This window comes from Actinomyces israelii DSM 43320 (assembly GCF_000711965.1).
GTDB classification, from domain to species: Bacteria; Actinomycetota; Actinomycetes; order Actinomycetales; family Actinomycetaceae; genus Actinomyces; species Actinomyces israelii.
Map to the genome: position 1 here is coordinate 1 of NZ_JONS01000021.1, position 57,671 is coordinate 57,671.

The following is a 57,671-nucleotide window of genomic DNA, read 5'->3' on the forward strand; positions in this document are numbered from 1 at the left end:
CCCATCCTGTATCTCCGCCATTCCGACAGCCACTCACGTACCGTCCCCTCGGCCCGCTCGACCATCTCCGCGATAATATCCAGGCCGACGCCGCGGGCAGCGTACACAATCGCCTCCGCCTTCATTCTCACCAGCCTGTAGGTGTCTGAACGCTTCTTCCACCTGATGAGGATGTCCCGTTCCTCGTCCGTCATGCCGATCCGCATGAGACTATCCTATACCAGGTGCTCCGCAGACGCCAACCAGGAATCCCGCAGCAGTTGCCCCAGAATGCCATTTTGTTTAATTCCGGCCATCGTCACCAACGAGTTCGTCGCCATGGGGCAGATCAGCGGTGAGGTGACGGGCTACGCGCGCCACTACCAGGCCGTCCTGACCGTGTTCCTGACGTCCTTCGCCAACTTCGGCACGCTGGGCATGATCATCGGCTGCTTCAAGGGGCTCGTCGACAAGGAGCGCAACGACCTGGTCGCCAAGAACGTCGGCCGCATGCTTCTGTCCGGAATCCTCGTGTCCCTCATGTCCGCCGGCATTGTCGGCATCTTCGTCTGGTGAACGACGAGAGATAAGGAGAAACGCTCATGACCAAGAAACTCATCCTCGACCTGGACACCGGCATCGACGACGCCCTCGCAATCGCCTACGCGCTCGGCAGCCCCGAGGCCGAGCTCATCGGCATCACCGCCACCTACGGCAACGTCCTCATGAAGGACTCGGTGCGCAACTCCCTGGCGGTCCTCGACGCCCTCGGCGCGGGCTCCGTGCCGGTCTACCCGGGCCTGCCCCACTCCTCGGCCACCGAGGACTTCGCCGTCATGGAGATCTCCGCCTTCATCCACGGCCGCAACGGGGTCGGCGAGGTCGACGTCGCCCCCTCCAGGCGCAGCGCCGCCGCCACAGGCGCCGTCGACTTCATGATCGAGGCCTCGCGCCGCTACGGCGAGGAGCTCGTCTACGTCCCCACCGGACCGCTGACCAACCTCGCCGCCGCCCTGGAGCGCGACCCGGGCCTGGCCGACCGCCTTCGGGTCGTCCTCATGGGCGGCGCCCTGACCGTGTCCGGGAACGTCAGCCCCTGGGCCGAGGCCAACATCAACCAGGACCCCGACGCCGCCGACGTCGTGTTCCGCTCCGGCATCGACGCCACCATGATCGGCCTGGACGTGACCCTGCAGACCCTGCTCACCTACGAGCACACGCGCCGCTGGCGCGACCTGGGGACGCCGGCCGGCACGTTCCTGGCCGACATGACCGACTACTACATCAAGGCCTACGAGACCACAGCCCCGGGCCTGGGCGGCTGCGGCCTGCACGACCCGCTCGCCGTCGGCGTCGCCATCGACCCCGGCCTCGTCACCACCCTGCCCATCAACCTCCAGGTTGACGTCGAGGGCCCGACCCGCGGGCGGACCATCGGGGACGTGGCCCGCCTCAACGACCCCCGCAAGACCAGCCGCGTCGCCGTCGGCGTCGACGTCGACCGCTTCCTGGAGGAGTTCATGACCCGGATCACCTCACTGGTCCAGGGCCGCTGACGCGTACCGATGCGCATCAGGGCCGCGCGCCCCGCCGGGACCACTCCGGCGGGGCGCGCGGCCCTCTGTTCTTCCGTATATCTATGGGCCGCGCCCGATCGCGGCCGGGCCGGGGGCGGGGCCCTCCGCCGTGCTGACGCCGCGCCGGCGGGCGGGGCGCCGGTCACCAGCGGGCCGGCGCCCCGCCCTTGTCGCCGCTCGTGGCGGAGGCCGTCGTTCGAGGCTCCTGACGGCGCTGCTGCGCGCACTTCTCGTCGGCGATTATGCGCTCGGCCTCCTCGTGAGCGGCCTCGGAGGCGAGGGCGAAGAGCTTCTCGAGAAACATGGAGCCTCCTTCTGGATCGAGTCCCCGGAGCATTCCCGCCCCGGGGCCGCAACAGGGGAAACGCACGAGCGACGGTGCCCCGTCGTCGTGCGTCACCGGCGAGTCTAGTGCCATGACGCGCCTGACGGCGCCGTCGAGCCCCGGCCGGAACCGATCTCGAGCCGGAACTGGACCGATCTCGGCACGGAATACGACCGATCTCGGCGAAGGGGGAGGGAAGACGCCGGACGGGCCGTCAGAGGGCTGCGGGGTGGGCGCCCAGGTCGATGAGCGGCAGGACCAGCTCGCTGGGGTGCTCGGCGTCGTGCAGGACGGTGAGGCGGACGGGCGCTCCGCCGGCCGGGTCGGCGACGGCGTAGCGCGGCCAGCACGAGCCCGCCAGGTCCAGGCGCAGCCGGTGGCCGGCCGGGACGTGCACCCCGGTGGCCCACATGTCGATCTCGACCTCGACGGGTTCGCCCGGGACGAGCGGGTCGCGGCGGTCCGGTCCGCCGCGTGCCGACAGGCGCAGCGCCCCGTCGGTCAGCAGGACCGACGTGCCGTCCGGGAGGACCTCGGCCAGGGCGGCGTGCAGGTGGGCGTCCTCGGCGTCGGCGGCGACCTGGGCGCGCAGGCGCACCGGCCCGAGCACCGTGACCGGCTCGGCCAGCACCGGGGTGGTGAATACGACGACGTCGTCGCGCGCCTCGATGCCGCGCTGGTCGTGCGGGCCCGCGTTCTCGGCAGGGCCCATGAGCATCTGGCCGCCCTCGGCGGGCACCGGGTCGGCCGGGTTGTGGGTCCAGGACGTGCTCCCCGCGGCGGGCCGCCCGTCGTCGGGCGCGAGCAGGGCGCCGTCGTCGGCGAGCCGCCAGACGCCGGCGACGGCGTCCGGCGCCGGCCAGGCGGGCAGGTCGATCCAGCGGTCGGCGCCCATGATGTAGACGCGCACGGGATCGCGGGGCAGACGGGCGGCGGCCGCGGCGTCCCCGATACTCGCCTTCCAGAAGTCCAGGGTCAGCTCGCCCAGGCCCAGCTCGCGCGTCCCTCCGCCGGGGAAGGAGCGCCCGGCGAGGCGGCCGTCGAAGGCCAGGTGCGTCCACGGGCCGATGACGAGCCGCTGGCGCTTGCCGGCCGGGCCCGCGGCCATGGCCCGGTAGCTGCGCAGGGTGCCGCCGAGGAACAGGTCGTACCAGCCCGCCAGGTGGAGGGCCGGCACGTCGAGGCCGGCGAGCCCCTCCCGGGGGTAGGCGACGGACCTCCAGTAGGCGTCGCGCAGCGGGTGGGCGAGCCAGTCGGCGACGTGCGTGCCGGCGCCGTGGGCCCGGGCGAGCCGTCGGGCGGCCTCGGCGATGCCGACGCGCTCCAGGAAGGGGGTGAAGTCCTCCAACGGCTCGGGCAGGGAGTCCTGGGGCGCGTCCGGCTCCCCGTCGTGCGCCAGGCCCGTGCGCACCTGCTGACGGGCCCACTCGTAGGCGGGGCCCTCCAGGAGGATGCCGCCGCGCATGGCGAGGTCGTCGTCGTAGGTGGAGGGGGCGACCCACGGCGCCATGGCCGCCAGGTGCTCGGTGGAGGCCAGGGCCGCGGTCAGCTGGGTGGTGGACACGTAGGACTGGCCGAAGGTGAGGACTCGCCCGTCGCACCAGGGCAGGGCTGCCAGGGCCTCGCGGGTGGCGACGCCGTCGGAGGCCTCGTCGGCGTAGAAGCGGAAGCCGCCCTCGGAGATGTCCGTGCCGCGGCAGGCCTGGGCGACGACCGCGAAACCCTCCTCGATGGCCCGGTCCAGGCCCACCGAGGCCTGCATGCCGACGGCGGCGGCCATGAGCCCGGGCTCGTGCGGGTCCGCGCCGGCGGCCGCGGCGATCATGGGCCGCCACGCCCCCAGGTAGGGGCAGCGGGCGAGCAGGACCGGGTGGGCGGCGCCGTCGTCGGGGCGCACGACGTCGGCCCGCAGGACTGTGCCGTCCGGAGCGGGGACCTCGAGGACCTCGTGGACGGCGCGCGAGGCCGCGCCACCGGGAGCGGGCAGCATGAGGGCCGCGCGGAAGGAGTCGGGGACGTCCGGGATCTCGGGGGCGGACTGGTCGGTGCTGGTCATGCGGGGCTCCTGTCCTCCGGTCGGTAGCGGGGGTGCGGCGGTGCAGGCCGCCGCACCCCTCGATTATCGGGCTGCCGGCCGGGGCGCCGCCCGGCTCGCCCGTCGTCCGGGAGCCCGCTCAGCCCGCCAGGTGGTGGCGGCCGTGGCCGAGCACGACCGGTCCGGCGGGAGGTTCGCCGGACCGACCCGGCAGCGTCACCCGCGCCGTGGCCCCCACCGGCACGACCACGTCCAGCTCCAGGCGCCCGTCGTCGTCGAGCCTCCAGGACGAGGCCGCCCAGCCGTAGGGCGTGCGGTGGACGGACTCGGCCGCCCTCAGCCCGCCGCCGGGGACGGGGGCGACGTCAATGACGCGGTAGCCGGGCTCGGCCGGGGCCAGGCCGCCCACCGTCCGCTGCAGCCAGGCGGCCACGGCGCCCAGGGCGTAGTGGTTGAAGCTCGTCATGCCGCCGGGGTTGATCGACCCGTCCGGGAGCATGGAGTCCCAGCGCTCCCACGTCGTGGTCGCCCCCATGGTCACCGCGTAGAGCCAGGACGGGCAGGAGGTCTCCATGAGCAGCCGGTAGGCGGCCTCGGCGTGACCGGTCGCCGACAGGGCCGCGGTGAGCACCGGGGTGCCCGCGAAACCCGTGGCGACGTTCCCGCCCGAGGCCTCCACCAGGTCCGCCAGGTGCCGCCCGGCGGCGGCGCGGCGCTGCTCGTCCCCACACAGGTCGAAGGCGATGGCCAGGGCGTAGGCGCACTGCGAGTGCGAGGTCATGCGCCCAGCGCCGTCGGTGAAGCGGGTCCGGAAGGCCTCGCCGACGGCGTCCGCCAGCTCGCCGTAGCGCGCGGCGTCGTCCGCTCTGCCGAGCTCGGCCGCCCACTGCGAGACGATGCGGGCGGAGCGGGCGAAGAAGGCCGTGGCCACCAGGTGGGGGTCGGTCATGGCCCGCATGGGGTTGTCCGGCGGGGCCGAGGGGTCGAGCCAGTCGCCCAGCTGGAGGCCGGTCTCCCACACGTGGTCGTCGCCGGCCAGGGAGTCCACCAGGTCCACCCAGGCGCGCGCCGAGTCGTACTGGGCGGCCAGCAGGCCCAGGTCGCCGGTGGCGCGGTACAGCTCCCAGGGCACCACCGTGGCGGCGTCGCCCCACACGGCCGCTGGCCGCGGCGGGGTCCACAGGCCCCCCGGGATGACGGGCACGTACCACGGGACGGTGCCGTGGGCCTCCTGCTCGATGGCCAGGTCCGTCAGCCAGGAGGTGAGCAGGCCCGCGCAGCTGTAGTGGAAGGCGGCGGCGGGCGCGAAGGCCTGGATGTCGCCCGTCCAGCCCAGGCGCTCGTCGCGTTGCGGGCAGTCGGTGGGGATGGCCACGAAGTTGTCGCGCATGGACCAGCGCGAGTTCTCGTGCAGGCGGGTCACGCGCTCATCGGAGCAGGCGAAGGCGCCCAGGCGCTCCATGTCGGTGTGGACGACGACGGCGCGCACCGCCCCGTCCGCGATCGCGGCGGCGGCCGCCCGGGCGCCGCCGGGCCAGCCGGCGACGTCGGCGTAGCGGAAGCCGTGGATGGTGAAGGCCGGCTCTCACTCCTCCACGCCGTCGCCGGCGAGCGTGTAGGTGTCGGTCGCGGCGGCCCCGCGCAGGGGGCGGGTGCCCAGAGCCCCGTCCTCCAGGACCTCGGCGTGGCGCAGGGTGACGGTGGCGCCCGCGGGTCCGGCCACGCGGATGCGCAGGCGCCCGGAGATGTTCTGCCCGAAGTCGATGAGCACTCGTTCGGGGGCGGTCTCGACCTCGACCTCGCCCAGGCGCAGGAGGTGGCGCTCCTGGACGGCGACGGCGACCGGCCGGAGGGTCTCGGCGGTGCGCACGGGCGCGTCGACGGGCATGACCAGGCGCCCGGCGTCGGAGTCGCCGACGGCGACCGGGGACCAGCCGGAGTCGTCGAAGCCGGGGGAGGACCAGCCGGGGGAGGCGAGGCGGGCGTCGACGGTCTCGCCCTCGTACAGGCCGGTGAAGAGGATCTCGCCCGCGCCCGCCCGCCAGGAGGCGTCGGTGGCGACCACCGACCGCGAGCCGTCGGCGTGGGTGAGCTCGAGCTGGACAATGGCGGCGACGTCCTCGCCGTATAGGTTGCGGTAGCCGCCGTCGAAGCCGATGTGACCGCGGTACCAGCCGTCGGCGAGCTGGGCGCCCAGGGCGTGGCGGCCGGCGCCGGCCCCGCGGGCGGGGTCGGGGGCGCCGGTTGAGCCTGCCGAGTCGGACGGGGCGCCGGCCCCGCGAGGGGCCAGGAGCGTCTCGGTCACGTCGTAGGCGCGGGCCACGAGCCGCTCGCCGTAGACGGTCCAGCCGGGGACGAGCTCGTCGGCGCCGATGCGCACGCCGTCGAGCTCGGCGCGGATGAGGCCGTGGGCGCTGACGTAGGCGCGGGCGGCGACGACCGGCGAGGTCACCTCGAACTCGCGGCGCACGCGCGGCGGACGGCGGTCGGAGCCAGGGTTCTCCGGCCAGGCGGGGCCCACGGGCAAGGCCCGCCAGTCCTCGGGGGCGAGGAGCCCGGTCTCGTAGACGACCGGGGCGGACCAGCCGGTGGCGACGGGGGCGCCGCCCCCGGGGGCGCCGGCGGCACCGGCGGCGGGGGCGTCGCCGGGGGCCTCGCCGGATGGAACGTCAGCGGCACCGAGGGCGGTCGTTCCGTCGGGCGCGCCGGCTTCGGCTGCGCCGCAGGGGCCGGGGGCGGTGTCGGGCGACGTCGTGGCGCCGGGCGCGGCGGGCGCCACGACGATCCGGCCCGTCACGCGCACGCGCAGGACGACGCGCTCGCGGGAGCCCAGCGGGGCGGCGGGCCAGGCGACCAGGACGCCGTCGGCGGCCGCCAGGGGGAGGCGCTCGGGGGCGGCGAGCGGGGTGCCGGCCAGGTCGGTGCGGGTGATCTCGAGCTCGGCGGCGGCGGGCCGCCAGCCGGCCGGGGCGGAGGCGATCTCCCAGGAGATGCGCGGCGCGGGGCGGGCGCCGCCCAGGACGTCACCGGGCAGGTACTGCTCCAGACGCAGATGGTCGGGGGCGGCGAGGGGGCCGACGGGGTCGGGCAGGGCTGCGGCGGTGATCTCGGGCTCGGGGACGGTCGGGCGGATGGTCGTGAGAATCGGGCGCTGGGTGCTGGAGTCGGTGTCCACGGAGTCTCCGGTTGCTCGTCATTGAAACGTCTCAATAATAGGTTCTCGCGACCGCCCGGTCAATAGCTTGCTTCAGTCAATAGGTAGCTCCGCGGTCTGCGTCCCGCGCCCGCCCTTTCGTCGAGATCGGTTCAGTTCCGCACCGGGATCGGTTCAGGACGCCCACCGGGTGCCTGCTCGGGCGCCGTCGCCCTGCGGGGAGTAAGGGTCCCGCGCGCTTTCGGCGCTGGGCCCTGCCCGGACGTGGACTGCTTGGTGTTTTTCAGCCTCCCGCTCCCCGCCGACTGCCCCGCGCTCACCTCTGCCTCAGCGGACCCCGAGTGGTCCTTCCCCCTGTTTCCTGACTCAGCCCCCACCGCCTGCGGCACCGGGCCGCAGGATCTCGTCACCTCCGCGACAGTCCGGTCCTTCGCAGGCCACCTCAAGGGCCACCTGCCCCCTTGAACCCACTGCCGAGTCCCTGCGCAGCCACGAGCCGATCCCGCCTCTCCCGCGCGCGACCCTCTTCTCCGGGCAGCCTCAGTGCTTACTACGCTCCTTTGTCCCTTACTGTACGAGGAAAAGGAGCGTAGTAAGGGACAAAGAAGCGTAGTAAGCGCCAGCGGTCCACAGGAAGGGGCGGATCACGACCCGGGCTTTCAGCGTCGTCAGCCGGCGGTCTGGCGTCTCCTGACCCTGAGGATCGCGCCTTCGAGCGTCTGGCGCACCGGCGCGGTCAGGCGATGCGCCCGTACTCCTAGGCCATCGAAGACGGCACGAAGAACCGTCTCCTCGTCTGCGTCCGGCGGTGTTCGCAAGAGGACGCTGCGAATGTAGTTCTCGAGCTCGTGCGGGTGGATCTCCTTAAGAGACAGGTAGTCGAATGCGTCACGTCGGTAGCCGGTCAGCAGAGACTGATCCGTGTTCTCGGGCCAGACGAATCCATAGTCGTCCACGGAGCAGCCCGATCCTCGCAGAAGGGCGCGAACCTTCTTCTCGCGCGACGCCGTCATCCTCCTCAGCCCGAAGGCGGCGCACACGAGGGACAGGAATCGGCGCTGCTCGATCGGGAACTCGGCTTCGCATATCTCGCGCGCAGCGGCGTGAAGGAGCTCCACGGACTCCCTGTCCGTGCTCGCCGCGTCGAGAACCTCGCGCGGGCCCCGCGGAGTCGGCGAAGCGGGGACGAAGTCGGTGACCGCGGTGAGGTCCCGACCGGTTCGGACGCCTGGGTCGGGAGAACAGGCCGGGCCGGTTCGCCGGGGCCCGCCGGTGTCAGGGCTCGTGGTGCCTGGGCTTGCAGCTTCCTCTGGCGGCGGGGCCGACTGCAACGGCGCAGCCATGGCGGGCCGGAGTGCGGCGATATGCTCGCCGCCACGGCTCTCCTCGACCGCTCCGTCGTCTCCGCCCGCCGCCGGAGACGGGCTTTCCGTCTTCGGGCGCTTGGCGGCGTCGTCTGGCGCGATCTCCTCCGACCGGCGCCGGCCCGTGACCTTCTCCGCCGCTCTGTCGACCGCCTGGCACAGATGCGCGATGACACCGTCGCGGTCCTGCAGCCACTGCGGAAGCCACAGCCGTTCGACGCACGGCCAATCGAGCATCTGGCTGAGCACCCTGACCGGCAGAACGTCGCGGTCGTACACCGTACGGCGCTCGCTCCAGCCGAGGCCGTCGAGAAGGACGGCGACCAGCGGCACATGCGGCTCCTCCGCCCGGGCCAGGACGAGATCAATCCGGAAGTCGGACAGGCCCACGTCGGTGGTGACCGTCATCCCAGCCTCGCGCAGCGCCTGAGCCACGTCTTCGCGATGACGGTCGGGTACACCTGCGCCGAAGGTCTTCCCCACCAGGGTCCGAGTGCCCTGCTCGGCGAGGACGAGGTACCTCTTGAGGTCCTGGAGGCCCCTGGACTCGCTTCGCTCCGCCTGGAGCTGTGCGGGCGCGAAGGAGCAGAAGACGATGACCTGCCTCCTGGCCCGTGTGATCGCCACATTGAGGCGGCGCTCGCCGCCCTGACGATTGAGCGGTCCGAAATTCAGTGGAATATCGCCGCGCTCATTGGCCGAGAACGCGACAGAGAAGAGGATCGTGTCCCGCTCGTCTCCCTGAACATTCTCGAGGTTCTTGACAAAGATGCCCTCGTCGGCGTCCAAGGATGCCGTGATCTTCTGGTCGTCGAGGTCGCGCAGGCGGGTCTCGATGAGATCGCGCTGCTGCGTATTGAACGTGATCACACCCAGCGAGGGGGTCGATCCGCCCGCCTGCGCGAAACGCCGCCGGATCTCGTCGACGATCGCCTCCGCCTCGGCGGAGTTGGTCCGGAAGAAGCGCCTGGACTGCCCTCTCGGAACCGAGCGGATGAATTGCCCATTGACGCGGCGCAGGCTGATTCCGAAGCCTGTCTGTCCGGGATCCCTCTCGGCGGCGACCGGGCTCGGGAAGGAGGAGAGCCTGCCCTGGTAGTAGGACTTGTTGGAGAAGGCGATCAGACCCTCGACCCGACTGCGGTAGTGCCAGGAGAGCCATAGCCGCGGGACGTGAGCGGCCACGCACTCGCTGAGTATGGATTCCTCGTCCAGCGGCTCGTCGTCGGGATCCTCATCGCGGGAGAGCTCGGCAAACGAGGTGGGCGGCATCTGCCGCGAGTCTCCGCAGACGACGACGGAACGCCCGCGGCCCATCGCTCCGACAGCGGCTGCGACCGTGATCTGGGAGGCCTCGTCGAAGACGACGAGATCGAAGTCCTGCCTGTCGGCCGGGAAGAATCTCGCGACGGAATCGGGCGACATGAGGACGCAGGGCGTGAGCGCGGTGATGAGGTCGCCGAACTCCCCGACCAGGTCGCGGATCCTGCGCTTTCCCCGCTTGCGCTCGAGCGCGCGACGCAGCGCGGCCATTCGGGCTCTTTCCTCGGTCGCGATGCGCGCCCGCGCCGCCAGCGCATCGGAGACGAGGACTGGGGGGAGCAGTGGGCGCATCTCGTCGAGTGTTCTGGCGTAGCTGCGGACGTATCCGTATTGGTTGTCGGCGGAGAAGGAGCGCAGGGCGCCCCTGGCGCCCTGCAGCTCGAGAGACGCGTGCACAAGACCCAGGTCGAGCGCACTGGGGAGCTCGGTCGCGACCTGCCCGCGCAGCATCTGGTTCAGGCATCCGTCCAGGCCGACGCGTCGGAACTCCGCTCCGGCGGTGAGAAAAACGTTGTGCCCGCGCAGATGGCGCTCACGCGCGGAGGCCGAGCCGAGACCACGCAGCGAGTCGAGCACTGGCGATGCTGTGAGAATGCGCGAGTCCCGCGCAAGTGCCCGGAAGGCGGCGGTGTAGTTGCGCAGCCACGTTGCCGTTGCGCGCCTGTCGGGGACTGCGAGCAGCGAGGCGACCGTCTCCTGGGCGGGCCCCGCCTGCCTCTCCGGCGGCGTCCCGAGCTCGGACATCCCCAGAAGTCGATCGAGGACGCCGATGGCGCCCTGGCACGCGGACCGGTCGAAGGGCGTCCACTGCCCGATCCATGCGGCCTCTTCGGGAAGAAGCTCGGTGCGGCATCGGCTCAGCGCGTCTTTGCGGGCTGCCAGACGGATGAGCTCGTCGACGACGGCGAGCAGCTCCGCTCCGTTCTGCGGCATCGGGACGGCGGTCCGATGAGCGGCGAGTGCGCCGAGCGCCCTCTCGGACTTTCTCGTCTTGCCGAAGAACGAATTCTTTGCATCAATGAGCGAGCTGCGCACCGACTGAAGATCCTCATTCAGGACGCTGGGCAGGTAGTACCGGAGCGCCGGGTGCGCGGCGGACAGCTCCGCCGTCAGCTCTCCCATGAGCCACCGTGCCGCCCTCTGCCAGTCCGGCTGGGCGACCATGTTGAGCCGGGCGGTATTGAGCGACGGGTCCTCCAGGGCGGCGGCTGCCTTGTCCCAGTAGCTGTCCGGAAGAGTCCGGACCGCGGCGAGCAGCTTCCCGTCATCCTGCTCCATCACTCCCATGAGCGCCTCGACGCGGCCGAGAATGTCCCCGAGCGCGGCATCGGGAACCGGATTGTTGAGCGGAGAGGGTTCGGGACCCAGGACATCGCCGTAGTCCTGGAGACACTCCATGAGGCGCGGTACGGAATTGTGCAGGGAGGCGACGTCGTCGCGCGTCAGCCTGCCGAGCACCGCGGGCTCGATGGCCAGGGCCGTGCGTCCCAGACCGTAGGCGAGCTCGGATGCGTGGGCGTCGTAGAACGAGAGGCCGGCCGAGTTGCGGCGGTGAAGGGCCTCCCAGTAGCCGGAGAGCCGACGCCGGTAGCTGTCGGCGACACCGGATTTTGCCGTGAGACTGATCCGGTCGGGATGGGTTTCCATGTCCATCGCCCGCAGGATCTTTCGGCGCACGGCGTCGGGGGCCTGACGGCGGCTGTGGAGGTCGAGGACGAGATCGCCGATGTCAGCCTTCTGGAGCCGCCTGGAGACGACGTCGAGGGCGGCCCGCTTCTCCGCGACGAACAGGACGCGGCGCCCCTGCGCGACCGCGCTGACGATGACGTTGGTGATCGTCTGCGACTTGCCCGTGCCGGGAGGCCCTTCGACGACGAGGGTCCTTCCGGCCAGGGCCCTGGCGACAACCTCTGTTTGAGACGCGTCGGCGGGAACCGGGAGCCTGGGGATCAGCTCCTCAAGACCCGGGACGGGTGTATTCGCCGCGGGGTCGTGGAACTCCGTGTTCGGAGAATCAATGAGGTGGCCGACCAGGGGGTTCCGGGCGATGGACTCCCAGGACTCCTCGAGGTCCTTCCACAGCCGGAAGGTGCCGAACTGGAAGATTCCGAGATAGGTCGTGGCCTCGATATGGAAAGGCAGCTTGTCCTCCGCCAGAACCCGCCGGACGACGCCGAACAGCCCCTTGAGGTCAATTCCGGCCCCGTCCTCCTCCGGCTCGCTGAGCTCGGTCAGGTCCAGGTTGAGGTCGGCGCGCAGCCTCTCGATGAGAGAGTAGTTCGGCACCGTGGACCCGGACGGGTCGATTCTCAGGCGGAAGGGGCTGCGGGCCGAGCGCCTTTCAAGATCCACGGGGATGAACACGAGAGGGGAGCGCACCCGCCGCCCCTTGCTCTCCCAGACGAGTGAGCCGAGGGCGAGATAGAGATTGTTGGCGCCGGTCTCCTCGGCCAGGGTCCGCGCCGTGGAGCGCAGGCGTCGCAGTATCGTGTCGTAGACGTCCTCGGAGAGATCGACCTCGACCTCCCTGTGATCACTGAGCCTTGGAGCGAGCCGGGGCGGGTCGAGCTCATCGCGGAACAGCCCTCCGGCGTTGCGCACGAGCGCCGCCCTTTCGCCCGCCTGCCGCAGAGTGATGACCCGGTCGGCGTTGACGAGGTCCTCGAAGTCGCCGATGACCGCCTCGGGCACGGCCAGCTCGACGATCTTGTGGTTCCTGATGGCGGAGTCGGAGCAGTTGATGAGGCGGTTGCGAAGGCTGAGGTCCAGCAGCCGGGCTTTCCACTCCTCGACCCGGTCGGGGGCCTTCCTGCGTGCCGGTCTGCGCCGGGCCCGAGCCGGCGCCTCGTCGGGAATGACGAGAACATCGGGCCGCGGCGCCGCGACGTACTCGATCTCGGTGACGCCGCCGTCCTCGGAACGGCTGCGCAGGGGCATGGGGATAATGCCGCGGTTGCGGGCCTCGCGGACCGGAATGATGACATCGACGGCCGCCGCATCCGCCCCGATCCTCTGTCGGGCCGCCGAGTGCATCTGCGCGAGGGAGGATCGACGCCGTTCTGTCAGCATTGTGGTCTCGATAAGACCGATCTCGCCACGGTCGATCTGGTTGAGCAGCTCCCAGCCGGGCATCGCCAGATCCTCGGATATGTGCTTTTCCGCCCTCCAGTAGCCGATGAGCGCATGCCCGGGCAGGACCACAATGAGCGGCTCGATGCTGAGATACTCCAGCACGCTCGCCATGAGGATCGTCGTGTCCAGGCAGGTGCCCAGGCGTCCTTCGAGGACGTCCTCGGCGGTGCGCACTCGCTGTCCGTGCTCTCCCCAGCTGGTGGGAGGCACCGCGTAGGCGATGTCGTCGTCGTGGATGGCGTCGCACAGCGCCTCGACGATCTGCGGGATCCGTTCGGGGGAGCCCTGGTATCCCTCCAGCGAGCTGGATCCTGTGCGCCCTCCCAGAATCGTGGCGGCGCTGCGGCTGAGCGCGGCCAGGACCGGCTGCTGCGGCTGGACGAAGGCCGCAAGGGTGGCGGCGTCGTCGCTGTACCGGCCGCTGAGGATCCACTGCCTCGGCGAGAGGACGGTGGGCCCCTCGACCAGCACCTCCCGGCTCTCGTCTCCGCACCTCAGCGTCAGGCGCAGGCTGGAGGTCGTCTGGGTCTCGATCTGAAGAAGAGCGGAGCGGTCGGGCTCGAGTGCCGCGGACGCCTTTGCGCCGTCCGGGGTGAGGCGGGCGATGCCGAGCACGACGGGCCGGGTGAGCGCCTCGCCGTCGCTCTCGACGACGGCGGTCACCCCCACATCCGTCAGGCACCGGGAGCCCGATGACGGGCTGAGGGCGGGAACGAGACGGGTTCGCTGCGTGTGGGCCTCTTCGCCGGCCTCCCCCTCACCGTCGACAGGATCGCCCGACGGGCGCGGGGCTGCGATGGACAGGCGCAGGCGGAGCGGAAGAGCCAGCCCCGCCACGGCATGGGCGTAGGAGATGATGGGCGGTACGTCGAGCTCGAGCTCCACCGCGTCCAGAGCGGATGCCGCCGCCGGGGCCGGTGCGGACGGCACTGCGGCTCCGGCGGCGGGACCCGCTGCCGTCTCCGCGGCTGCGCCCTTGGTGCTCTCAACGGCGCCGTCGTCGGGTTGCACAGGGCTCTCGGCGGGCTCCGGGGAGCGGGGGGCTGGTCCTGCAACGGCGGTGAGGCGCGCGGTGACCTCGGCGGCGGCCTGTGCGGTGCCGATCAGCCGGAGGACCTCGGCGGCGGCCTGTGCGGCGCCGATCAGCCGGAGGACCTCGGCGACCTCGCTGAGGACGAGGGGCACCTCCGATGGTTCGAAGCGCGAACCGCGGACGAGTCTGTCGCGCACGACTCGGATGTCGGTCAGCCTGCTGCACAGGCCGGGGTCGGCCTCGAGAATGGGCCGGCCGTCGCGTCCGTGTCCGGTGAGCGCGTAGATCTGAGACAAGAGGTCGTCCAGGTCGAGCTGCCCGGGGGCTTCCCCGTCCCCTGCTGAAAGGGGCTGCTCATGCTCGGGGCGCTCATTGCGCAGGCGTGCGCGCACGTACCGTCCGAGATGCACCGGCAGCGTCTCAAGGACGACCTGGGAGATGAGCTGTTGACTGCCGGGCATGAGGGCCTCTTTCAACTCCGAGGGGAAGGGAGGGCATGGCAAGTCTGCCACGTCATGGTCGGGGACGGTCGCGAGAGCGCCTCCCGCGATGTCTTGCCACTGGCCGTCAGCCGTTGGGGGCGGGGCGCCGGGGTGGAGCCGTACCGCGGTCTTGGGCGGTGCCGGCGGAATGCGGCCGCCTGCCCCCGGAGGCGGTGCGCTCCATTATGCGTGCCTAGGGGCCGCCAGGCTGCGGACCCGGCGCCACCACCCCCGGGCCGTCGGGCTCGGGCCCGCGCCCCGACCTGGTCCGGGCCGTCGGGCCCCCGCCGCCAGTGGGCCCGGGAACGAGGCGGGTGGGTGATATCACGTACATCCGCACCTGGGAGGGACTCGATCTGCCTGGCGACTGTTGCCGGGCTGCTGCGCCCAGGAAGGTCGTGGGCTGTGCTACTGGGGTGACCGCACGCGGCACCGACCTCCGTCGTGCGAGGCGATCGATATGGCGGTCCGCAGGTGCCCGTACGCGACAGGGGGAGACGGTATTCCACTCGATTCCACTCGGACCGGGGGTGCCAGTACACCTCTGAGCAGCTCGCCCAGCATCTGGGGAGATATGAGATCATCGCTTCCACGGGCAGGACCGGGGTGCGCTGGGCGGGTGCCCGGGCGGAAGCCGGCAGGCGCCACGCTGAAGAATGAGAGGGTCTATCAGATGGTCCACCGTCGCAAGAAGCAAGGCCGTCCGGGATACTGCCTTCCAGGTCGAGCTGGAATACACGATCAGAAATGACTCCACTCCACCCTGGGGCGCAGGACGCAGGGCGAGGCCGACCAGGAGCACCGGGCAACAAGACAAGCAGCCTGAGGCACAGATTTCAAGGCTGTCCGAGACGCGCCCGGCAGTCCAATCCCGACGGCACAACGTGGTCGTGGCAGGCGCTGTAGTACCAGGCGATGCACGACGCCGAGTACGCTCGCGACTGGGAAGAGTCTGTTATACTCCGCCGAACGTCAGCATAAGGAGATGATCGTAGATGGCGAGCGAGTTGCACTCGATCCGGTGCTCAAGACTTACGAAGCGGTATCGAATCAAGCAGCGGGAAGAGGGGACTTTGTCGGCGGTGGCGTCCCTATTCAAAAGCCATTATAAAACGGTGACCGCAATTCGAGACGTGGATTTTACCGTCGCAGCGGGTGAGAGCGTAGGCCTCCTCGGTGGAAATGGTGCCGGAAAGACTACCCTCCTCCGAATGCTGGCCGGAGTTATCGCTCCAACCCGTGGCAGCATTAATGCTGCCGGCTATGTTCCTAGCGATCATAGATACGCGTACCTGCAGGATATTTCACTGATGATGGGACAGAAGAGTCAACTGCAGTGGGATATTCCGGTGGTCGAGTCCTTCCGTCTCCATCAAGCGATCTACAATGTGACTGATAGTGACTACCGGTCACGCTTGGCCAGTCTCATCGATGCCCTCGGCATCGAGCCCTATCTGTCCAAGCCGACGCGGAGCCTGTCATTGGGCGAGCGTATGCGCTGCGAGGTGGCGAAGGCACTGCTTCACGCTCCTCGGATGCTATTCCTCGACGAGCCTACAATCGGCCTCGACCCGGATGTGCAACGTCAGTTGAGAACATACCTGCGTCGCTACTGTCAGGAGCGGGGGCATCGCTCCTTCTTACCAGCCACAATATACGTGACATTGAGGAGCTGTGTCCGCGTGTGATTGCGCTAGGCGAGGGTGCTATAATATATGATGGTTCCTTCCGCGGATTGATCGAGCGACACAGACCCGGTGGTAAACTTAATGTAAGCGTTGCCGCTGCGGACGCTTCCACTCTCGAAGCCTGTTGTTCAGCAAGGGGACTTGCTCTCGAGAACGCGGGTGAGGGCGAGTATATGATCGTGATTCCCGAGACCGAGTTCGGCCCTGTTCTGCATTGGCTGTCGGAGCAAGTCACATTGCTCAAGATGAGCCGAGGTGAGCCTCGCACCGAAGACGTGGTCGCCGACCTGTACCAGCAGAGCGGCATGTGAGTGATCCGATGGCTAATGCAAAGAGACTGATTCGGTTTTACCGCGCTCAATTCCGACTTTCGGTCTCTTCTGAACTCGAGTACAAGGGCGCTGTGTGGCTGTGGGCTCTCGTTGGCATGTTGCAACCTCTGGTTACCGGATTCGTCTGGATCGCGACTTCGGAGTCTGCCCAAGAGCGCTCCTTCTATGCTCTGTATTTTACTGCCGGTGCGGTTTTCGCCAACCTGACCTCGGTATGGGTGATGTGGGACTACCGGCAACGCATCACTTCGGGTACATTCTCCTCGTATCTTCTGACGCCTGTTCACCCCTTCCATCGGGATCTCTGTGCGATGCTTGCCAGCAAGGTTGTGGGTCTTCCAATTGTCCTTACCGGCGCTGTTCTTACTGGTGCCGCAATGGGTGCCAGTCTCCCTCCGAGCATTTCGGGTGCGCTGCTCGGTCTGGTTGTCCTCGCCCTTGCTGTTGCTCTTCGTTTTGTAGTGGAGTGGGTCTTGGCGTTGGCGGCGTTCTGGATGGTCCGGACGGATGGACTGAACTCGCTCTACTTTGCAGTCGCCACCCTTCTAAGTGGAGCCTTCGCGCCGCCGGACCGGTTGCCCGCATGGATGCGTGCGGCGAGCGAATTTACCCCTTTTCCTTACTTCTTAGGGTACCCTCTGGAGATATTTACTGCGCGGACTACATCAAGGGATGGACTGCGTGTTATCATGGTCCAACTCGTTATGATCTTGATCTTCGGGGTGCTAGGCCGTCTGATCTATAAGCGTGCAGTCCGCCACTACGAAGGAGTGAGCTCGTGATGAAGTCAGTGGCTGCTACTGCTGTGCGGTGGACGCGTATCAATCGCGCTTTGGCTCGAGCTGCGCTGCACACGTTGGTGCAATACAGATCAGATCTGTTGGCTGCGTTGTTCGCATCGATCCTCTCGGTGGCGACAGCACTCGTTGGAATTCTGATCATAGCGTTGAATACTGAGTCACTCAACGGCTGGGACTCGGCGGGGCTCGTTGTGCTTCTGGGCGTGCACCACATTATCGGGGGTGTGGTGGGGTGTAGTCTGATGCCTTCTCTGCAAGACGTTGTCGGTATGATCCGTGACGGCTCGTTCGACTATATCGTGGTCCAGCCTATTGATGCTCAGTTCCATTCCGGGGCTCGCGTGTTCCGGGTCGATGCGGTCGCGGGCGTGATTACCGGTGTGGTTCTTGTCCTTGCTGTTTCGCCGCAACTTGATATCACTCTGGTGAGCGTGATGATGTTCCTGGCGACGCTCGTCGCCGCGTCACTGTGCGTGGCAGGTTGGCAGTACGCGGTGGCTGGCCTCGCATTCACGCTTATCCGTGTCGACGCGCTGTTCACTGCCTTCGACCAGCTCTACGAGCAAGCCGGCCGCTGGCCGGTGAATGTGTTCCCATCTTACCTGCGGGACATATTGACCCTCGCATTCCCCATCCTGCTCTGCGTCTCGGTGCCTGCTGCGAGCCTGTCGGCCAGAGGCACCATGGTGCAGGGGGTGCGGTCGTCACGCTGCTGGTCGCTGCTGTCGGATTCTTGGCGCTCTCGCGATTGATCTGGAAGTGCGGACTTAAAAGATACGTCGGAGGGGCGAGCTAATGATGAGTGATATGCGCATGCTTTTGAGCGGTATGGCTGAAGCTAAACAAGGTCGGTGGACTGCCGGGTGTGTCTCGGGCAGCTTTGAAGGCGGTGTCTCGGGCTGGTTGTCTTGTTGCTCGGTGGTCCTGGTCGGCCTCGCCGGGTGTCCTGTGCCTCGGGGCGGGGTGGAGCTGTTTCTGATCGTGTGTTCCGGGCTTGTTCCGGGCTCGGCCTGAGGGGGGGCGGTGTCCCGGATGGTCTTGCTTCTGCGCGCTCGCCCGGAGAACACCTCCGCGGCCTTCACGGCCTACATCACCAACCGCACCTTCGACTACGACTTCGAGCACACCCCAGTCACACCACCAAACACCGATCTTGTTTAACTCCAGCCATAGTAAGATCGACAGTCATATCGACAGAATCGACAGAGTGTGGCGATGTGGCTGTTGATGCGGGCGACGACGTCAGCGCGCCCCGGCCGGGTGGGGCCGGGGCCTCGGCAAGCGCGCAGCCGCGGTCCTGACGCGGAAGTGAACCGATCTCGAGCCGGAATACGACCGATCTCGGCGAAGGGGGCTGCGGGGCCAGCCGGACGGACGGGCCAGCCGGACGGGCCGGCCGTCCGGTCGGGCGACCGGCGCGGCGGCCCCGGCCCTGCCCGGCCCGCTCAGCTCCTGAGGTAGGCGGGGACCTCGGCGGCGTGCGGGGCGACCTCGACGACGATCTCGGCGAGCCGGCCGCGCAGTCCCTCCAGCCCCGGGATGAAGCCGTAGGTCGTCGCCGCCCCTGGGAGGATCCGGGCCGTCGAGTCGAGGTCGTGGGCCAGGCTCCTCATCAGGGCGCCGGCCGGGTCGTCCCCGTAGACCGGGTGGCCGCAGGCGCGGACCGCCTCAACGACGCGCTCCCAGGCGGGAGCGTCGTCGATGAGGTCGCGCACGGTCAGGACCTCGCGGCGATCGGCCCCGAGCATCTCCGCGGGCGCGCTCACCGTCCGCTCGTGCAGGCCGTGGCCCACGACCTCCGGCTCGGCCCCGGGCAGCACGAGCTCCGCCGTCGCCCCCACGGGCACCGCTACGCGCACGGTCAGGCGGTCCCCGTCGAGCGACCACGACGCCGACGCCGTCCCCAGCGGCAGGCGCCGCACGACGCTCGCCGAGGCGAAGCCGTGGCCCACCTGCGGGGCCACCCGCAGCGTCCGGCCCCCGGCGCCCATGAGACCGAGCCCGCCGACGTCGGTGAGCAGCCACTGCGTGACCGCCCCGAGGGCGTAGTGGTTGAAGGACGTCATTTCGCCGGGGTTGATGGAGCCGTCCGGGAGCATGGAGTCCCAGCGCTCCCAGATCGTCGTCGCCCCCATGGTCACCGGGTACAGCCAGCTCGGGCAGCCCCGCTCCAGCACCAGGCGCGCGGCCGTGGCCGCCTGCCCGCCCCTGACCAGGGCCTCCGGCACGAGCGGGGTGCCCACGAAGCCGGTGGAGATGCGGAAGGCGCGCAGGCGCACCAGGTCCGCCAGCCGCCGGCCCGCGCCGGCCACACGCCGGGGCGTGTCCAGCAGGTCCCAGGCCAGCGCCTGGGCGTAGACGGTCGCGCAGTCCGACAGGATGAGGCCGTCGGCCGTGACGTAGGCGTCCAGGTAGGCGGCGCGCACGCTCGCGGCCAGGGCCTCGTAGCGGGCGGCGCGCTCGTCCTCGCCCAGGACCGCCCAGGCGCGGGCGGTGATGTCGGCGCTGCGGGCGAAGTAGGCGGTGGCGACGACGTCGGGGTCCGCCTTGGCGGCGCCCGGGTTCTCCGGCGGGGCGTCGGGGTCGAGCCAGTCGCCGAACTGGAAGCCGCCGCGCCACAGGTGCGAGGGCCCGGCCGCGGCGTCCACGCCGTCGACGAAGCGCGCCATGGCCTCCACCGCGCCGGCGAGGACGGAGGCGTCGCCGGTGGCCTCGAAGACGGCCCACGGCACGAGCGTGATCGCATCCCCCCACGCGCAGGTGAGCTTCGTCCCGCCCAGCACGTCGGGGAAGACGACCGGCAGGGCGCCGTCGGGGGACTGCGCGGCGGCCAGGTCCCTCGTCCAGGAGGCGAGGAAGGCGGCGGCGTCGTACAGGGACAGGGCGGTGGGGGCGAAGGCGCCGATGTCGCCGGTCCAGCCCAGCCGCTCGTCGCGCTGCGGGCAGTCGGTGGGCACGGTGATGAAGTTGTCGATGGTGGACCAGCGCGTGTTCTCCACCAGCTTGTCGATGAGCGGCTGGTCCGACTCGAACCAGGCCGCCCGCTCCATGCCCGCCGAGACGACGCGCGCGGTCGCCGCGCCCAGCAGCGCGGCGTCATCGCCGTCGAAGCCGTCCACCTCGACGTAGCGGAACCCGTGCTGGGTGAGCGTGGGGGCGAACACCTCCGGGGACTCGGGCCCGCTGTCCCCGGACAGAGTGACGCGGTCGGTGCATTCGGCCGCGCGCAAGGGGCGGGTGCCGAGCTCGCCTGCTTCCAGGACCTCGGCGTGGCGCAGCGTGATCGTGCGCCCGGCCTCGCCGCGGGCGGTCAGGCGCACGTGGCCGGTGAGGTTCTGGCCGAAGTCGACCACCCGTCTGCCCGACGGCGTCGTGATGACCTCGACGGGCGCGACCTCGCCGACGACGGTGGGCAGCGGCAGGGCGGTGGGCTCCAGTGCGGCGGTGCCGAGGGCGTCCTGCCGGGCCAGGACCTCCACCGGCGCCTCGGCCTCGTGCGCGCCGAGGGCGGGCAGGCGCAGGTCGGTGGACTGGCCGTTGTAGAGGTCGTTGGCGGTGATATTGGAGGGGCGCCAGGCCCACTGCGCGTCCGTGCCGACGGTGGTGCGCGCACCGTCCGGCCCGCTCAGCTCGACCTGGGCCAGAAGCCACAGGGCCCGCCCGTAGACGCACTCGCGCATCTCCCAGGTCAGGTGCCCGCGGTACCAGCCGTTGCCCAGGACGACGGCGATCTCGTGCTCGCCGGGAGTCAGGGCGGCGGTGACGTCGTGGGTCTGGACGAGGAAGCGGTCGCGGTACTCGGTCCAGCCCGGCGCGAGCTCATCGGTGCCGACCCTGACGCCGTCGATGAAGGCCTCGTAGACGCCGGCCGCGGTCAGGTGCAGGCGGGCGGCGGCCGTGCCGGCCGGGACGCTCAGGCGGCGCACGAGGACGGGGGCGGCGTCGGTGCGCGTGTTCCCAGGGGCGGCAATGGGCCGGGCGGCCCAGTCGGCGCGCTCCAGCAGCCCGGTCTCGACGACGGCGGGGGCGGACCAGGGCGAGAAGGCGCCGTCGGCCCCGGCCACGCGCACCCGCCAGGTGGCGCGCTCGCGGGAGGCGAGGGGGGAGGCGGGCCAGGGGACGAAGGTCGAGGCCGGGCCGTCGAGGGCGATGGTCCCGGTGGTGGCGCTGGTCGCTGGGGTGCCGGCCGGGGCGCGCGTGATCTCGACCTCGGCGCGCTCCTGCGTCCAGCCCGCCGGGGCGCTGGGGATCTCCCAGGACAGGGCGGGCGCGGCGCCGGTGCCGCCGAGCACGTCGGCGCCGGCGCGGTGGTGGTCGGCGCGCAGGCGCTCCGGGGCGGACAGCGGGCCGACGGGGTCCGTCGGGGGCGGGGGCGCGGCGTCGAGAAGAGTGGCGGGGCCGGTGCCGGTGGACGTGTGGTCGGTCATGTGGGTGGGCATATAGTGTCTCCGGGTCGTCGTTGAATCGTTTCATAGGCGGTATGGGGTCAGCATAGATGATTGGCTCCAGAGCCGCTGGTCCTGTCGGACCCTTGCGGTCTGCCTCAGGCGCCGCGGTCGCATGTCTAAGGCATGACGGCGCGAGCGGAGGGCCGCGCCGCCCGGGTGCGTCTGAACGTGAACGTTTCGGCCGAGAGCCCGCGTGCCCGGCCCGCTCGCGGCCTCCGCCCTCCCCCGAACCGGTCTCGAGCCGGAGACCTGCCGATCTCGGCGAGAGGGGCGGGCAGCACCGGCCCTCGCCGTAATCAGTCATCCAGCGGCTCCTCCCCGCTGCGCCGTCAGGTCGCACGCAGGTCCTCGGCGAAGGAGCGGACGACGGCGGCCATGTCGACGCTGCGATCGAGGAGCCACTCGCTCTGAACCCCCTCGATGAGGGCGACGAGCTGCGTCGCCGTCAGCTCGAGGTCGAGATCCTCCCGGATCCGCCCCGCGGCCTGCTCCGCCGCGAGGTCGGCGCGCAGCTGGGCGCGGAAGCGCCGGGCCAGGCCGACGGCGTACTCGTGCGCGGGGTGGTCGGGGTTGACGGCCTCGGCGCGCATGAGCGAGTCGAGCTGGATCAGGCCCGGGATCGCGGCGTTGTGCTCCATGATCCTGGGCAGGGCCTCGAGCAGCCCGTGCTCGGCGAACAGGTCGGCGCGCCACCGGGCCTCGGTCTCCTCGCGGCGGGTGAGCACCGCCTGGAGGATGGTGTCCTTGGTGCCGAAGTGGTGGCGCAGCAGCGTGTGGCTGACCCCGACGGCCTCGGCGATCTGGCGCAGGGAGAGGCTGTTGAAGCCCTGCTCGGCGAAGACCTTCATGGCGGCGTCGATGATCTCGGCGCGGCGGCGCTCGCCGTTGGCGTAGCGGGTGCGGCCGTCCGGCGGGGCGATGGCGGCGCTCGACCCTGCGGCGGGAGCGGACAGCCTTCCACGGGTCGGGGTCGGCGAGGCTGTCGGTTCCGCGGCTGCGCCTCTCCGGGCCCGATCCGTTGCGGTGCTGCGTCTTCCGCTCGGCATGGCGTTCTCGCCCCTTCTCGCGTGGCCGTCGGCTGAGCTCCTGGGGGCAGCCTATCTGCCGAGACGCGGGACGCGCGACCTGAATAGTGATATAGATCTCTTACAGGTTGGGCAACTTATGACTAGGGTGAAACGTGTCAACAGGTCCGGCCCTTCCCGCCGGCCTCCACCGTCGGCCCAGGCGCCGACCTCATCTCAAGGACGATCGATGAGCACTCCCACCGATGCCCCGCCCTCCGAGGGCGCCGAGGCCGCCCCGACCCTCGCCGTCGAGGAAGTCCCGACCGAGGCCGACGAGGCCGTCGTCGAGCCTGACAACGATGCTGAGCACGGCGCAGCCGGCACAGCCGGCACAGCCGACACTGACGACGTTGAGGCCATCACCCGCACCTACGGCAGGCCCTCGCGCACCATCCCACTGGTCCTCCTGGCCGCCGTGGGCGGCTACATCATGATGCTCACCCTGGGCACGGCCCTCCAGCTGCGGCTGTCGGCCATGGACGAGGCGACCGCCACCACCGTCTACTCGCGCATCACGACCGTGTCGGGCATCCTGATGCTCTTCGCGATCCCGCTGATCGGGGCCCTGTCCGACCGCACGACCAGCCGTTTCGGGCGCCGCCGCCCCTGGATCCTCGGCGGCTACCTCGTCAGCCTCGCCTGCATGGCCGCCATCGGGACCATGACCAGCCACCTCGTCATCGGCGCCGCCTACGTCGTGGGCATTACCGCCGCCCAGGCCGGCTTCAACGCCTACTCCGTCATCCCCGTCGAGGGCGTGCCCAACAAGATGCGCGCCCGGGTCATGGGCTTCATGGGCATGATGGGCGCGCTCGCCATGAGCGCCGGCGCGGCCATTGCGGGCAGGCTCGTCGGCACGCCGGCCCTTATGATGACCGTCCCCGTGCTGCTGGCCCTGGCCACCACCTTCCCCCTCATTCTGCTCTACAAGGACCCCCAGCGGGACAAGGACGACGTCCCGGCCCTGGACCTGCGCGGCCTGTTCGCCGGCTTCTTCGTCAACCCCCGCAAGCACCCGAACTTCGGGTGGGTGTGGCTCTCCCGCTTCCTGGCCGGCGTCGCCATGACCGCCTTCCTGGCCTTCTTCGTCCTCTACCTCATCACGAACCTCCACTTCTCCCCGGCCGAGGCCGGAGCCAAGGCCGGCCTGCTGTCCCTGTACTCCGCGCCCGTGTCGATCGTCCTGTTCACCGGGTCGGGGTGGCTGTCGGACAAGATGGGGCGGCGCAAGCCCTTCGTCATCGGCTCGGCCCTCGTCATGGCGCTCGCTCTGGTCATCGGCGGCCAGGCGGGCAGCTTCAACCAGTTCATCGTCGCCTGGATGGTCTTCGCCGTCGGCCAGGCCATGTACCTCACCGTCGACCTGGCCCTGTGCGCCCAGGTCCTGCCCAATGAGGCGGACACCGGCAAGGACATGGCGGTCTTCGGCCTGGCCCTCAACCTGCCCAATATCCTCGTGCCCGCCGTCGCCCCCACCATCCTGGGGCCGGGGAACAACTACACGCTCCTGTGGGGCGTCGCCGCCGCCCTGTGCGCGCTGGGCGCCGTCGTCATCCCCCTGGTCAAGGGCGTGAAATAGCCCGACGACGACGGTCCACCCGGCCCGGCACCTTCCGGCCGGCCGGGCGGGGCCCGGCCGGCCGCCGTCGCGCCCCGCCCAGACCTCTGGAGCCCGAGAACCCGCTGAGAACCACATGACCGAGACGATCCGAGGAGTCATCCCATGACGACGAACGCCCCAGCCCCCGCCACCCCCTTCCCCGAGGACTTCCTGTGGGGGACCGCCACCGCATCCCACCAGGTCGAGGGCGGCAATACCAACAACGACGTCTGGCTCTACGAGCACGTCCCCGGCACCATGTACGCCGAGTCCTCCGGCGACGCCTGCGACCACTTCAACCGCTACCGCGACGACATCGCCCTGCTCGCCTCGCTCGGACTGAACGCCTACCGCTTCTCCCTGGAGTGGAGCCGCATCGAGCCGGCGCCCGGCGAGTTCTCCGCCGTCGCCATCGAGCACTACCGCGACATGCTGCGCGCCTGCCACGAGCACGGCCTGACCCCGATCGTCACCTACCACCACTTCACCTCCCCGACCTGGCTCATCGCCCGCGGCGGCTGGGAGGACGCCGGCACCCCCGGGCTCTTCGCCCGCTACTGCCGCCGCGTCACCGCCGAGCTCGGCGACCTGTTCGAGATCGCCTGCACCATGAACGAGCCCAACCTCGCCATCCTCCTGGGCGAGATGGGCCTGTGCGAGGCGACCCCCGCCCAGCGCCTGGGCAACCCCACCTGGGAGGGGGCCGCCCGGGCGCTCGGGACGACGGCGGACAGGGTCGCCGGCTTCCAGCTGAGCGCTACCGAGGAGGCCTTCGAGATCAAGGTCGCCGCCCACAGGGCGGCCGTCGAGGCCATCAAGGGCGTCAAGCCCTCGATGAGGGTCGGCTGGACGCTCGCCAACTCCGACTTCCACGCCGCCCCCGGGGGCGAGGAGCGCGCGGCGCGCATGATTGAGGACAACAACCTGCGCTACCTGCGCGTGAGCGAGGGCGACGACTTCGTCGGCCTGCAGACCTACAACCGCACCGTGCTCGGCCCCGACGGCCCGGTGCCGCCGGCCGCCGGCGCCGTCGTCAACCCGGCCGGCGAGGAGATCTGGCCCTGGGCGATCGGCGCCGTCGTGCGTCAGGCCTGGGAGACCGTCAAGGTGCCGATCATCGTCACCGAGAACGGGCTCAACACGGAGGATGACACCCAGCGCGTAGACTTCCTGCGCACCGCCATCGCGGAGGTCGGCGCGGCAATCGCCGACGGCGTGCCGGTGGGCGGCTACATGTGCTGGTCGGCCATGGACAACTTCGAGTGGGTCTTCGGCTACGGCCCCAAGTTCGGGATTATCGCCGTGGACCGGGACACTCAGGAGCGCACGGTCAAGGAGTCCGGCCGCGTCTACGGCGAGATCGCCCGGACCAACGGCGCGTCCCTGGCCTGACCCTTTTTTCGCCGAGATCGGTTCACTTCCGCACCGAGATCGGTTCAGTTCCGCGTCGAGATCGGTTCAGTTCCGCGTCGAGATCGGTCGTATTCCGCGTCGAGATCGGTCCGACGGACCGATCTCGACGTCTTGGAGCCGTGGCCTCTGGCCTGAGACCTGCAGACAGCAGGAAGGGCGAGGACCTCGTTGTCCCCGCCCTGTTCGGCGTGCGGGCTGGTTCCCGCGTGGCTCCGGCTGACAGCGCCCGGAGATCTGTCGGTGCCCGGCTCGGTGGCTCAGCGCTGCTCGCCCTGGGCCTGCTCGGCGGCGAGGGTGCGCTGGAGCTCGCGCTCGCGGGCCACGGCGGCGCGGATGGTGAGGTCGATGTCGAAGAACATGGGGTCTTCCTCTCCTGGGTGTTCCTGATCGGTTCCCGCTCCTTGCGGAACGAGAAGACGCACGTCCGACGGGGCTCCGTCGTCGTGCGTCTTAAGAAGACTAGCCACCGAGGAAGCGGGTTTCCATCCGCCCGGCGCTGTGAGGTTCGAGACGGGCTACGGCCTCGCCCGATGGCCGTGGCCCTCGCGGTCGCAGGCCGGGCGCCGCTCCCGTCCCGCCCAGGGCGTCGCGGGTCCGGGTGGAGCCGGGCGCGGCCACACCGTCGTCCGCGTCCCGTTACGGCCGGAGCCGACTGGGCGGGAGCGCGAGCCGGACGGCGGCGGGCGCCCGCCCTTTGAGCCGGTCGTCTGGATGACTGGCACCAAGGCTCGAGCGGCGGTGCTGCGGTACAAGGCGACAGCCGCGCTGCGGGCACCCCGGACCGATCTCGAGCCGGAAGTGAACCGATCTCGGTGCGGAAGTGAACCGATCTCGGCACGGAACTCGACCGATCTCGACGCGGAAGTGAACCGATCTCGGCGAAAGGGCGGGCTCACAGCGAGACGACGGTACGGCCGGCGGCCAGATCGCGGGCCGCGCCGTCGGGGCCGACGAGCTCGCCGCCCACCCCGGCGGGCAGCTCGACCTCGTAGCGCACCGCCGCACCCGGTCCGCCCTGCCGGGCCCAGGACACGGCCACGCGCCCGAACGGCGTGTCGCGGCTGGCCCGGCCCCAGGAGACGGGGCCGCCGGTCAGCGGCGCCACGCGCACCCGCCGGAAGCCCGGCTCGGCCGCCTCGATGCCGCCCACGCGGCGGAACAGCCAGTCGTCCACGCAGCCGAAGGCGTAGTGGTTGAAGCTCATCGCCCCCACGGTGCCGTCCGGGGCGACGGCCGTCCACGACTCCCAGATCGTCGTCGCCCCCCGGGCGACCTCGTAGAGCCAGGAGGGTGCGGTGTCCCGGGTGAGCACCGCCCAGGCCAGGTCCTCCCGGCCGGCATCCACCAGGACGTCCAGCAGGAAGGGCACTGAGAGGAACCCGGTGTCCAGGTGCCGCTCGGCGGCCTCGACCAGCGCCGCGAGCCGGTCGGCCGCGGCCCGGCGCCGCCCGGCGTCGGGGATGAGGTCGAAGGCGAGCGCCAGGACGTAGACGCCCTGCAGGTCCGGCTCCATGGCGCCGTCGTCGCCGACGTACTCCGCGGCGAAGGCGCGGCGCACCGCCTCCCAGCGCTCGGCGTAGGAGCTGGCCTCCGCCTCCCGTCCCAGGGCCCGGGCGACCAGCGCCATGGTCCGCAGGGCCTCGGCGTGGAAGGCCGAGCCGACGATCTCGCTGGTGAGCCGGGGCGCTACCATGACGGCGTCGAGTGAGCCGTCGGCCAGGGTCGAGGGCGCCAGCCAGTCCCCGAAGTGGAGGCGCGAGCTCCACAGCAGCCGCTGGCGGGCGGCCTCGTCGTCGCTCAATGCCTCCCAGCCGGCGGTCCGGTCCGGACCGTCCCAGTCCTCCGTGTCCCCGCCGCCCGCGCCGCGCAGCCGCGGGGGCAGCTCGGCGGCGGCCTGGCGGGCCTGCATGTCCACCCAGGCCCGCATGGCCGGGTAGCACGCCGCCAGCGTGTCGGCGTCCCCGTAGCGCTCCCACAGCGCCAGCGGCACCCGGATGATCGCGTCCCCCCAGCCGGCCGCGGCCGTGATCCCCCCGATGCCGCCCTGGCCCTCCATGGCCTCCTGGCGTGGGGCGAAGGGTGAGATGATGACGACGCGCCCGTCGTCCTTCTGGTCGGCGCGCACGTTGCGCAGCCAGCGGGCCAGGAAGGTGTGGACCTCGGCGTTGTTGGTGGCCGCGGGCGCGAAGATCTGGATGTCCCCGGTCCAGCCCACGCGCTCGCGCTGGGGGCAGTCGGTGGGGATCGACAGGAAGTTGGCGCGCTGGGACCACACGGTGTTGGCGTGCAGCCGGGTCAGACGAGGATCGGAGCACTCCAGGTCCCCGGCGGGCTCCAGGTCCGAGCCGATGACGACGGCGGTGGCGGCGCCCTCGGCGAGCTCGCCCGGGTAGCCGGTCACCCGCGCGTAGCGGAAGCCGTGGAAGGTGAAGGCGGGCTCGAAGACCTCGGGGGAGTCGGGCGTCCCCGTGCCGGCCAGGACCCACACGTCGCGCTGGTCCTTGTTGGGGCCCTGCACGTTGGAGAAGAAGGTGCCGTCGGCCGCCAGGTGCTCGGAGTGCTCCAGGACGATCTCGGTGCCGGCCGGCCCGACGGCGGACAGCCGCACCCGCCCGGCGATCACCTGGCCGAAGTCCAGCACGGTCTCACCCGCTGGGGTGGTCAGCACCCGGGCGACGGGCAGCTCCATGAGGCGGCGCACGGGCTCGCCGCGGAAGGGCTCCAGGGCGGTGGCCGGGTCGAGCTCGGCGGCCGGGATGATGCGGACCGGGTCCCAGGCGCCGTCGTCGAAGCCGGGGGTCTCCCAACCCGCGACGGCGGTGGCGAGGCGGTCGTCGCGCCTCTCGCCGATCATGATGTCGCTGTAGCGGATGGGGCCGGCCTGGCTGGAGCGGGCGGAGGCGTCGGGGCCGTAGACGGCGCGGGTGCCGTCGGCGCGGGTGACGGACAACTGCCACCAGCCGCGCAGGAGGGCGCCGTACTGGGCGGACTCGCCGGTGACGGTCATGCGCCCGGCGAACCAGCCGTCGCCCAGTCGCAGCCCCAGCGTGTGGCGGCTCTCGTCGGCTCCCGCCGGGCCGCCCGGGCCGGCCAGGAGGCGGGTGACGTCGTGGACCTCGAGCTCGGTGTAGGTGTGGTAGCTGGTCCAGCCCGGGGCCAGGACCGTGTCGCCCACCGGGACGCCGTCGATGAAGACGTCGATAACGCCCTGGGCGCTCACGTAGAGGCGGGCGCGGGTGATCGGCGCGGCAGAGGCCGAGGATGCCGGAGAGGCGCCCGGCCCCGCCTCCCGGTCCGCGTGGCCCAGGTCGAGGTCCTGGCGCACGAGCTTGACCGGGTGGAGGCGCTCGCCTGCGGGGGCGCGGTCCTGGGGGATGAAGAGGGTCTCGAAGTCGGCCGGTGGCTCGGGCTCCACCGGCGTCTGGGCGGGCTCCACCCAGGGGGAGACGACGTCGGCGGGGTCCAGGAGCGAGGTGGAGAAGGCCGAGACGGCCCACTGCGAGGGGGCTGCGGCCGGGCCGGGGCGGGCGGTGCCGCCAGAGTCGGCCGGGGCGCCATCCGGAGCGGCCGCGTCGGGCCCGGTGATCTCGCCGGGCCCAGCGTCGTCGTCGGGCCCGACGGCGGGGGCGCCGCCCGCCGTCCACACGCGCACGCGCCAGGTGTAGTCGGCGTCCGAGACCAGGGGCTCCCCCGCGTAGGGGACCCACGGGCTCATGGGAGGATCGTCCACATCCACGCGGCCGGTGGCCCAGACGGCTGGCTCGACGGGAGCCCCAGTGGCCGCGTCGAGGCGGCGGACCTCCACCTCGTAGGCGACGGCGGCCTCGGTGCCGGGCACCTGCCAGGCGAGCACGGGCCCGCGCACGGCGACGCCGAGGGGCTCTCGCTGGTGGTCCACCGTGAGACGGGTCGGCGCTGGTGCGGGGGCGGCGGCGCGGGGTGCGGTGCTGGCGGGGGCGCTCATGGCGAACTCCTTCGTCCTTAAGGTCGGGCGGTGGTGACGGGCGGGCCGGTCCCGCGTCTCAGAACAGGTCGGTGGGGACGTCGAAGGCCTCGACGACGGCGCGCAGCTCGGCGTCGGTCACCCCCTCGCCCAGGCCGCCGGCCATCATGTCGCGGACCTCGTACATGGCGCCGGTCTCGGCGTACTCGACCTTGTCGACCGCGGCCAGCGGCGAGTCGTCGGAGCGCACCATAATGCCGTGCTTGGACCACAGGACGATGACGTGGTCGCGCAGGGCCCGCACATTGCTCTCCATGAGCTCCTGCGAGCCCGGCACCATGAAGTCGAGCACCTCGATGCCCGCGGGGATCTGGACGATGGTCTCGGGCTCCCAGCGCAGGATGCGGCGGTTGAACGCCTTCGTGCTGCGCAGGTCCCTCACGTGGGAGAGCTGGACCAGGTACGGGGGCTGGGCGTGGATGACGGCCTGGAACCCCGCGCCGCGCCGCTCCACCTGGTCGTTGTGCACGGCCAGGTGGGAGTTGAACTCGCTGGTTGGGCGCTCGTAGGCCCGCTGCGGGTGGGTGTACCAGGTGCCGGTGGCCCCGCCGTCGTCGACGACGAAGGCCGAGACGTTCGCCTCGGGCGAGGCGGCGACGTCGCGCAGGCGGCAGCCCGAGCCGGTCACCAGGACGGTGCGGCCGGCCAGCGCAGGGGCGGGCAGCGGCAGCTCGGTGCCGGGGCGGACCTGCGGGAAGCGGTCGGCGAGGCCGAGCTGGTCGGCGCCGGCGGCGACGGATACGGAGATGTTGCCGGCGCCGGCCTCGACGGCGCTCATGTGGTCCAGGCGGCGCCCGGCGGCGCCCATCTGGGCGAGGATGTCACTGAGAGCGGGAGTGGTGGACATGAAACTCCTTTTCGGTTCCGGTGGCGGGTGTTTGAGGGGTCTGGCTGAGGCCTGCGGGAGGTCATCGTGCGCGCGCCAGGCGGGCGGCGAAGCGGTCGAGCGACCGGGCGGTCAGCGGGCTGCCGACGGCGTTGAGGTGACCGTGCGGGACACCCGCGCAGGTGACGCACTCGACGTCGGCGCCAGCCGCCGCCAGCCGGCGGGCGAAGGCCTCTCCGGAGGCGCGCAGGTCGTCGTTCTCGCAGTTCTCGATGTAGGTCGGCGGGTAGCCAGCCAGGTCGGCGGCCTCGCCCGGGAAGGCATGGGCGGGCACGTCCCGGACCGGTCCGCCGAGCAGGTTGGTGTTCAGGGCGGCCATGACGTCGGCGGGGAAGCGCAGGACCTGCGGCATCTCCTCCAGGCGGTCGGCCAGCTCTTCCGAGGGGGCGGGCCAGTGCTCGGCGTGGAGGACGGGGTAGGCGAGCAGCGCCTGCCAGGGGGCGGCGCCGTCGTCTCGGCCGCGCAGGGCGACGCCGGCCGCGAGGCATCCGCCCGCACTGGCCCCGCCGACGGCCAGACGCGCGGGGTCGACGCCGAGCCCGGCGGCGTGGGCGGACGTCCAGCGGAAGGCGGCGCAGGCGTCGTCGTGCGGCACGGGGTGGTGGGTGGCCCCGTCATTGCACAGCCGGTAGAAGACCGAGACGACGGTCGTCCCCGTGCGGGTGACGATGCCGCGGGCCACGGCGTCGGCCTCCGGCATGTCCAGGTCGCCGGCCACGAAGGCGCCGCCGTGGTACCACACCAGGCCGGCGCGCCGGCCGTCGTCGTCGGCGGGGGAGGGGACCGGTGCGATCCAGCCCGGCTCGGGGCGGTAGATCCGCAGGGGGATCGGCCCGTGAGGCCCCTCGATCAGGCGCTCCTCGGCGGTCGAGTGGGTTTCCTCCGGGTCCCCGAAGGGAGCCGACCAGGCGTCCATGGCCCTCGTGGCCTCCAGGGCTGCCGCTGCCCCGCCGTCGGAGGGCGCGCCCGTCTCGGCCCGGCCGGGAGTCTCCCGCGCCGTTGCGCCCGCGGCTGCCATCGCCATGGCCGCGGCCAGGGACTCCGGAGAGGGTGCCGGCAGGCCCGCCAGGAGGGGCAGCCGCTCGGTGTAGGGCGGCAGGAAGCCGCCGGCGAGCGGAGCCAGCGGAACGCCGTCGCGGGTGGCGGCGGGTTGCGGCGCCGTAGGCGCGTACTGCGCGTCATCGATCATCAGGGTGTCCTCTCAAACGGCGGGATAGGGCGACGGCGGACGGCTTCAGCCGAAGAGCCGGTGCTCGACGGCGTCCCAGCCGGCGGCGGCGTCGGCCTCTGGCGTGTACCGCGCGATCCGGCTGGAGTCGCGGATGAGGCGGCGCAGGTCGCCCAGGTCGCCCTCGATGAGCCCGGCGCCGCGGGCGGCCACGACCATGTTGCCCAGGGCGGTGCCCTCGGCGGGGCCGGCCAGGACCGGCAGCCCGGTGGCGTCGGCGGCCAGCTGGCACAGGAGCCGGTTGTTGACGCCGCCGCCGACCATGTGCACGACCCTCACCTCCCGCCCGGACAGCTCGGCCGCCCGACGCACGGCGCGCCGGTAGGCCAGGGCCAGGGAGTCGTTGATGCAGCGCACGTACTCCCCGGCGCTGCGGGGCCGGGGCTGGCCGGTGGCGCGGGCGGCGTCGTCGATGCGGGCCGCCATGTCCCCGGGGGCGTAGAAGGCGGCGTCGTTGATGTCGACGACGGTGCGCAGCGGCTCGGCGGCGGCCGCGGCGGCGTCGAGGTCGGGCAGGGAGGTCTCCAGGCCCTGGCTCCGCCAGGTGCGCACGGCCTCGTTGAGGACCCACAGGCCCATGACGTTCCTCAGGTAGCGGACCGTGTGGTCCACGCCGAGCTCGTTGGTGAAGTTGGCCCTCTGCGAGGCCAGGGTGAGCACCGGCTCGTCCAGCTCCAGGCCGACCAGGGACCAGGTCCCGCAGGAGATGTAGGCGAAGTCGGGCTCGGCGGCGGGCACGGCGACGACGGCGGAGGCCGTGTCGTGGCTGCCGACGGCGACCACGGGCGTGGGCTCGCCGTCGGGGCCGAAGACCTCCAGCGCCTCGCGCCGCACCGGCCCGATGACGGTGCCCGGCTCGATGATCTCGGGCAGGACGCCGTCCAGGTCGAGGCCGAGCTCGGTGCGCAGGCGCTCCAGCAGGGGCCGCGACCAGGTGCGCAGGCGCGCGTCCACCAGGCCGGTGGTCGAGGCGTTGGTGACCTCGGCGACCCGCTGGCCGGTGAGGAAGCAGGCCAGGAGGTCGGGCAGGAGCAGCAGGGTGCGGGCGTAGGCGCCGTTGGAGGCCCGGGGGATGCCGTTGTCGCGCGCCTGGGCCACGAGCTGGAACATGGTGTTGAAGTCCTGCACCTGCAGCCCGTTGACCGCGTAGATCTCGCGCGCCGGGATCCTGGCGAAGACCTGCTCGGGGATGCCGCGGGTGCGCGCCGAGCGGTAGGCGTGGACCTGCGCGGACAGGGTGCCCGAGCCGTTGACCAGGCCGTAGTCCACCCCCCAGGTGTCGATGCCGATGGCCGACAGGGGGCCGACGTCGCGCACGGCCGCGAGCAGCCCCTCGCGCACCTCGTCCCACAGGCGGAGCATGTCCCAGAACAGGCGCTCGCCCTCGCGGGTGGGCAGGGGGATGACGCCGTTGGCGAAGCGGCGCGTCTCGGTCAGGGCGATGCGTCCGTCGGCGATGGTGCCGACCATGACGCGTCCGGAGGAGGCGCCGAGGTCGACGGCGCCGATGTGGACGGGGGTGGCGGTCATGAGGGTTCCTTTCGGACGACGACGTCGGGTGCGCGGCTCGGGGCCCGGGCGGGGCGCGGCTGAGGGCGGGGAGGGTCAGGCGCCCCAGCCCGCCGCGTTGCCGCCGACGCGCTCGGCGCGCACCCGCTCAAGGTAGCCGGAGTCCAGGAAGGCCCGCATGGGGTCGGGGGCCAGGCCCTGGGACTCGCGCAGCTCGGCCAGCAGGGGGCGCACGTCGGTACTGAAGGCGTCGACGAAGACGTCGTTGGCGGCGAGCACGTCACCGGCGGTCTGGGCCGCCTTCAGGGCCTCGCGGTCCACAAGGAGCGCCTTGGCGGTGGCCTCCTGGACGTTGGTAGCCGAGCGGATCTCGCCGGGGATCTTCTCCTCCAGGTTGTGGCACTGGTCGAGCATGAAGTTCACCCCCGAGTCGGGGGCCAGCGCCCCGGCGTCGACGATCTCATTCATAATGCGGAAGAGCTGGTAGGGGTCGGCCGCCCCCACGATGAGGTCGTCGTCGGCGTAGAAGCGGGAGTTGAAGTCGAAGGCGCCGAGCCGCCCCAGGCGGATGAGCTGGGCGACGATGAACTCGATGTTGGTCCCCGGGGCGTGGTGGCCGGTATCCAGGACGACCTTGGCCCGCTCGCCCAGCGCCAGGCAGTGGACCAGGGAGGTGCCCCAGTCCGGCACGTCGGTGTGGTAGAAGGCCGGCTCGAAGAACTTGTACTCCAGGACGAGGCCCTGGTCCTCGTCCAGGGCCGCGTAGATCTGGGCCAGGGAGTCGGCCAGGCGGTCCTGGCGCTCGCGGATGGAGTCCTGGCCGGGGTAGTTCGTGCCGTCGGCCAGCCAGATCTTCAGGGCCGGCGAGCCGGTGGCCCGCATAATGTCGATGCACTCCAGGTGGTGGGCGACCGCCTTGGCGCGGATGCGCTCGTCGGGGTTGCACAGGGAGCCCAGCTTGTAGTCCTCGTCCTGGAAGACGTTGGAGTTGATGGTGCCGATGGAGATGCCCTGGTCCTCGGCGTGGCGGCGCAGGGCGTCGTAGTCCTCGACCCTGTCCCACGGGATGTGCAGGGAGACGCGCGGGGTGATGCCGGTCAGGCGGTTGACCTCGGCGACGTCGTCGATCTTCTCGAAGGGGTTGCGGGGCACGCCCGCGGTGGTGAAGACCCGGAAGCGGGTGCCGGAGTTGCCGAAGGCCCAGCTGGGCAACTCGATGGTCTGGCTCTCCAGCAGGCTGCGCGCCTCGGGGCTCAGGTCGGACAGGGTCGGGGTGGTCATGTGGTTCTCCTGGTCGTCAGTGACTGGGGGGCGGACCTGGAGGCGGGCCGCGGCCCGCCCCGGTAGGGATTGCGACGGGGGTAGCATAACTGGGATTGAACCGTTTCACAAAGGTGTTTGCCCCTCTGCGCCCGCGCTCCCGATGCTGGGCGACGCCTGCGCCGAGGGGCGCGCGTTCACCCCGTCGGCGCCGTCCTCCTGCGTGCCGCGCGCCGTCCTCCTGCGCGCTGCGTCCGTCGGCGGGCGCGATTCAGGGCGCTCCCGGGCGCTCCCGGTGCTTCGGGCGGGCCGGGCTCCTCAGCGTCAACGGAAGTTCGTCGCGTGAACGTACTTTTCTCCCACCTTACTGAGCTCTATCCCCAGTAGGATGGGAGAAAGGTACGTTCACGCGGGAAAGGTACGTTCACGTTCCCGGGCGCTCGGACCCTGGGCGCTCGGACCCCGGCGCCGTGGCCCCGCTCGTGCGTGCGCGCACCACCCCGGGACCCGGACGGGACGGGGCTCAGGCGTGCGAGGCCGTGGAGCGGGGCGCCTACGCATGGCCCGGCCGGGGCGGGGTGGCGGGCGGGTCTCAGTCGGAGTGCGCGGGCTCGGCCGGGACGGTGAAGTCGACGTCGGCCTCCTCGGCGGCGGCGACGTCCGCCTCCGCGTGGCCCTCGACCTGGAACTCGTTGCGCTGCTTGCCCCGGAATCCCCAGATCGCGAACGCGTAGCCGACGACGGCGATGGCGGCGAGCGCCAGGTAGGCCATCTGCGGGCTCAGGCGCAGCAGGATCGGGGTGAAGGCCGCCGTCAGCGCCGCGATGACGCGGGCGACGGAGATGATGGCGCCCTGCGCCGTCGTGCGCAGAAGGGTGGGGAAGGACTCCTGCGTCCAGACCTTCATGATGCCCTCGAAGGCGAAGCCGCTGCCGAGCCCGTTGACGACGGTGACCGCGACGTAGCTCCAGACGTGGAAGCCGCCCAGGATGTAGATGAAGTAGGAGCCGGCGTAGCAGGCCGCGCCGAGGTAGAAGTAGGGCATGCGCCTGGGGGTGTCGACGATCCTCATGAACCAGATGCCCCAGAGGAATCCCAGGGGCATGAGGAGCAGTCCGATCTGGCTTGAGAAGGCGACGTCCATGCCGATGATGTTGACGTTGATCCAGGTGGTGAACTGGCCGCCGGTGTTGGCCGGGATGTTGACGAGGGAGTAGAAGAGGATGAGTGCGAGGAAGGGCTTGAGGTAGGGGCGCCTCAGGAGCATCGACAGCTGCGCGCGCTCGGCCCGGACGGTCTCCTTGCCGGCCTTCTTCTCCGCCTGGGCCTCCAGCCAGACGTGCGACTCGGGAATGGGCAGGCGCGCGAGCAGGACGATGATCGCGATGACGCCGACCTGCCCGTAGAGGATCTGCCCGCCCAGCTTTCCCCAGTTGCCGACGACCGAGGCGCAGGCGATGGCGCCGACGATGCCCACGGTCCACAGGATGTTGGACAGGCCGATGATCTTGCCGCGGTTGGAGTCGGTCGAGGTCTCGGCGATATTCGCCAGCGAGACGGGCAGGTCGGCGCCGGTGCCCAGGCCGACGAGGATCGTGCCCGTCAGGAGCATGCCGAAGTTGGCTGCGAAGACCTGGCACAGCGCTCCGACGGCGATGATGAGCATGGTCGCGGAGAAGACCGGCTTGCGGCCGAAGCGGTCGCCGAGGCGGCCGCCGAACAGGGCGCCGCAGGCGATGGCGAGAGTGATCGCCATGGAGGCGATGCCGTACTGGCCGTCGCCGAATCCCATGGCCATCTGGTAGATGACCAGGGCGGTTCCGGACGACACGATGGCGCAGGAGTCGATGTAGGACGCCATGCCGGAGACGACGCCGACGACCCAGGGGTTGGGTGGCGTCGCGGAGCGGGTTTGCGAGGGCACGTGTTCTCCTTTGAACAGGTAGGGCGGCGGGAGGGTCGGCGCCTCCCCCGGGGGCTCGTGGCGGAGCCACGGTGTTGAAACGTATCAATCCGGAACGTTAGCACGTGCGTATGAGGGCGGCAACCTCGTTCCGAGATGTTTTGAATCGTTTCTTCGGGTCGCGACCGCCGGGAGGCGTCTGCCTGCGGCGGGCCGGACGACGTGCCCGCGGATGGTGCTCTTGAAGACACTGCCCGCCGGGCGACGGTGCCGTACCCTGCGGGGGAGGGCCGCTCGACGAGGCGGGAGTGCGAGACTGGACTGTGAGTCGGGATTAAGGAGGGGTGCCGTGGCTCATCCGTCAGTGCGCGACGTCGCCGAGAGGGCCGGCGTCTCCGTGGGCACGGTCTCGCACGCGCTCAACCACCCCGAGCGCGTGGCCGACTCGACCCTGGAGCGGGTCCGCGCGGCCATCGCCGAGCTCGGCTTCGTGCGCTCCGAGACCGCCCGGCGCCTGCGCCACGGCGGCTCCTCGCTGGTCGGGGTGCTCGTCCACGACATCTCCAACCCCTTCTTCACCGAGGCCGCCCGCGGGATCGAGGACCGCCTGCGCGAGGACAACCGGGTCCCCATGCTGGGCTCGACCGACTCCGACCCCGACCGCGAGCGCGAGCTCATGAGCCTGCTGGCGGGCCTGGACGTGCGCGGCGTCATCGTGACGCCCTCGACCTCCACCCTGGACAACCTCGCGGTCCTGGCCGGGCGCGGCATCCGGGTCGTCCTCATGGACCACCCGCCGATCTCGGAGGAGCTGCCCACCGTCTCCGGCGACGACGTCGCGGGCGCGCGCGCCGCCGTCGACCACCTGGTCGATCTCGGCCACCGCTGCATCGGCTTCGTCAACGGGCCGCTGTCGGTGCGCCAGTCCATCGACCGCCGTGACGGCGTGCTGGCGGCGCTGTCGGAGGCCGGGCTCGACCCCGCCGAGGTCCTCCGGGAGGTCGAGGCGGTCAGCGGCGGGCAGGGCTACACGGCCGACGCCGGGGCCGCGGGGGCCGCCGAGCTCCTCCGGGCCGACCCTCCGCCGTCGGCGCTGTTCTGCGCCAACGACCAGCTGGCCATCGGCGCCATGCGCGAGATCCGTCGTCGCGGACTGGCCATCCCCGACGACGTCGCCATCGTCGGCTACGACGACGTGGCCGTCGCCTCCGAGCTCATCACGCCGCTGACCAGCGTCCACGTGCCCATGCGCGACATCGGCCGGGCCGCCGCCGACCTCCTGCTCGCCGACGGCTCCCAGGTGCGGCACGTGTCCTTCGCCCCCGAGCTCGTCGTGCGGGCCTCGACGGCGGGGGCGCCGGGCCGGGCCGGTCCCGGTGCGGAGGCGGACCGGCCTCGGTGAAGGTGGCCGAGGGCGTATGGTGCACGTGCTCGAGCGGGTTTGCCAATATTTGGCGAATTATCGGACGAATATTATGCTGTCTGCGGTTTTCTTCCAAGATGAGTCGCTTGACGTCGTAGGCTGGCCGCGTCCGTTCGCACTCGGGGCCTTCCCCGGTGCCCTGTCGAAGGAGTCTCGTCGTGTCGGAGCCCCAGAAACCGCAGACCAACGCCCCCTCGACCCATGCGTCGGGCGCGGCTTGGCCCTCAATGACGCCTGCCGCCCAGAGCGGGCAACCGGGCCAGGCGGCGGAGGATGAGATGTCTGACGCCGCGCACTCGATGGAGACCGTGAGGGTCGACCCCCGCACCCTGGAGATGCTGCGCGGCAACGGGCAGTCCCGGTCGTCCGCGCAGCCGACTTCCGGGCAGGCCTCGTCCTCCTCTTCCTTTTCGCAGCCGACTTCCGGGCAGTCGCCCGCAGCGGGGTCGGGCGCCGGCGGTGCGGCCTACGGCGCTCCCGCTGCCGGAGGCCGGACGCTCGGGGCCTCCGAACGCGATCTGGCCGCCCGGTCGCTCGAGGGCTCCGCGGCGACAGTCGCCCTTCCCTCGGGAGGATTCCGGCCTCCCGCGGGGAGTCCCGCCCCCGGCTCCCAGCCGACGCCGTCCGGTGGGCCCCGGCCGGCGTCCCAGGGCGGGGCCCAGCAGGCCGCGCCGGGCGGGGCCGCAGGATATGGGGCATACGGAGGGTATGGAGGATATGGGGCGGGTGCTGCTGGTTCCGCTTACGGGCAGCCGACGCCAGCGGCCGGTCCGGCGGCCCCAGGGCAGTCGGCGCCTGCGAACCCCTCTGACGCCGTGGCCGCCACCGTTCAGGCTCCCTTCCCCTCGGCGGCGCCTGGCATGTCCGGCTCCGCGCCCACGGGATCGTCGCAGGCCGCTCCGTCTGCGACTCCGCCGATGGGATCCCCGCAGAGCGGCAGGTTCTCCGCCCCGCAGAGCGGCGGGCTCGGCGGGCAGCAGAGTAGTGATGTCGGCACTGCGCCGGGCGGGGCATTCGCCGCTCCCGGTTCATCAGTTGCCTCGGACGAGGCCGTGCCCATGTCGGCCGCCTCGGGGCCTGGTCCCGTGTCGGCGCCGTCGGGATCAGCTCCGGCCGCCGGATCCACCTCCGCGCCGTCGGGATCGGCTCCAGCCGCCGGGTCCGCGGCCTTCGGCTCGCCCTACTCCGGCTACTCGGCTACTGGCCAGGCCCCTGCGCAGCCCGGGGCGTCCGCCATGTCGGTGCCATTGGCCAGCGGCTCGGCCCCGGTGGGGGCGGGCGCCAGCGCGTCCGGCCCTGCCTACTCGGCGCCGCCGACGGGGAATCTGAACGACTACTTCACAGGGGCTGCCGCCCCTGCGCCTGATGCTCAGTCGGCTGGGCTGTCCGCTGCGCCGTCGGACTCCGCGTTCGCCGAGGAGCTGGAGGACGACGTCCCACCGCCCGGCGGCTCCTTCGGCAAGTGGATGCTGACGCTTCTCCTGGCGGGGCTGCCACTGATCGGCATCGTCTACCTGTGCGTCCTGTCCTTCGGCGGATCGGCGCCGGCCTGGCGCCGCAACTGGGCGCGCGCCATGCTCGCCTGGGTGCTGATCGTCGCCGTGCTGTCCGGGATCCTCTTCGCCGTCGCCGGCTCGGCGCTGTTCCAGATGCTGGGCGGGTGAGGGCGGCCTGCGGGCCGGATGGTCGATTCCCGGGGTTCGGGGTGTGTCCGGGCCCCTGGCCGTGGTCGGGGTGCTCGGGGCGGGAGGCGCGAGCGGGCTGGGGCGGATACAGAGATACAGAGGCGGTTCGCGCATGGGGGAGAGGCGGCTCGATGGGACAGATACTGTTTTTCGTTGAGATTCCGCGATTCTGCTCAGATCGTCAAGGTTGGCTGACGTGCTCCCACGTGCACGGACCCTCTGGGCGCACGCGGGAGCACGTCAGCTCATCTTGACGGACGTCCGTGAGTCGCGAAATCATGCCGAAAACCGGCGTCCACCCCGGCAAGGCGCTCCTTTTCCATGTGCGACCCTCCCCGAAGCCCTTCAAGGCGCCCCGCAGCCCACCCGCTCCGCGCCTATCCCGCCCTAGATGATGGTTGATTCCGCGAGAAGAGGCGCGGTCCTCGCGGTCGTACGTTGGTTCGCGTGGTCGTACCTTAAGCGTACGGCCGCGAGGGGTTCAGACCGTGCACCGGTCCAGGTCGGCCTCCCGGGGTCCCGAAGAGCCGGTGGAGGCCCGGCGGCGGGCGCCCCAGGTCTCCTTGAACCGATCTCGAGCCGGAAGTGAACCGATCTCGGCGAAGAGGTCGCCGGGGACCGCCGGCATGGGCGCAGCGCCTGTGACGTTGAGGCTTGCCGCACCCCGGAATCAATCATCTAGAAGCGTCGGGGAGCGGGTGAGGATGCGGCGGTCGCACAGCCCACCCTGCTGGCCCGACAGGAGCGGATCTTGGCGGCCGGGGTGCCTTCTGAGGGTGCCATCGTCATGCTGCCCGCCGGCTGCGAGCCGAGCCCCGGCCCGGCCTACTGCACGGGGGAGAAGCGCACGGCGGTGCCGGAGGCCGTCACCATGAGCATGTTGTTGTCCGTGCCGAGGACCTCGTAGTCGATGTCGACACCGACCACGCCCTCGGCGCCGAGCTCCTGGGCGCGTGCGGTCATCTCGGCCAGCGCTGTCTCGCGGGCCTGGATGAGCTCGCGCTCGTAGGCTTCCGAGCGCCCGCCGACCACGTTGCGGAAACCGGCGGCGATGTCCTTGAACATGTTGACTCCGGCGACGGTCTCGCCGCAGACGACGCGCAGGTACTGGGTGACGGGGTAGCCCTCGACGGTGGGCGTGGTGGTGACGATCATGACACGCTCCTTCACAACGGTTGGTCACAGCCGCGCGGAGCGGCTGTGCGAAGGCTCCCACGGCGCCGTGCCCACGGCATCGTCCTCGCGCCGGAAGCGTGGTCGCCGTCGTGTCATCCCACGGCATGAGGGCTCGGGGCCAGGGCGGGCGAGGATCGGATGGACGCGGGGACCCGCGCAGGGCCGGCCGTGGCCGGCCGCGAGCGAGGTGCAGACCATAAAGTGAGTGATCCCAGGGCTGAGCGGCCCCGGGCGACGGAGAAAAAGGTGGCTCCTACGCACTTTTAAGGTGCTCGACGGCCTCGGACGCGATTAGGATCGGCGTGATTCCGCGGTTCTGTGGCGAGGGCGGGGCGGGGGCCGGTGTTAAAAGTGCGTAGGAGCCACCTTTTCCGGTTGATATCGGTCTCCTGGGGGCCCGGAGGGCTGGTGAAGACCCGACGGCGGGCCCCGCTGAACTCCCTGAGCCGATCTCGATCCGGACTACGACCGATCTCGACGAAGGCGGGCGACCGCGGAGCGAGCGGGAGGCGGCGGGGTGCGGACCACTAGCCGCGTATCCGGTATCCTCGGTATCTTCGACTATCTCGCAACTGTCCTCACACTCCCTCTCTAAGGAGCTCCCATGGCACAGCAGCCGTACTACTCCCCGGCGGGCGGCACCGTTCCCCAGCCCGCGTACATCGCGCCCGGCCCGCCGCCGGAGCATCCCGCGGACTCCGTGGGCTCGTGGATGCTGGCGCTGCTGCTCACCGCTCTTCCCGTGATCGGTTTCATCTACGTGCTCGTGCTCGCCTTCGGCGGCTCGGCCTCCGCCTCGCGCTGCAACTGGGCGCGGGCGATGCTCATATGGCAGATCATCGCCCTGGTCGGCGTTATCGCCTTCTTCGTCCTGGGCGGCTGGGCACTGCTCGAGAGCCAGCGCTGACGTTCCGGCACTGCGGCCCGGCCGGGAGCGCCGCGACTCGGGCCGGGCCGGTGCTTTCCGGCTGGGTCGTCGGCCCGGTCATCTCCGCCCTCGCGACCGGAGCCGGGCGAGGGCGCGGGCGTAGCGCGGCCCGATCTGCTCGGGTGTGACGGCGACGCCGTCATGCTCCCATCCGAGCAGGTTCTCGATCCGGAACGAGCGCGAGCACGTGGCGCACGCCAGCGGGACCGACGGGCGCCGCATGCGGGTCACCGTGTGGCCCGCCGGGCACGTCCCCCGCCACCGCCCCTCCACGCGCGGCGCCTGCGGGTCGACCAGGCGCCGGCCGGTGGAGCCGATGCGCCGGGCCTCCGCGCGCCATACGGCGTCGTGCCCGTGGCTGGCGCCGACGCGCGCGTGCGCGATCTCGTGGAGGATCGTCTCGCGGACCTCGGCCTCGTCGTACAGGCTCATCAGGTGGCGCGAGAGCGTGATCCGACGGCACGCGTGGTCGGTCTGCCCGGCACGTCGGCGGGCGCGGTCCAGACCCAGGTCCCAGTCCCCGACGCCGTGGGTCGTCATGAGGGAGCGGGCCAGGGCCAGGACGTCGGGCAGGTGCACGGCCCAGAGCGTAGCGGGCCGCGCCCGGGCGTCGCGGTCCTCGGTCCACCTCTCGACAGCGGGGTGCGACCGCGCGACGGAGCCGGGGAGCCTCTGGCTCGCCCGTCCCCTGCGCGCCGCTGACTCGATGACCTTGATGACGGCGCGTACCGGGCCGGCAGACAACGGCCCGGCGGCGCCCCTTCGATGAGCCTCGGCGCCGACCGGGCGCCCCGCGACACCCTGTCCCGGCCCGCCCGAAGGGCGCTGCGCCGTCGTCGGGCAAGAGACACATCGCGGCCCGATGGCGGCAACGGCTCGGCCCAGGGCTCCGACTGTGGCAGCATGGCGCCGATGCCTCAACGTCCCGCTCCCTCCGCGCGCCGCCGTCCGTCCCGGAGCCACCAGGGCTCTGCGACGGCGCGGTCTGCGTCTGCGCGCTCGAAGCGCCCGTCGGGCTCCTCCGGCACCAGAGGGAGGACCCGACGCGGCCCGGGCCCGCTGGCGCGCCTGCTCCGCTCTCCGCTGGGCTTCCTGCTGGGCGCGTTCGTGCTCACCGTCGCGGTGGGGCTGCTCGTGGCCAGGTTCCTCGATTCCGCACCGTTGCGGGGTATGGCGCCGGTCCCCTCCCGGATCGGGCCGGCTCCTGTGACGACCGACATGACCGGCTTCGATGCGGCGCGCATTATCGACGACGAGGTCTTCTACGACTCGACCACCATGACCGCCCAGGGGGTCGCCGACTTCATCGAGCAGATCAACGCGGGCTGCCAGACGGGCGATGACGGCACGCTCTGCCTGGCGGAGGCGACTTTCGACACCGAGGACCGCGAGGTGACCACCGCCTGCCCTGGCGGGTACAAGGGCGTGGCCGCGGAGAGCGCCGCGCAGATCATCTCCAAGGTGGCGACCTCCTGCGACATCAATCCCCAGGTGCTGCTGGTGCTGATCCAGAAGGAGCAGGGGCTGCTCACCGCCTCGGGCGAGACTCTGACCGCCCGCGTCTACGAGGCCGCCGCGGGCTACGCCTGCCCCGACGGCGCACAGTGCGACTCCAAGTACGCGGGCTTCTTCCGCCAGATCTACGGGGCCGCCATGCAGTTCCAGACCTACCGTCTGAATCCCAAGGCCTACCAGGTGGTCGCGGGCGTCCCCGTGCAGCTGGCCTACTCCCCGGACTCCGCGTGCGGCACCGCCGAGCTGACGGTGGCCAACCAGGCGACCGCGGGCCTGTACGACTACACCCCCTACCAGCCCAATGCCGTCGCGGCCCACGGCGGGAATGACTGCACCAGCTGGGGGAACTGGAACTTCTACGGGTACTTCCGCAGCTTCTTCGGGGATCCGACGCCCTCCACCGCCGACAGCTGAGCCGCCGACTGCGCCGCGGGGCGGGCGGACCGACCTCGCCGCGGAACTGGACCGGTCTCGACGGGAGGGGGAGGGGGCACGGCTCGGCGCTCGCTGAGCGGCTTGCGGGGCCGCCGTGCAAGGATTCGGGTATGGAGTGGCAGCCGGTTCTGGCGACGACCTGGGTCGTCGTGGAGTACGCGATCAAGATCGTCGCACTCGGGACCGTTCCGGAGAACCGCCGCCCGTCGTCGTCGACGGCGTGGCTGCTGCTCATCTTCCTGCTGCCGGTTGTGGGCCTGCCGCTCTACATCTTCCTGGGCAGCCCGTGGATCCACGGCAAGCGCCGCGAGCAGCAGATCGCCGTCAACGAGATCGCCCTGGAGTCCACCAAGGACGTGCCTTACGCACCCGAGGGCACCGAGCGCTCGCCGTACCTGGACTCGGTCCTGCGGATGAACCGCGCCCTGACGGGCCTGCCGTGCGTGACCGGCGAGGTCATCTCCCTGCACGGCGACTCGGCGACCACCTACGCCGAGATGGCCCGCGCCATTGACGCCGCCACCCACCACGTTCACGTCGAGTTCTACATCCAGTCCTGGGACCCGGTCACTGACGTCTTCTACTCCGCGCTGGAGCGGGCCGCCGCCCGCGGTGTGGCCGTGCGCCTGCTGGTGGACCACCTCGGGTCGCGCAAGTACCCCGGCTGGCGGAGCCTGGGCAGCCGCTTCGCCGCCGCCGGCATCCAGTGGCGGCTCATGATGCCGCTGCTGCCGCACAAGCGGCGCTTCCGCCGCCCCGACCTGCGCAACCACCGCAAGCTCCTCGTCATCGACGGCGAGCGCGCCTTCATCGGCTCCCACAACATTATCGACCCGACCTACCGGCTGCGCTCCAACGTCCGGGCGGGGCGCACCTGGGCGGACCTGAGCGTGGAGGTCACCGGGGACATCGTCGTCGAGGCCGAGGCGGTCTTCGGCATGGACTGGTACTTCGAGTCCGGCGAGGTGCTCGACATCTCAGACATCCTGCCGCAGGCCGGCGGGTCCGGCTCGGTGTCGCAGGTGCTTCGGGAGGCCGAGCCCGTCGGCACCCCGGCGCCCCAGCCGGGGCGCCCCGACGCCGTGGTCAATGCCATGCAGCTGGTGCCCTCGGGGCCCGGCTACCCCACCGAGCCGAACCTGCGGATGGTCCTGTCCCTCATCCAGAACGCCACCGAGCGGGTGTCCATCACGAGCCCCTACTTCGTGCCCGACGAGGCGCTGCTGGCGGCGATGACGACGGCGGCCTACCGCGGCATCGAGGTCGAGCTCTTCGTGGGGCTGGAGTCCGACCACCTCATTGTCAACCACGCGCAGCGCTCCTACTACCAGGTGCTGCTCGCCGCCGGGGTGCGCATCTACCGGTATCCGGCGCCGACCGTGCTGCACGCCAAGTACATGACGGTCGACGACGAGATCGCGGTGATCGGCAGCGCGAACATGGACTTCCGGTCCTTCGCCCTGAACTACGAGGTCATGCTGCTGGCCTTCGGCGGCGACCTCGACGACATGCTGCGCGCCAACGACGCCTACTACCGCGCCGTCTCCGCCGAGCTCACCGCCGAGCAGTGGGCGGCCGAGCCCTGGTGGCGCCGCTATATCGACAATGTCTGCCGGCTGCTGTCCGCTGTTCTGTGAGGCGTGGGGCGGGTGAGCATGGGTGCGCATGGGTGAGCATGGTGGGGTTCTGAACCGGTCTCGGTGCGGAAGTGAACCGATCTCGCGGTGGAATACGACCGATCTCGGCGTCAGGACGGGCCGTTGATGACCGCCTCGAACAGGGCGACGCCGGTGGACAGGTCCCGCAGCCGCATGACGTAGGGGTGGTCGACGTGGAAGTCCGTGATGGGGCCGAGGTTCGGGGCGGTGGCCGCGTCGCCGTGCTCGGAGACGGCGGCCGCGACCGTGCCGTCCTCGCGCACAATGAGCCTCACCTGCTGCCGGTAGGCCGTCGTCTCGAGCTGGGGGCTGATGCGCCCCATCGGGCGGATGTCGGCGCCCAGGGACTCCAGGACGGGGAGGATGTCGATGCCTCCGTCCGGGCTCGTCAGGTCGATGCGCGGCAGCCACAGGTTCACCTCGGGGGACAGGCCCTCGCGCTCCGCCTCGTCGAGCAGGGCGCTGGCCGCCGCCCACGTGTCGGCGGGAAGCGCCTCGGGCAGGGTGCCCTTGTCCGGCAGCACGATGTCCAGGGCGAAGTCCTCCGAGTAGGGCACGCGCAGGACCTTCCAGGTCACAGAGCCGGTGGTCCCCTCGGTGCAGACCATGCTGCTCTGCTGCCTCATCATGGGGACCTGGATGACGCTGCCGTCCGCGCGGGTGAAGTCCTCGTCCTGGGTGCTCTTCTTGTCGAAGAGCTCTTTCCACTGCGCGGCGAAGAGGACGGCGTTCTGCAGCGCGACATCGATCTTGGTGGCGTCCAGCGCCGATGACTTGATGAGGCCCGCCGTGTTCTGCTTGACCCACTCGTCGAGCACGTCCTGGGCCTTGCCGACGTCGGCGCGCCGCAGGTCCGCGGAGAACCAGCGGCGGACGCCGTCGACGAAGTCCTGGCCGACCTCCGCGGGCTTGCCGTGGTCGACGACGACGATCTGGTCGGCGACGTGCACCAGCGGATGCTCGGGGGCCTTGCTGTCGGGCTTGAAGCCGGAGACGTCGCCGTCGTGGGCGAGCAGCGCGGTCTGGATCGCCGACCAGGTCGTGTTGCGGGCCTCCTCGTCCGCGGCGCCGAGGAGCTCGTTGAGCCCCTGGGCCGCCGGGTCCGTGGCGCCGAGCGAGGCCGCCGCCAGGTTGAGGGCGAGGGAGGCCGGGCTCGCCAGGGCGTTGGCGTGCGCGCCGTCGGCGAGCTGGGCCGACAGGAGCGCCGCGCCCAGGGCGTCGCAGGCGCCGACGGCGGCCCTCAGACCGGGCGCCTCCGCCAGGGTCAGCTCGGCGCGGGTCTGGTCGCTTGTCAGCACGGTGCCGCCGATGTCGCGCTTCCAGAGGCCGCAGCCGGCGAGGGCGCCCGCGGCGACGGCGGACAGGAGCAGCGCGGTGCGGCGGCTCGGAGCGGCTGCAGCCCGCGCGGGCGGGCAGCGGGTGTCAGGGGCCGGGGCGGGGCGGCGGTCAGCAGGGCCGGTGGTGCTCATAGGAGGAAGTCTGCCCCTGCTGGGCGCCCTCGGGGAGGGGGGCGCGGAAGAATCCTCCGGTGCGCGAGCGCCTCGGCTCCCCGGATGCCCGAGCTCGAGCCCCGGCCGGGCGGGGAACCGGTGGCCTAGGGTTGGGGCATGATCCCCAAGGGCCCCGAGAGTACTGAGAACCCCGTGTGCGCCGAGAAGGCCGGTTGCGCTGACGACGCCGGGGGCCTCCCGGTTCCCGAGGGCCCCGCGGGCTCCGAGGGCGCTGAGCACCGGCCGCTGCGGCGGGTCGTCTTCCTCATGAACGACATGCACCGCCCCAACGGCATTGTCAGTGCCACCGACCTGCTCGCCACCGAGATGAGGGCGCGCGGCCTCGCCGTCGACATCTGGTGCTTCGGTGCCTGCGACCCTGAGCTGCGCGAACGCCACCACGTCATCGACGTCGTGCCCGGCCGCCGCCTGACCACCAAGATGCCCGGCTTCGCCAGCTCCAAAGCCGTCCTCAAACCACTGCGCCATCTCATCACCCTGGGGTGGTGGCCCTGGACGGTGGCCCGCCTGCGCCGCCTGGCGAGCCGCTGGGAGGAGGAGACCCTGGTCATCGGCGCGGGCCTGGAGTCGGTGCGGCTGCTCGACCAGGCCGGTATCCGCCCGGCTCGCCTTGTTTCCCAGGTGCATACCGATGTGCCCGCCCTGACCGCCGTCCAGCGCGCCCTGGTGCGGGGAGCCGCGACCGTGTCGGCTGCCGTGACCGCCCTGACCCCCGAAGGCGCCCAGGAGCTGCGCTCCTGGGACATGCGCGCCGTCCCCATGACCAATCCGTGCCCGGACCTGGGGGGAGTGGCTGATCCGGCGCACTCGCGCACCGTCGTCTTCCTGGGGCGTCTGTCGGAGGGCAAGCAGGTCGACCATCTCATCCGGGCCTTCGAGGCCGCCGCCCGGCCCGGCTGGCGCCTGCGGATCTACGGCTCCGGCCCCCAGGAGGAGCGCCTGCGGGGCCTGGCGGAGGGCGCCGACGCCGACATCGAGCTGTGCGGGTCCGTCGATGACGTCGGCCCGGTCCTGGCCGGCGCCGCGATCCACGCCCTGCCCTCCCGCTTCGAGGGACTGAGCATGTGCATCCTGGAGGCGAACACCGCCGGCGTGCCCTCCGTGGTGTACGACTGCTCGCCCGGGATGCGCCTGGCCGGCGGGCCGGCCGCCTCGCTCGTGCCCAACGGGGACGTCGAGGCGTTCGGGGCCGCTCTGAGCGTCCTCATGGAGGATGACGCCGCGCGCGCCGACGCCGGGCGGCGCGCCCGCGAGTACGGGCGGCGCTTCAGCACGCCCGCCGTCGTCGATCGGTGGCTCAGCCTGTGGGACGACCTCGCCGCCGGCCCGGCGTGACCATTCTGTGACCACTGGGTGGACGCGCCGGGGCAGAATCTTGGCCAATGCGGCGCGCGCTGCCACGATGGCCCCATGGCACGCCGCTGGCAGATCATCTCCGTTGAACTTGTCTCCGGGCGCGGGCAGATCTTCGCGCCTCCTCCCGGTCGGGACCTCATTGTGCCGCCGTCGACGACCTTCGAGCAGCTCGGCGTCGCGATCGACCTCGCCCTGGCCCGCTGGGACCTGGGGCACCTGCGCGACTTCACGCTCGCCGACGGCACCCGCGTCATCGACGACACCACCGATCTCGAGCTCGGCTTCGGCGGGTTCAGCGGCGGCGCCCTCATCGACAAGGTCCTTCGCCACAACGCCAGGGTCAAGGACTACGTCAATGTCGGCGAGGTCTTCCGGTACGTCTTCGACTTCGGGGACGACTGGACCTGCCGGTGCACCGTCACGAGGTTCGGGGACCCCGAGCAGGAGGTCGGCGTCGTCGTGCAGGAGCCCACCGCGATCTGGGGCTGGGGGGCCCTGCCCGACCAGTACGGGCGTATGCGCCACGACGACGAGGACTTCCCCGGCGACGACGCGGCGCTGACGGCCAAGCAGATGCGCGCCGAGGAGAGCGAGGTGAGCACCTTCCTCATGACCTTCGGCCAGGTCGAGCCCGAGCGGCTGGACCTGCGGGCCGTCCGCGTGGCCCGGGCCGCCGGCGATCCCAACGCGCTGATCGCGGCGCTGACCGGCGTCAACGCCGACCATGCGCTCCAGCAGATCGGCCAGGCTCTCATTGAGGCCTGGGACGGGATTCACAGCCCCGGGCGCGCGCGGGGGCGCAGCGCCGTGCGCGGGCAGCTCGCCTCGGTCATGGCGACCCTGAGCAACCGGCTCCAGTGGCGCGACGAGGACGGCGACGCGATCCTCAGCGCCGAGCTCATTGCCCGGATCCAGGGCGAGGAGCCTGTCGGGCGGCCGCTGTCGGTCGATCTCGAGGAGCTCGCCGACACCATGGCCTCCTACGGCGACGTCAACGGCGGCTACCTCGACCTGGACACCGGGCAGGTGCTGCTGGCCGCCATGGTCTCGGCGCGCGGGATCGACCTCGATGCGGGCAACGAGGAGTTCGGGATCGAGCCGGGGCGCCGGTGGGTCGTGGTCGATGACAGCGCCAAGGCGATCACCACCGCGGACCGGCGCGGCTTCATCCGCCACCTGCAGAGCAGCGGGCGGCAGGACGAGCGGGCCGCCGCGAGCACGTTGTCGTCGGCGATGCAGTCGCAGTCCGCCCGCGGCTTCGACGACGCCATCGACGAGCTCGGTCTGGCCCCGGTGTGGGTCGGGTACCGGGACGACCGCCGCTGGGGCAGGGCCCGCGAGGCGCTCGCGGCGCACGGGGTGCGTCCGACCGTGGTGCGCCCCATCAGCGAGGTCGTGAAGTAGCGCGGCGGCCGGCGGCGCGTGGTCGCCGGCGGTGTGCCGCCCACTCGCTCCCTCCTTTCGCCGAGATCGGTCGTATTCCGGCTCGAGATCGGTTCGTTTCCGCGTCGCGATCGGTTCGCACCATGGTTTGTGCCAGGGCTTGGTGAAGGCGGCCGCACGGAGGGCGCTCGATGCTCGACGGCGAGAGGAGGCGGCTGCTGAGCCCGGACCATCCGGCGGGACCTGGATCCCAGTTTTGCCCCCGACTTTTCCGCATGGTGTCGTCGGGAGCTGTTTGTCGGGGTGCGCGCTGGGTCTGATCCCCGATTCGGGGCTTCCGATGCGGGCAGGGCGGCTCGGGGTGTCCGTCAGAATGACATTGGGTGCCCGGAGCCCGGGCCGGGGGCTGGGGACCCGCATGATTGCGCGGGTCTCGCCGTGTTGCGCTGTCCCTTGAAGTTTTAATGTCATTCTGACGGACATCCGGGCCTCCTGCGCCGCATGTCGAGCGGTCGCCGGCTTTGCTGCTCGACACGGACGATGGGGACGGGCGTCGTTGGAAGCTGTTCGCTGGACGGGACGGGCCTGTCGGCGGCGGGCCGCGCCCGGTCAGGGGGCCTCCACGTCTCCGAGGACGCCGTGCGCCGCCCGGATGACAGGTGCGGCCGGTGAGCGCGCCGGCGCGTCAGCTCGACGGGTCGGCGCCCAGCCTGCGGGCGAGATCCTCTGCGGGGAACCAGACCACGCGGCGTCCCTGTTTCGCCGAGGCCAGGTACCCGCGCCTCTCGAGGTCCTGCAGATCGGTGCGCGCCGTCTGGGCGACCACATTGTGCCGCGCCTGATGGTCGGCCACCGTGGCCGTCGCCCCCGGATCCCGCAGGAAGCGCTCGATGACTGCGACCTGCCGGTGGTTAAGGCCGCGACCCCGCAGAAAGCGGTTCGCGTCCCGGAGCTCGGCCGTCTTACGCGTCAGGTACTTATCGAGGTCGTCAATGGCGCGGACGATCACGCGGGCCTGCTCCAGGTAGAAGTAAGTCAGGTCGCCGTCGTCGTCCTCGGTGTACAGGAAGGAGCGCGCGTACCGGGCCGGGGCTCGCCTGAGAAGACGCGAGATCGACAGGAACTCCGCCAGGAAGAACCCCTGGCGGAGCATCGACCAGTAGAAGACGGCGCGGGAGGTGCGGCCGTTGCCGTCGGCGAAGTAGTGGTCGTACCCCATCATGAAGTGCAGGGTGATGGCCCGCAGGAGCGGGGGCATGTAGGGGCCCTCGCCTGCGGCGGTGCTGTTGGCGAAAGCGCACAGGGCGGCCATGCGCTCCGGGAGCTCCTCCGCCGGCGGCGGTACGTGAAGAATCTGGTCCTGGTCCTGCGTGCCGTAGATGTGCACTCTCTCGTCGCCCGGGCGCTGGATGCGTCCGGCGTCGGAGGGGTCGTCGAGCGTGTCCGTCGTGACGCGGCGGTGGATCTCGCGAATCAGGCCGGGGCTCAACGGCTCGTCCTTGAGCGCGATGATCTCCTGCATGGCCTCGTAGTTGTTGAGGATCATCTGCTCGCTGCGGTCCTGCGGGCGGCGGCCCTCGCGCAGCATCTCCTTGGCCCGTACCCGGGAGGTGGAGGCGCCCTCCAGCTGGGAGGACGTGATCGCCTCCTCGCTCAGTGAGGAGATGAGGTAGCGGTTCCTCGTCGCGGGGTTGGCGATCGGCTCGGGCAGGGCGATCTCCCCGCGCGCCCGGGTGGAGACCTGCTCGATGAGGCGAAGAAGCGGGTCGGGCAGGTTGTAGGTCAGCGGCGTCCCGTCCCGCAGGGCGAGGGGAGTGGGGCGGGCAGACTGCTCGCGTCGCAGGCGAACCGCGAGCCACCAGTCCTCACGGCTGAATCCCGTGGGCGGCTCGTGACGGACGAACCACTCCCAGGGGTGGTAGTCGGGGTCCCGGCCGAGTGCCGGCTCGCTCAGGAGAGTGGCCAGCGGTGCCGTCGTGCGCAGGAGCGAGTTCCTCGACGGCGGCGGGATCGGTGTCGTCACGTGTCCTCCTCGGCGGACCGTCACCTGCTACCAGCTGCTAATCTAGCCCATATTAGCAGCTGGTAGCAGGTGGGCGCGGGCGGCGTGGGTCATGCGCATGGGCTGATGAGGCGCATGCGAGCAGGTTGGTACGGGCGCGGGCGGCGCCCCTCGCGGCCCCGGCCCCGGGGCCGCAGACCTATCCCCACCGTCGCCATGGACCTACTGCAGCGTACTCCCGGCCCCCGGGGCGCGAACCGATCTCGAGCCGGAGCCGGACCGATCTCGGCGCGGAATACGACCGATCTCGGCGAATTGGGAGGGGAGGGTGGTGCTCCGGTCGAGAGATCGCGTGTCGCCGCCTACCTCATGAAGGAGATCGGGGTCTTGTAGAAGACCGCTAATCGGGCTGGAGCAGGCCCTTGTCTCTGTGCGGCGGCTCTCGCGCGCGATGGCACGATTTAATCGATTTTCGGGCACGGTGACAGGATGATTCTATTATTTAGAGACTTCTACTATTGAAGTCGATCATCGGCGAAACTATCATGATCGTATCGTTCTTCTCGATAATTGGAGGCTATTGCGAAGAACGACACTGTCACGAGGACGCCCAGGCGCTCCTGTCTGGGCGTGAGCAAACCAGAAGGAGGGCTCTCGCTGAACAGGACAAGCACGTTGGGGCGCGTTCTCGCCTCGATGGTCGCCCTGGCGGTGACGAGTGGAATCTCTCTGGGCCTCTCAGGTCAGGCTTCTGCCGCACCTCAGTCGCCCGCCGCGAATCCGGATCAGGCCAAGGTCGCTGAGCTTCAGGAGCAGTACAAGGCCGAGGCGTCTCCCGAGGACTATCAGAGGGCGATTGATGCCTACGATCAGCTGGTTGCGGGGAAGGCGACAGACGTCGCAGCTGCTGAGCAGCCTCAGGGCGCAGCGGCGTCAGGTGAGGAGTACGCCATGTGTGTCAGCATCCCCAAGTGGGCTGTTGTCGCAGTCGCCTGGTATGCCATGGTCGGTGGCGGGGCCACCGCGGTTGTGGGGACGGTTGCTGACGCGACTATCGTTGGTCTCCCGGCAGGTACTGTGCTCGCTGCTATTGGTGCTGGAGAAGGCATCACTGCCAATGCACTTCTGTACTGGTCCGACCGCACTGATTGGCCCAAGGATGCGTGCATCTGATCTGTGACCTGTGCTGCTGGGTGGAGGGAGTTTCGCTGACTTTATGGCGGAATTCTCGCCGCTCTCGGTCTCGATGTGCTGGAATATGCTGGCGGCGGTTGAGTAGTCGGCAGCAAATCTGTCGATTCACGTTATGAGGAGTGTGGAATAATGGGCGTCCCGCAGTGGGTCCTGGGCTGGATTGTGTTCGCGCTGTTTGCGGTGCTGGTGATTTACCTTCACCTCCGGAAGCGGCGCTCCGGGACGCGCAAGTACCGCGACGATCACGATCGCGGCTGATACGACAAGCGGTCGCGTGCACAAATTCGACAGAAGCCGGAGAAGGAGGCAGTGCCCGTGGGCTTTCCGCAGTGGATGTGGGCGCTGGTAGTCGGGTGGAGCGGCGTGGCCATCGGCACTGGGGTCCGTCTGTACCGGACCCGGCGCGACTGGATGCGCAAGTACCGCAACGGTCACGACTGACTCAGAATCGGCCGGCGCGCGCGGCGGACCGGCGCGAGCGGTGGGCCCAGCGGGCGGCTCAGGCGATGCGGGACACGAGCCTGCTGATCCGCTGGAGGCTCACCTTTCGGCTCGTGCCCAGCGTCTGGGCGAACAGGCTCACCCGCAGCTCCTCGAGCATCCAGCGCGCCTCGGTCAGCACCGCCTCGCGCTCGATGTCGGGCGGCGCGGCGGCGGCGCGCTCCCGCGCCCTGTCCACGACGGCGGCCGCCTCCGCCACCTGGTAGGCCAGCGCCGCGTCCTGGCTCGGGGACGCCTCCGCCTTCTCCACGCGCAGCGCCAGCGCCCTGAGGAAGCGCGGCAGGTGAACCAGCTGCTCGGCCGGCGTCGCCGCCACGAACCCGTCGAACACGAGCTCGGCGGCGTGCTCGCGCACCTCCTGGAGCGTGTTCAGCAGCGCCAGGGACGTGTGCGTCCCAACGGTGCGCTCCACCTCCCGCTGGGCGGCGAGCGTGCGCGCAACCGCCTGCGCCACCCGGTAGACCTCGTCCTCGACCTCATCGCGCATGACGGCGACCAGCTCGGCGAAGACGGCGCGCTCCCGCACCGCGGCCAGGTCGCGGCCCGAGGCCCCAGCCCACCGGTCGGCCACCGTGCGCGCCGCCGCCAGCTCCATGTCCTCCACGAGCGCCTCAGTGCTCCGGTAGGGGCTGGCGGCCAGAGTCAGAGACTCACTCCCCGTCCACCGGCTCGTCACCCGACCGGTGGGCAGGAAGGTCCGCGCCAGGGCGAGCGCCGTGACGCCGCCGCCGTGCTCGCGCGCCTGGGCGGTGGCGTCGGGCGCAATGACCAGGTCTGCGCTGCGCGCACCTGAGGCCCGAAGCATCGGGTAGCCGCGCACGACCAGCCCGGCCGTCCCGGTCGACTCCACCGTCGCCGGGATCGTCGAGCGGTCCGGCACCTCCAGGCCCGGCACGCCGCTCGGCCAGTCCGACAGGCCCTTCCTCTCCGCCAGGCCGGCGCGGAGCCCGCCCCCCAGGCTCGGGGCGCCCACCTCGGCACCCGGCGCGGGTGCGGCCCCAGACCGAGAGCCGGCGGCACGGGCCGGGTCGGCAGGGCCGGCCGGGACGCCGTCGGCAGCACCGCCGGACCCGACGACGGCACCCGAACCGCCTGCCCCGACACCGCCGGCCCGCCGGCCCCGGCCCCTACGCCCCTTCCCGCCCCGCTTACGGGCGCGGGCGCTCTCGCGCTCCTGCGCCTCGGCCATCGCCTGCGCCAGCGCCCCGCGCACCACTGATCGCACCGCCTGCTCCGTGCGCCCCGACAGGCGCTGCTGGAGGGCCACGAGGTCCTTGCCGCGCCCGATCTCCCGCCCACGGGCGTCCAGGGCGACGAAGGCCATGCGCAGGTGGTCGGGCAGGCGGTCGGCGGCCTCGGCCCAGTCGGCGTCGGTGATCTCGACATCGCGCAGCCGCGCCACGGCCGCCGCGAAGGCCTCCCTGAAGGAGACTTCCGGCGCGCTGACGCCGACGTCGCCCCCCGGGCTCCCGGCACCGCCAGCGCCGCGGGTGTCTTCGGCACCGCCAGCACCCCCAGCACCCCCGGCGGGCCCGGCGCCCCCGGCGGGCCCAGCACCCCCGGCAGGCCCAGCACCCCCGGCAGGCCCAGCACCCCCGGCAGGCCCGGCACCGCCAGCACCCCCGGCGGACCCGGCGGCGTCGGCATCCCCGCCTACGCCGCCGACCCCCTCAGCGCCCCCGGCCTCCGGGACCTGCTCGCGCACGGTCGCCCACACCTGCGCCCCGACGTCGGGCGCGGGCACGAGCCGACGGCGCACCCGCTTGGGCAGGGCGCGGATGGTCGCGACCACCAGCTCGGGCCGCATCCCCGGCACCAGCCAGTCGAAGCCGTCCGGCACCAGCCGCCCCAGCACCTCCACGGGCACCCGCACGCTCACGCCGTCGTCGGTGGCGCCCGGCTCGAACACGTAGCTCAGGGGCAGGGTGAGGTCGCCCTGGACCCAGGTGTCCGGGTAGCCGGAGGCGTCGTCCCCGCCGGGCAGGAGCAGCTCACGGGTGTAGTCCAGCAGGTCGGGGCGCCGCCGCCGCTCGCGCCTCCACCAGGCGTCGAAGTCGGCGGCCCCGTAGACGTCGTCGGGCAGGCGGTCGTCGTAGAAGTCGAACAGGGCCTCGTCGTCGGCCAGCAGCCCGTGGACCCGGCGCCGCCGCTCGACGTCGCCGAGCTCCTCGACCAGCTCGCGGTTGCGCTCCACGAAGTCGTGCCGCGCGTGCCAGCCGCCCTCGACCAGCCCGGAGCGGATGAACATCTCCCGGGCGACCTCCCGGGCGGCGGGCGTGCCCACGCTCGCCAGGGTCGCGGGCCGGTCGGCCACCAGCGTCATCCCGTACAGCAGGACCTTCTCGTGGACCATGGCGGCCCCGTGGCGCGTGGACCAGTAGGGCTCGCCGTAGACGTGCTTGGTCAGGCCCGCTCGCTCGCCGGCCTCCTCGACCCAGCGCCCGTCGACCCTCGCCACCGTGCGTGCGAACAGCCGGCTCGTCTCCACCAGCTCGGCGGTCATCACCCAGTCGTAGGTCTTGCGGCGCAGGCCCGAGCCCGGCCAGATGGTGAAGCGGGTGCCGCGCGCCCCGGCGTACTCGCGTCGCCGCTGGTCCCAGTTGCCGACGTTCGACAGCAGCCCCACCAGCAGGGAGCGGTGGACGGCGTCGGCGTCGGGCGTGTCCGCGCTGCGGCCCAGGGCCACGACGGCGGCCGCCACGTCCCCGTGCGCGATCGTGGCCGCCTGCGTGCCCGGCTCCAGGGCCGCCCCGGCCGCGCGGATCGACCGCGCCGTGGGCAGCTCGACGGGGGCGGCGCCCAGCCCCAGGGGCCGGGCGAGCTGGCGCAGCTGGGCGTGGACGTCGAACCACTCGCGCACCCGCAGGTAGTGAAGGAACTCGGAGCGGCACATGCGGCGGAAGGCGCTTCCGGACAGCTCGCGCTGCTGGGTGCGCAGGTAGCGCCACAGGTTGAGGTAGGTCAGGAAGTCGCTCGTCGGGTCGGCGAAGCGCCGATGCAGGGCGTCGGCCGCCTCCTGGCGGTCGGCCGGGCGTTCGCGCACGTCCTGGATGGACAGGGCCGCCACGATCACCATGACCTCGCCGGCGCAGCCGAGGTCGCCCGCCTCCAGGAGCATGCGGCCCAGGCGCGGGTCGATGGGCAGGCGGGCCAGGCGGCGGCCGACGGCGGTCAGTCGCGGGCCGCGACGGCGGGCTCGGGCCTGCGGGCGGGCTCGGCCGGGCCCGGTGCCGTGGTCGGGTCCGGCGCCGGCCTGCCCGGCCTGTGCGGCCCGGCCGGGCGCGGGCCCGGTGCCGGCCAGCTCGGCCCGCACAGCCGACTCGGCCCGCACAGCCGGGTCGCCCTGCCCGGCCCGCACAGCCGGCTCGGCGCCAGCCGACTCGGCCCGCCCGGCCTGGATCGCCCCGATCTCGGTGAGCAGCTGCACGCCGTCGCGCACGGCGCGCGGGTCGGGGGAGTCCAGGAAGGGGAAGTCCTCGACCGCACCGAGCCCGAGCGCCGCCATCTGCAGGATGACGCTGGCCAGAGAGGTGCGCAGGATCTCCGGCTCGGTGTACTCCGGACGCGAGAGGTAGTCGGTCCGGGAGTACAGGCGGATGGCGATGCCGTCGGCCAGGCGCCCGCAGCGGCCCGAGCGCTGGTCGGCGCTGGCCCGGCTGACCGGCTCGATCGGCAGGCGCTGGACCTTGGTGCGGTTGGAGTAGCGGGAGATGCGCGCCAGGCCCGGATCGATGACGTAGCGGATGCCGGGCACGGTCAGACTCGTCTCGGCCACGTTGGTGGCCAGCACGATGCGGCGGGTGGAGTGCGCCTCGAAGACGCGGTGCTGCTCGGCGGCGCTCAGGCGCGAGTACAGGGGCACGACCTCGACGGCGCCGGGGGTGCGGGCGCGCCCGTCGGCGGTGTAGCGCGGCCCCAGGTGGTCGACGAGGGCTGACTCGGTGTCCCGGATGTCCCGCTCCCCGGCCAGGAAGACGAGGATGTCGCCGCCGCCCGCGGCCATGAGCTCGTCAACGGCGTCGATAATGCCGGTGACCTGGTCGCGGTCCTCCTGCGGGGGCAGGTCGGTTGGGCCGGCGGCGGGACCGGTGTCGCGGCCGGTGCTGCGGGCCTTCTCGCGCGGGGAGTAGTCCGACGACGGCGAGCGGTGCTCCGCGCCCGAGGGCGACCGGCCCGGCCGTCTGGCGGGGCGCGCGCCCGCAGTGGCCGCGGCGGTTGCGGTGGTTGCAGCGGTCGCAGCGTCGGCGGCGCCCGCGGCATCCGCGGAAGTCGCGGCCCGCCCGCCCCCGGCGGCCGAGCGGATCGCCTCGCGGCGGGCCCGGGCGGCCGCCCGCACCGCTGGGTCGGGGGAGGTCAGGGCGTC

38 protein-coding genes and 1 pseudogene (1 of these 39 running past the window's edge) are annotated in these 57,671 nt (G+C 71.4%); 19 read left to right on the top strand and 20 right to left on the bottom strand.

The features are described from left to right. A pseudogene (locus tag O145_RS08720) lies at positions 1 to 206 on the bottom strand (helix-turn-helix domain-containing protein); the annotation flags it as partial. Between O145_RS08720 and O145_RS08725 the strand changes: the two are divergent. Together O145_RS08725 and O145_RS08730 are read left to right on the top strand one after the other, a co-directional pair. Further along, entirely contained in the window at positions 205 to 555 is a 351-nt protein-coding gene (locus O145_RS08725; RefSeq protein WP_229118461.1) for a nucleoside transporter C-terminal domain-containing protein, read from the top strand. The pseudogene O145_RS08720 and the gene O145_RS08725 sit on opposite strands and share 2 nt — an antisense overlap. A 26-nt stretch (positions 556 to 581) precedes the next feature. Beyond that, complete coding sequence (locus tag O145_RS08730) at positions 582 to 1,535, top strand: nucleoside hydrolase (RefSeq protein ID WP_043562305.1); 954 nt, start codon at positions 582 to 584, stop codon at positions 1,533 to 1,535. Between the two features lie 163 nt (positions 1,536 to 1,698). Here O145_RS08730 and O145_RS18120 read toward each other — a convergent pair whose 3' ends face one another. From O145_RS18120 to O145_RS08745, 5 genes are all read right to left on the bottom strand, one after another. After that, on the bottom strand, positions 1,699 to 1,860 hold the full coding sequence (locus O145_RS18120; RefSeq protein ID WP_156966674.1) for a hypothetical protein: 162 nt from the start codon (positions 1,858 to 1,860) through the stop codon (positions 1,699 to 1,701). 235 nt (positions 1,861 to 2,095) lie between these two features. Continuing rightward, positions 2,096 to 3,937: a CocE/NonD family hydrolase gene (locus O145_RS08735; protein ID WP_043562306.1), complete on the bottom strand. Its 1,842-nt coding sequence runs from the start codon at positions 3,935 to 3,937 to the stop codon at positions 2,096 to 2,098. A 118-nt stretch (positions 3,938 to 4,055) separates the two neighbouring features. After that, on the bottom strand, positions 4,056 to 5,405 hold the full coding sequence (locus O145_RS19155) for an alpha-L-rhamnosidase-related protein (protein ID WP_229118462.1): 1,350 nt from the start codon (positions 5,403 to 5,405) through the stop codon (positions 4,056 to 4,058). A 96-nt stretch (positions 5,406 to 5,501) separates the two neighbouring features. Continuing rightward, complete coding sequence (locus tag O145_RS19160) at positions 5,502 to 7,091, bottom strand: family 78 glycoside hydrolase catalytic domain (protein ID WP_229118463.1); 1,590 nt, start codon at positions 7,089 to 7,091, stop codon at positions 5,502 to 5,504. Positions 7,092 to 7,738: 647 nt separating this feature from the next. After that, complete coding sequence (locus tag O145_RS08745) at positions 7,739 to 14,383, bottom strand: DUF4011 domain-containing protein (protein WP_052374885.1); 6,645 nt, start codon at positions 14,381 to 14,383, stop codon at positions 7,739 to 7,741. 1,016 nt (positions 14,384 to 15,399) lie between these two features. Here O145_RS08745 and O145_RS17295 point away from each other — a divergent pair. The 5 genes from O145_RS17295 to O145_RS18130 all read left to right on the top strand — a co-directional run bounded on the left by O145_RS17295 (position 15,400) and on the right by O145_RS18130 (position 18,385). Continuing rightward, complete coding sequence (locus O145_RS17295) at positions 15,400 to 16,092, top strand: ATP-binding cassette domain-containing protein (RefSeq protein WP_084682484.1); 693 nt, start codon at positions 15,400 to 15,402, stop codon at positions 16,090 to 16,092. A gap of 179 nt (positions 16,093 to 16,271) precedes the next feature. Then, entirely contained in the window at positions 16,272 to 16,403 is a 132-nt protein-coding gene (locus O145_RS19575) for a hypothetical protein (RefSeq protein ID WP_267489925.1), read from the top strand. Positions 16,404 to 16,495: 92 nt separating this feature from the next. After that, positions 16,496 to 17,206, top strand: coding sequence for an ABC transporter permease (locus O145_RS17300; protein ID WP_169740332.1), 711 nt, complete (start codon positions 16,496 to 16,498; stop codon positions 17,204 to 17,206). Continuing rightward, the gene (locus tag O145_RS08755) at positions 17,206 to 17,976 is read left to right on the top strand and encodes an ABC-2 family transporter protein (RefSeq protein ID WP_229118469.1); all 771 of its coding nucleotides are present in this window, start codon (positions 17,206 to 17,208) and stop codon (positions 17,974 to 17,976) included. Before O145_RS17300 ends, O145_RS08755 begins: the two co-directional genes overlap by 1 nt. A gap of 271 nt (positions 17,977 to 18,247) precedes the next feature. Beyond that, positions 18,248 to 18,385: a hypothetical protein gene (locus O145_RS18130; protein WP_156966676.1), complete on the top strand. Its 138-nt coding sequence runs from the start codon at positions 18,248 to 18,250 to the stop codon at positions 18,383 to 18,385. 284 nt (positions 18,386 to 18,669) lie between these two features. On the opposite strand, the gene O145_RS08760 is transcribed toward O145_RS18130, so the two are convergent. Together O145_RS08760 and O145_RS08765 are read right to left on the bottom strand one after the other, a co-directional pair. Next, positions 18,670 to 21,651 (bottom strand): alpha-L-rhamnosidase, encoded by a 2,982-nt coding sequence (locus O145_RS08760; protein WP_084682489.1) that lies wholly within the window; start codon positions 21,649 to 21,651, stop codon positions 18,670 to 18,672. Positions 21,652 to 22,001: 350 nt separating this feature from the next. Then, positions 22,002 to 22,718, bottom strand: coding sequence for a TetR/AcrR family transcriptional regulator (locus tag O145_RS08765; RefSeq protein ID WP_043562308.1), 717 nt, complete (start codon positions 22,716 to 22,718; stop codon positions 22,002 to 22,004). A gap of 208 nt (positions 22,719 to 22,926) precedes the next feature. Here O145_RS08765 and O145_RS08770 point away from each other — a divergent pair, with 208 nt between their 5' ends. Both O145_RS08770 and O145_RS08775 read left to right on the top strand, forming a co-directional pair. Next, entirely contained in the window at positions 22,927 to 24,318 is a 1,392-nt protein-coding gene (locus O145_RS08770; RefSeq protein WP_043562309.1) for an MFS transporter, read from the top strand. A 144-nt stretch (positions 24,319 to 24,462) separates the two neighbouring features. Next, entirely contained in the window at positions 24,463 to 25,731 is a 1,269-nt protein-coding gene (locus O145_RS08775; protein ID WP_043562310.1) for a glycoside hydrolase family 1 protein, read from the top strand. A 913-nt stretch (positions 25,732 to 26,644) separates the two neighbouring features. On the opposite strand, the gene O145_RS08780 is transcribed toward O145_RS08775, so the two are convergent. The 6 genes from O145_RS08780 to O145_RS08805 all read right to left on the bottom strand — a co-directional run bounded on the left by O145_RS08780 (position 26,645) and on the right by O145_RS08805 (position 36,562). Further along, complete coding sequence (locus O145_RS08780; protein ID WP_052374888.1) at positions 26,645 to 29,716, bottom strand: alpha-L-rhamnosidase; 3,072 nt, start codon at positions 29,714 to 29,716, stop codon at positions 26,645 to 26,647. Between the two features lie 58 nt (positions 29,717 to 29,774). Continuing rightward, positions 29,775 to 30,602 (bottom strand): class II aldolase/adducin family protein, encoded by an 828-nt coding sequence (locus tag O145_RS08785; protein ID WP_043562311.1) that lies wholly within the window; start codon positions 30,600 to 30,602, stop codon positions 29,775 to 29,777. 61 nt (positions 30,603 to 30,663) lie between these two features. Continuing rightward, positions 30,664 to 31,830: an alpha/beta hydrolase fold domain-containing protein gene (locus tag O145_RS08790; protein WP_052374889.1), complete on the bottom strand. Its 1,167-nt coding sequence runs from the start codon at positions 31,828 to 31,830 to the stop codon at positions 30,664 to 30,666. 45 nt (positions 31,831 to 31,875) lie between these two features. Continuing rightward, on the bottom strand, positions 31,876 to 33,399 hold the full coding sequence (locus O145_RS08795; protein ID WP_043562312.1) for a rhamnulokinase: 1,524 nt from the start codon (positions 33,397 to 33,399) through the stop codon (positions 31,876 to 31,878). Between the two features lie 75 nt (positions 33,400 to 33,474). Beyond that, a complete protein-coding gene (rhaI, locus tag O145_RS08800) occupies positions 33,475 to 34,659 on the bottom strand; it encodes an L-rhamnose isomerase (RefSeq protein WP_043562313.1) in 1,185 nt (394 codons plus the stop codon). 571 nt (positions 34,660 to 35,230) lie between these two features. Further along, positions 35,231 to 36,562: an MFS transporter gene (locus tag O145_RS08805; RefSeq protein ID WP_229118464.1), complete on the bottom strand. Its 1,332-nt coding sequence runs from the start codon at positions 36,560 to 36,562 to the stop codon at positions 35,231 to 35,233. Between the two features lie 328 nt (positions 36,563 to 36,890). Between O145_RS08805 and O145_RS08810 the strand changes: the two genes are divergently transcribed. Together O145_RS08810 and O145_RS17305 are read left to right on the top strand one after the other, a co-directional pair. Continuing rightward, a complete protein-coding gene (locus O145_RS08810; RefSeq protein WP_043562314.1) occupies positions 36,891 to 37,943 on the top strand; it encodes a LacI family DNA-binding transcriptional regulator in 1,053 nt (350 codons plus the stop codon). A gap of 1,256 nt (positions 37,944 to 39,199) precedes the next feature. Further along, positions 39,200 to 39,628 carry a hypothetical protein gene (locus tag O145_RS17305; protein WP_229118465.1) on the top strand — a complete coding sequence of 143 codons (429 nt, stop codon included), beginning with the start codon at positions 39,200 to 39,202 and terminating at the stop codon, positions 39,626 to 39,628. A gap of 502 nt (positions 39,629 to 40,130) precedes the next feature. Here O145_RS17305 and O145_RS18135 read toward each other — a convergent pair. Together O145_RS18135 and O145_RS08820 are read right to left on the bottom strand one after the other, a co-directional pair. Continuing rightward, a complete protein-coding gene (locus tag O145_RS18135) occupies positions 40,131 to 40,277 on the bottom strand; it encodes a hypothetical protein (RefSeq protein WP_156966678.1) in 147 nt (48 codons plus the stop codon). Between the two features lie 197 nt (positions 40,278 to 40,474). Then, positions 40,475 to 40,804, bottom strand: a complete 330-nt coding sequence (locus O145_RS08820; protein ID WP_043562315.1) for a heavy metal-binding domain-containing protein — start codon at positions 40,802 to 40,804, stop codon at positions 40,475 to 40,477. A 625-nt stretch (positions 40,805 to 41,429) separates the two neighbouring features. Here O145_RS08820 and O145_RS19165 point away from each other — a divergent pair. Next, the gene (locus O145_RS19165; RefSeq protein ID WP_229118466.1) at positions 41,430 to 41,732 is read left to right on the top strand and encodes a hypothetical protein; all 303 of its coding nucleotides are present in this window, start codon (positions 41,430 to 41,432) and stop codon (positions 41,730 to 41,732) included. 78 nt (positions 41,733 to 41,810) lie between these two features. On the opposite strand, the gene O145_RS08830 is transcribed toward O145_RS19165, so the two are convergent. Next, positions 41,811 to 42,332, bottom strand: coding sequence for a SprT-like domain-containing protein (locus tag O145_RS08830; RefSeq protein ID WP_043562337.1), 522 nt, complete (start codon positions 42,330 to 42,332; stop codon positions 41,811 to 41,813). 528 nt (positions 42,333 to 42,860) lie between these two features. Here O145_RS08830 and O145_RS08835 point away from each other — a divergent pair. Then, positions 42,861 to 43,682, top strand: coding sequence for a hypothetical protein (locus O145_RS08835; RefSeq protein WP_043562316.1), 822 nt, complete (start codon positions 42,861 to 42,863; stop codon positions 43,680 to 43,682). 131 nt (positions 43,683 to 43,813) lie between these two features. Continuing rightward, on the top strand, positions 43,814 to 45,340 hold the full coding sequence (locus tag O145_RS08840) for a phospholipase D-like domain-containing protein (protein ID WP_043562317.1): 1,527 nt from the start codon (positions 43,814 to 43,816) through the stop codon (positions 45,338 to 45,340). Between the two features lie 110 nt (positions 45,341 to 45,450). On the opposite strand, the gene O145_RS08845 is transcribed toward O145_RS08840, so the two are convergent. Continuing rightward, positions 45,451 to 46,830, bottom strand: a complete 1,380-nt coding sequence (locus O145_RS08845; RefSeq protein WP_043562318.1) for a serpin family protein — start codon at positions 46,828 to 46,830, stop codon at positions 45,451 to 45,453. Positions 46,831 to 46,968: 138 nt separating this feature from the next. Here O145_RS08845 and O145_RS16515 point away from each other — a divergent pair, with 138 nt between their 5' ends. Further along, the gene (locus O145_RS16515) at positions 46,969 to 48,207 is read left to right on the top strand and encodes a glycosyltransferase (protein WP_156966679.1); all 1,239 of its coding nucleotides are present in this window, start codon (positions 46,969 to 46,971) and stop codon (positions 48,205 to 48,207) included. A 75-nt stretch (positions 48,208 to 48,282) separates the two neighbouring features. Further along, entirely contained in the window at positions 48,283 to 49,632 is a 1,350-nt protein-coding gene (locus O145_RS08855) for an IS1096 element passenger TnpR family protein (RefSeq protein ID WP_043562319.1), read from the top strand. Between the two features lie 664 nt (positions 49,633 to 50,296). Here the strand turns inward: O145_RS08855 and O145_RS08860 are convergent. Further along, a complete protein-coding gene (locus tag O145_RS08860) occupies positions 50,297 to 51,634 on the bottom strand; it encodes a Fic family protein (protein WP_043562320.1) in 1,338 nt (445 codons plus the stop codon). Positions 51,635 to 52,243: 609 nt separating this feature from the next. Between O145_RS08860 and O145_RS08865 the strand changes: the two genes are divergently transcribed. The 3 genes from O145_RS08865 (at position 52,244) to O145_RS19585 (ending at position 53,248) form a co-directional block, all read left to right on the top strand. Then, complete coding sequence (locus O145_RS08865) at positions 52,244 to 52,786, top strand: hypothetical protein (protein WP_156966680.1); 543 nt, start codon at positions 52,244 to 52,246, stop codon at positions 52,784 to 52,786. Between the two features lie 150 nt (positions 52,787 to 52,936). Next, positions 52,937 to 53,065: a hypothetical protein gene (locus tag O145_RS19580; RefSeq protein WP_267489926.1), complete on the top strand. Its 129-nt coding sequence runs from the start codon at positions 52,937 to 52,939 to the stop codon at positions 53,063 to 53,065. 57 nt (positions 53,066 to 53,122) lie between these two features. Beyond that, positions 53,123 to 53,248 (top strand): hypothetical protein, encoded by a 126-nt coding sequence (locus O145_RS19585; RefSeq protein ID WP_267489927.1) that lies wholly within the window; start codon positions 53,123 to 53,125, stop codon positions 53,246 to 53,248. A 58-nt stretch (positions 53,249 to 53,306) separates the two neighbouring features. On the opposite strand, the gene O145_RS08870 is transcribed toward O145_RS19585, so the two are convergent. Further along, a protein-coding gene (locus O145_RS08870; RefSeq protein WP_043562322.1) for a DUF3418 domain-containing protein crosses the window boundary here: on the bottom strand, positions 53,307 to 57,671 show its 3' portion. Its footprint extends 1,248 nt past the window's final position; only the last 4,365 of its 5,613 coding nucleotides appear in the window; its start codon lies beyond the right edge, outside the window — the gene reads right to left on this strand; it ends in the stop codon at positions 53,307 to 53,309.

Bases quoted from the DNA above. Each gene is read 5' to 3' on its own strand.
- O145_RS08725 (WP_229118461.1), top strand. From the start codon at position 205: ATGAGACTATCCTATACCAGGTGCTCCGCAGACGCCAACCAGGAATCC.
- O145_RS08730 (WP_043562305.1), top strand. From the start codon at position 582: ATGACCAAGAAACTCATCCTCGACCTGGACACCGGCATCGACGACGCC.
- O145_RS18120 (WP_156966674.1), bottom strand. From the start codon at position 1,860: ATGTTTCTCGAGAAGCTCTTCGCCCTCGCCTCCGAGGCCGCTCACGAG.
- O145_RS08735 (WP_043562306.1), bottom strand. From the start codon at position 3,937: ATGACCAGCACCGACCAGTCCGCCCCCGAGATCCCGGACGTCCCCGAC.
- O145_RS08745 (WP_052374885.1), bottom strand. From the start codon at position 14,383: ATGCCCGGCAGTCAACAGCTCATCTCCCAGGTCGTCCTTGAGACGCTG.
- O145_RS17295 (WP_084682484.1), top strand. From the start codon at position 15,400: ATGGCGAGCGAGTTGCACTCGATCCGGTGCTCAAGACTTACGAAGCGG.
- O145_RS08755 (WP_229118469.1), top strand. From the start codon at position 17,206: ATGAAGTCAGTGGCTGCTACTGCTGTGCGGTGGACGCGTATCAATCGC.
- O145_RS08760 (WP_084682489.1), bottom strand. From the start codon at position 21,651: ATGACCGACCACACGTCCACCGGCACCGGCCCCGCCACTCTTCTCGAC.
- O145_RS08765 (WP_043562308.1), bottom strand. From the start codon at position 22,718: ATGCCGAGCGGAAGACGCAGCACCGCAACGGATCGGGCCCGGAGAGGC.
- O145_RS08770 (WP_043562309.1), top strand. From the start codon at position 22,927: ATGAGCACTCCCACCGATGCCCCGCCCTCCGAGGGCGCCGAGGCCGCC.
- O145_RS08775 (WP_043562310.1), top strand. From the start codon at position 24,463: ATGACGACGAACGCCCCAGCCCCCGCCACCCCCTTCCCCGAGGACTTC.
- O145_RS08780 (WP_052374888.1), bottom strand. From the start codon at position 29,716: ATGAGCGCCCCCGCCAGCACCGCACCCCGCGCCGCCGCCCCCGCACCA.
- O145_RS08785 (WP_043562311.1), bottom strand. From the start codon at position 30,602: ATGTCCACCACTCCCGCTCTCAGTGACATCCTCGCCCAGATGGGCGCC.
- O145_RS08790 (WP_052374889.1), bottom strand. From the start codon at position 31,830: ATGATCGATGACGCGCAGTACGCGCCTACGGCGCCGCAACCCGCCGCC.
- O145_RS08795 (WP_043562312.1), bottom strand. From the start codon at position 33,399: ATGACCGCCACCCCCGTCCACATCGGCGCCGTCGACCTCGGCGCCTCC.
- rhaI (WP_043562313.1), bottom strand. From the start codon at position 34,659: ATGACCACCCCGACCCTGTCCGACCTGAGCCCCGAGGCGCGCAGCCTG.
- O145_RS17305 (WP_229118465.1), top strand. From the start codon at position 39,200: ATGTCGGTGCCATTGGCCAGCGGCTCGGCCCCGGTGGGGGCGGGCGCC.
- O145_RS18135 (WP_156966678.1), bottom strand. From the start codon at position 40,277: ATGCCGGCGGTCCCCGGCGACCTCTTCGCCGAGATCGGTTCACTTCCG.
- O145_RS08820 (WP_043562315.1), bottom strand. From the start codon at position 40,804: ATGATCGTCACCACCACGCCCACCGTCGAGGGCTACCCCGTCACCCAG.
- O145_RS19165 (WP_229118466.1), top strand. From the start codon at position 41,430: ATGGCACAGCAGCCGTACTACTCCCCGGCGGGCGGCACCGTTCCCCAG.
- O145_RS08840 (WP_043562317.1), top strand. From the start codon at position 43,814: ATGGAGTGGCAGCCGGTTCTGGCGACGACCTGGGTCGTCGTGGAGTAC.
- O145_RS08845 (WP_043562318.1), bottom strand. From the start codon at position 46,830: ATGAGCACCACCGGCCCTGCTGACCGCCGCCCCGCCCCGGCCCCTGAC.
- O145_RS16515 (WP_156966679.1), top strand. From the start codon at position 46,969: ATGATCCCCAAGGGCCCCGAGAGTACTGAGAACCCCGTGTGCGCCGAG.
- O145_RS08855 (WP_043562319.1), top strand. From the start codon at position 48,283: ATGGCACGCCGCTGGCAGATCATCTCCGTTGAACTTGTCTCCGGGCGC.
- O145_RS19580 (WP_267489926.1), top strand. From the start codon at position 52,937: ATGGGCGTCCCGCAGTGGGTCCTGGGCTGGATTGTGTTCGCGCTGTTT.